Source organism: Psychroserpens burtonensis DSM 12212 (assembly GCF_000425305.1).
Taxonomy (GTDB): Bacteria; Bacteroidota; Bacteroidia; order Flavobacteriales; family Flavobacteriaceae; genus Psychroserpens; species Psychroserpens burtonensis.
On the sequence record NZ_AUDE01000010.1, the window covers coordinates 57,672 to 115,342 of the forward strand.

The following is a 57,671-nucleotide window of genomic DNA, read 5'->3' on the forward strand; positions in this document are numbered from 1 at the left end:
TAGGTACCTATGTCGCTAATTTAGTATTGAGGTCGGGACAGGTTTTAGAAGAGCAGAGCGAATCATTAGAAGGTAAGTTTGATAACGCAGTTGAAAAAGGTAAAGACTTCATAGAAGACTTAAAAAGCAGGGATGTTAAGGCTGTTGAAGAGGCTAAAGAAGAAATTAAAGCGGAACCTAAATCCAAAGTTGAAGAGAAATCGGCTCGGGACCGTTTGAAGGATAAGGGTTTAATGTAATAAGTATTACCATCCTGAACTTGTTTCAGGATCTCATTATTAAATAGTTAAAACTAATACATAGATTGCCATAACACTATAAAAAGTGTGACTTGCAATGACAACAGGATACTATGATAAAATCATACTGGAACAAGGGAGCAAAGCAAAAATTTATAACCATCTTATTAGGTTTAATCCTACTCATTGCATTATTTGCATTTAGAGATGATTACCAACCTGGATTATTATTTCTTCGGAAATATATCTTCATCATTCTATTAAGTCTGGTGGTCTTATTTTTTGGACTTAGAAGATTTCGTAACTCTGCTAGTACAGGAAAACGCTTAGGTATTCTGGCATTACTCATGTTGTTTTTTGGTTTAATCTATAGCGCTGGATGGCATTTTAAGATGTATGATTATATGAAAACATACAACGTTTTTAATGATTTAAATAAAGTTGAAATTAATGAATTGCCAGTAACACAAAATGAACGTATTCAACCCTTACAAAATATTTTCACGATGGCCAATGAGAGCGTTGGTGAGACGAAAGATATATCTCTGCCACATTTAGTGCGTGTAGAGAATGAAAACAAATGGACGATGGCTATTCAACCGTCAGAGAATTATACATTTCAGCAAATAAGTGATAATACAGAAGAAGTGTTTTCGGTTTCTAGTACAACACCTTTTCCTCGTTTTTCTAATGAAAATAGAATTCCGGTAACCTTTTCAATTGGGGAAACTTTAAAATTTAGCCGCAACACTTATAATGCTGTAGTACAGCGTTTCAATCCATGGATGCTTGTCAATTATGAACCTAGTGATACATTTTATATGAAAAATGATTCTGGAGAATGGGTTCAAGTGGTGAGTTTAATAAAATGGAAAGGTTTTTTCTTTCCGTATCCTAGTTTTGGAGGTGTCATGGTTATTGAGAATGGTGAGCACGATATGAATGATTATTTAGAACGTATCGCTATTGGCAAAGGAACTTATATTTCACCCGAAGAAACAAAGAACTATCCCTATTTAACCAAACAAAATACGTTAGCTGAAAAAGTATCACGTTTACAAGCGGAGTCTTTAAAATTTCTTGGAGGATTTAGTGATCCCTTACCTTGGAATATGTTAACAGCGGTTAAAATTCCAAAAATGCCAAAAGATCAAAATCAACAACCTTATGTTACCGATTTCGATTTTGCAGGTTCAGAAAGTGATGCTTATAGTGGTTTGTACCACTGGTTTGGCTTAGAACCTATTGGTGATGAGCGCACCAGTTTAAGTTATAGCGTATTTATTCCGGCAGATGGACGAGATGAAATTTACTACTATGATCATGCTTCAAAAAAGCAAGGGTATGCTGGGGTTTCTGCCATGCCGCAAAAAGTTAAGGAATCCAAAAAAGAAATAGATTGGACAGCAAACACACCTGTTGAATTCAGACCTTATATAAAAGATATTGCAGGTAGAAAACGCATGTTCTTTTTAGGAACTATATCTGCAATCAGTGATACCGAGGCAAAACAATTTGATGGCTCTGCAACTCCAGATTTAGTATTGATTGATAGTGAGTATCGGGATGTTATTTGGATTGATGTCAAGCATCCTAGTACTTGGGATAGAGAAGTGTATAACCAACTAAGTGAAGCTTGGAGAGCAAGTGAGGGGATTGGTTATTACTATGAAAACGAGATGACAGATGAAGATTTGCAAAAAATGGTAGATTCGTTGACTGTAATTCCTAAAGTAAACAAAAACACTCCGGAAATAGAAGCATTACAGCGTAAGTTAGATTCTTTAAAGAGTTTAGATGAAAATCAGAAGTAAAGGTTGTGTTATTCTGCACTTGATGCGGAATCCATAATACTATTTTATCGGTTTTTAGTAACAAAAGCATTGATTATTAGACGTATAAGTAAAATAAATTATGGAGCTTATACTGGATTTAATAAGATTTCTTGGACTAATAAAGAACGACCAAAAAAAAGTTTTTTTTAAAAGAAAGCGACGAACAACAGACAAAACACTCATAACATTTAATAGACAGTTTAAGCTCCAACCTTCAAAAAACGAGAGAGAAGTTTATATTGGTTTAAGTTTACTGTTAGTTGTATTAGTTACATTTGGTTTATATTATAAAGTTCCCGAGTTTACTAATTACAATTATAATAGAAGAAACCCTATAGAAAAACGCAATCAGCAATCTGATAAAATTGCATATCAATTTTTAATGAAAGCTGACAAAAATAGATGGATAGAGAATAATTTAGTTGGCGCGTATTCTGAGTTTAAGTTAGCTCAAGCAATTTATCCTAATGATGAAAATGTAAATCAATTGTTGATAGCGACTTTGGTAGCCTTATGTGAAGACGATACAAAATATTGTCGCGAGTTAGATATCATCTTAACAGGTTCTCTATGAGCTTGTCATTTCGCACGTATTGAAGAATCTATTTTTGAACATATCATTAGATTCCTGTATTGACAGGAATGATATTCGCCAACAATTTTAGCTCCATTTTAATATCACTTCGCTTATAAGGACAAGCCGTCTCTAGTTGTAATTCGATAAATCCAAATTTTCTATAAATGTAAATGGCATTCTCTAATTTGGTAGCAGAGTAAAGCATGAGTGCCTTAAAATTATTCTCTTTCGCAAAATCAATACAATGTTGGAGTAGTTGTTGTCCTATTTTTTGTCCACGTTGATGTGGTGAAACAGCCATTTTAGTCAGTTCAAAAACGAAAGGATCATTCGTTGGCATCAAAGCTACAGTACCTAAAACGGTATCATCAGATTTTGCGAAAAAGATATGACCGCCTTTATTAATGATATAAGTTTCAGGCTTACTCAAGACTTCCTCATCAAAGGGCTCTACATAGAAATACGTTTGTAGCCACTCTATATTTAAATCATAGAAGCTTTTCGCATATCTATGATCAAACGGTATAATCTCAAATGCTTTCATGTGCTCTAATAAAATCTGTGATGAGATATGAGATGAGTTTACCTACTTGTGTTTCGGTTTCTCTGGTAGGTGCAGCTTCACAGATATGTAAATACGACACGTGCTCTTGTTTTCCAAAATAATTTACAAATGCTCTTGCTTTATTTACTGAAAACCCACTAGGAGTCATCGCACTGCTTGGAACATTTTGTATAGCATCACAATCTATTTCTAAGCCAAAGTGTTTTGATGAGATATGTTCGTTGGCTTTCTCCATTTCAGCGTCAAAACACTTTTCCCCTCTTACCATCATACTTTCAAACGTATTGTATTGAATAGCTTTGAGCCTTTCTAATGTTTTAAAAATAGTATCAGACGTATAGTTTTCATGCAAACCAAAAATGAAATAGTATTTTAAAAACCCTTCAGCATAAGCATAACTAAATCCATTACCGCTGTGACGACCTTCCTCAGCTCTAAAATCGTGGTGAGCGTCAAAATTTATAGCGTTGATAGATTTTTTAAGCGCTAGTGATGTGCCTTTAATATTTCCGTAGGCATTATTATGACCACCTCCAATAATGATTGGAATTTTACCAGCACTCACGATTTGTGAGACTAAGTAGGAGACAGCTTCATCAATTTTAGTAACCTTTTTACGTGTTTTTGCAATATCTTTCTTATTGTTTTGATCTAATTGGTTGAGTAACTCTTGATACTTCGGAAATTCTAAACTCCCTAAAATTGCTATCTTTTTAGCATAGGTATGCGCATTACTTTGCGTGTTTAAAAAAATATTCTTTGTGGCGTCCCAAGCGTTTGAAGTTCCAGCATTACCGTAGTTTGAGAAGACACCTATATCTTCTTTTATGCCAAAAACAACATAGGTGACGTCTAATTTTAACAATTGCTCGTATATATCATTGAAGTTTGGAAGTAATACAATATGTTCTCCTAGTTTGGTTTCCTTGGGGCGTTTTTTCAGAACTAAATTTAATTCTGAAGTTGTAAAAAGTTTTAAGTTATCCATTAACAAAAATGATTAATTTTGGCGTAATAAAAGTACAGTTTTTTTATTTTCAACTTCAATAACTACTAACTAAAATTGGAATATTAAATTTTAAAATAATTTAAACAAAAAGTGACTTATGGAAAATTCAAATAGTAAGGGTACAGGATTAAAAATTGCTTTAGGAATATTAGTTGTATTATTTCTAGGTACCGGGTTTTATACATCGAAACTTTACAACGAGAAAAAAGAAAACGAAGCCTCTTTAACTCGTGAAAAGGAGCAAGTAATGGCAGATTTAAGTACAATGGCTAAACAATATGATGTTGCTATTGCTGATAATGAAGTTTCTAATGAGCGTTTAGAAGAAGCTAGAGGGCGAATTCAAGGTTTAATGGATTCATTGAAAATTTCTCAAAATAGTGTAAGTAGCTTATGGAGATACAAAAAGAAATTCATGGCTTTGCAGGAGGAAATGACTGTTTTAATGACTGAAAATGATAATCTCAAAGTTGAAAACTCATTTTTAGCGTCTTCTTTAGATAGTACAAATGTGCAATTAGCAGAACGTACAGTCTTTACAGATTCACTGTTAGTTCAAAATTCACAATTAGCAGAAGTGGTAGAAAATGCAGCTGTTTTACAAACAACAGATCTTAAGGGGTTTGGGGTTATAGAGAGAAGCTCAGGTAAATTAATACCTACAGAAAGAGCTGGTCGTAGTGATAAAATTAGAGTGTGCTATACGGTTGCTAAAAATAGATTAGTTGGTGCTGGTGATAAAGAATTATATGTTCAGGTTTTAGACCCTAAAAACAATGTGTTAGGTTCTAACGAGCAAATCCAATTTGATGACACGGTTTTAAATTATAGCTTAATTAGCAAGTTTAATTATGAAAATAGGAATTTGAATATTTGTGAGTTCGTTGCTCCAAATGATGACTTTGAAAAAGGGCGTTATATTGTTAACGTATTTAATAACAAAGAATTGATTTCATCTTCAGAATTTACACTGAGATAAATATAATATAGTTTAGGTTATAGATCCGGAAGTTCAATTGAGCTTCCGGGTTTTTTTTATTTATAAATTATTGAGAAAGTTGAGCTATATATAATTCTCTTATCTTCCTAAACTTGTTAAAGGTCAACTGAACAATTTCTTTTACGATTCATTTTGAAAGTATTTTAGTTTCAGACAAATTAAAATTTCTCACCATTAATTATAACAGTTTCAATAGCATTATCACCAAAAGCATAAGGTAAGTGGTAGTAGCTAGGAAGTTTCTTAGTAATAATCAAGTTGGCTTTTTTTCCTCTACAAATACTTCCGTAAAGATTAGAAATACCCATCGCGTATGCGCCATTTATAGTCGCTGCATTTATGGCTTCTTCCGGCGTTAATTTCATTTTAATGCATGCCGTAGAAACTACGAAATTCATATTTCCACTAGGTGTAGAGCCTGGATTGTAGTCTGTGGCTAAAGCCAATGGTAATCCCGCGTCTATAATTGCTCGACCTGGAGTGTAAGGAATACTTAAAAAATACGAGCATGACGGAAGCGCCACAGCTATCGTATTAGACTGCTGTAAAGCCGTAATATCAACGCTATTGAGTTCTTCTAGATGATCTACAGAAAGTGCGTTGTATTTAACGCCAAGTGCAACACCTCCAAAAGCATTAAATTGGTTGACATGTATTTTTGGCGTCATGCCATGTTCTATTCCTGCTTTTAAAACACGTTCAGTATCCTCTAGATTAAAATAGCCTTTCTCGCAAAAGACATCAATATAATCTGCTAAGTTGTCTTTGGCAACTGCTGGAATCATCTCATTAACAACCAAATCAATAAATCCTTTCTTATCGTCTTTAAACGCTTTTGGTAGTGCATGAGCTGCTAATAATGTCGGTTTAATGCTAATTGGGAAGTTATGTTTTAATCGCTTAATAACACGAAGCATTTTTAGTTCTGCTTCAATTGTGAGACCATAACCGGATTTTACTTCTATGGCACCTGTACCTAATTTTATAACTTCGGTTAATCGCTTGGAAGCTTGATTGTACAAATCATCTTCTGAGGTGTTTTGTAACGTTTCTGCAGAATTTAAAATCCCTCCACCACGATTGGCAATGTCTTCATAAGAAAGACCATTAATACGATCTACAAATTCTTGCGTTCTGTCGCCTGCATACACAATATGGGTATGAGAATCACACCAAGTAGGTAATACAATTTTACCTGTCGCATCAATCACTTCATCTGCTTCAATGTTATTACAATCCTCCATACTACCATATTCTACTATAGTATCATGTTCAATAAAAACATAAGCATTTTTTAGTGTAGGCAAGATTTTCATGTCTTTTCCTTTTACTATAGTAACGTTGGTTTCTCTTACTTGTAGTAATTCTTTAATGTTGGTAATGAGTAAAGACATGCATGAATATTTTTATAATTAATAGCACTTTATCATCTGTAAGTTTTATTTCAAACAAATTGGACGTAATAGTAGGTCTAAAATAGTAAAAATTAAAAAGGTAGCAATTGTATATTGCTACCTTTTTAAGATTCATTATTTATACTAAAAAAATCAATCAAGTATAAATATATTTTAATTTCAAGTATTAGTAAACTATCAATTTCTTGTTCGTAATTACATTGTTTTGGGTCAAACTAACGTGATATAAACCTGGGCTTAAAGCCGAAATATCAACTGTATTGTTGGTTAGCTTTTCACTCAGGATGCTTTTACCTAAAGCATCGAAAATCTCTAATTTCATATCTCCAGTATAATAGGTGTTGATATTAATAATTCCTGAATTATTTGGATTTGGATACATGCTAAAACTAGCAGTAGAGTTCACATTAGTTATCGATAATGTCGCTGCGTATGTTCCAATAGGAAAAGGAGTCGATGCAGATGCATTATCTGTTCCTCCTTCTAACTCGTTTATACCACTGTACGTCCAGTTTCCGGGTACAAAAGTAGCACCATCAGGACCTGTAACATCCACTCTGTAAGCCCAACCATCTGTATAATCCCAAACTTCACCATCGCCATTAGTATTAATATCTCCATAAGTGTCTATGACTACTCCATTTTCAAATAATTCAACTGCGTCATCACCATTTATACCCATTGCTGTACTTGTGTAATCTGCTGGTTGTCCAAAGAAAGCTGCAAACTGTGGATCTTCACTGGATATGTAAATGTATTCACCTGTTGTTGCAGCAACTGCTGGGAATGTGAATTCTTGTCCGTCACTTCCGCCACCATTATTTGCGCTTCCTAGTCCAAATACACTTAAATCTGGAATATTTTCTGTAACAAATATTTCAACACCTTTTGGTGTTCCTCCAGCGAGAGAACCATCAAAAACTCCAGTTAAAATTAAGGCATTTGTTTTTGAGACTCTTAAATTCTCAAAATAGTTTAGTTGATCTTGGTTGTATGCACAACTGACAATATCTAAATCTCCATCCACATCGTAATCTGCAACGTTGTAAACAAACGCTTGACTAGAAGTTGCATCAATTATTTGCTCGCTTCCGTAGGTACCACCATTGTTTTTAAACCAAACAATATCATTTCCAGCACCAGAAGAACCACTACTTAAAATAATATCTTTTAAGCCATCGTTATCTAAATCTTGATGTTGAGCTACAGATGGATTTATTATAGATGTTGTAAACGTTGTTTCTGTAAAACCTGAACCGTTATCTTCATACCAATATAAATTACCTACGACACAACCACCACATGATATTTCTGTAACAAGAATATCTAAGTCAGCATCTCCATCAAGATCCTCAAAAGTGGCGTTAAAGATGCCTGTCTTTCCTGTTGCAACAGTAGGCATGTCATCAGCAAATGAAACTGTACCACTAGGAACAAAATTATTAGTGAAAATTTTAACAACATCGTTACCATCGTAAACCGCAGTAGCTACTAAAGCGTCTAAATCACCGTCACCATCAATATCTTTCATATTTACAGCTCCAGGACTTGATAAGGTGTTATCTATCAAATTTGCGGTTCCAAAAACACCAGAGCCATTATTTGCAAACCAGACAACTTCGTTATTATCGTAAGATGTTACTGCAACATCTGGAGTTGTATCCCCATCGATATCTCCAACAAATAAACCACTAGCACCAAGTACAGTAGCGATAATTTGCTCAGTACCAAAGTTTCCCAGTCCATCATTAGCATACCATGCCACAAAATCTGATGAGTAGGCAGTAATTAAAATATCGACAAACGTGTCATTATTTAAATCAACCAATTTAAGTCCGCCAACTCCGGCCATAGTATTTGGAGTATTGGTTTGTTTTGTAAACGTTTCATCCCCATTATTTTTATACCATATAAGCGTATTGTCAACATCTGTACCAACAATAATATCTAAAAAGGCATCATCATCAATAAGTCCCGTTGCCATTGTGTAGGGATTGTCACCTGTATCGGAATCAATAGTAACCTTTGGCTCAAAAGTAGTTTGAGCATTCATTAGAGCACAAGCACTAATGATGGTAAATAAGCTGAGTAATTTTAGTTTCATAGTTTTAAATTTAGATTGCTAATATAATTAAAAACACCCATAAAGTAGTTTTTCATGGATGTTTTTAGTGTTTTAATCGTTTAATTATGTGGCTTGTAGACTATTTTAAAGTGCCAACCATAAGCTCAGGTTTTACCCATTCGTCATAATCCTCAGCGGTAACATAACCAAGGTTTACAGCCTCTTCTTTTAATGTGGTTCCGTTTTTATGAGCTGTATTTGCGATTTCAGCAGCTTTATAATAGCCAATTTTAGTATTAAGTGCAGTAACTAACATTAATGAGTTATTTAGTAACTGTTTGATCACTTCATGATTCGGTTCTATACCAGCAGCACAGTGCTCTTCAAAACTTGCACATGCATCACCAAGTAATTGAGCGCTCTGTAACACATTTGCAGCCATCATAGGTTTAAACACATTAAGTTCATAATGACCTTGCATGCCACCAACAGTTACAGCAACATCGTTACCCATAACCTGAGCACAAACCATTGTTAAGGCTTCACATTGCGTAGGATTTACTTTTCCTGGCATAATAGAACTTCCCGGTTCATTTGCAGGAATAATGATTTCGCCAATCCCACTTCTCGGTCCAGAAGCCATCATTCTAATATCATTTGCGATTTTATTTAGCGACACTGCTAACTGCTTTAAAGCACCATGTGTTTCTACTAAAGCATCGTGAGCAGCAAGTGCTTCAAATTTATTTACTGCGGTAATAAAAGGGAACCCTGTAAATTTTGCGATATAATCTGCAACCAATTCACTATAACCTTCAGGTGTGTTTAGACCTGTGCCAACTGCAGTGCCACCTAGAGCCAATTCACTTAGATGTGGAAGGGTGTTTTCTAAGGCTTTCAAACCGTGATCTAATTGCGATACATATCCTGAAAATTCCTGACCTAATGTTAAAGGTGTCGCGTCCATTAAATGCGTACGACCAATTTTAACTACATTTTTAAATGTTATTGATTTTTGATGTAATGTGTTTCTTAATTGAATAACACCAGACATTGTAGTCTCTACAATTTTTTTATAAATAGCAATATGCATTCCCGTTGGAAATGTATCATTAGACGATTGTGATTTATTCACATCATCATTTGGCTGTATCATTTTCTCTCCTTCACCAATCACTTTTCCAGCAATTTGGTGTGCTCTATTAGCTACAACTTCATTAACGTTCATGTTACTTTGAGTACCAGAACCCGTTTGCCAAATCACTAACGGAAACTGATCATCATGCTTCCCTTCTAAAATCTCTTCACAAACTTGAGCAATCAAATCACGTTTTTTACTTGCCAAAACACCTAACTCACAATTCGTGAAAGCAGCAGCTTTTTTTAGGTAAGCAAATCCATAAACAATTTCTAACGGCATGGATGCTGCTGCACCAATTTTAAAGTTGTTACGAGAACGTTCTGTTTGCGCGCCCCAAAGTTTGTCTGCAGGCACATTTACGTTACCCATCGTATCTTTCTCTATTCTAAACTCCATAATTCGTGTTGTGTTTTTATTATCGCAAAGTTATGGTTTTTGATTGTTTTTTAGGAGGGTTTTTTTTTGTTTATTACTGCGGAAATTAGAACCAATTATTTATAGTCTATTTGATTGATATACAAATATAAAAGAACTATTTGTATGTATGGATTTTAAAGTTTATGTCTGTTTTTAGAACCTAATAATCATAGTATGTTTTGATATTAAATTTGATATAATTAAAATCGCTTGTTAATTTAAGCTTCTCTTATTTAAACAGGTAACTAACTAAAAAGAAGAAAAAGGAACTACTCAAGAGGATGTATAAGTTTTTTATCTCATTTTTTGAGCGCCTTTTTTAAGTAAATAATCTATATAAAATAATATTGGAAGTTACTGAAATATTCGAACGTGCCCAGCAGAAGAACTATTACCGGCTGCTCCAATAGCTAAATGTGTGCCATCAGCAGAAAGGGAAACAGAGGATCCGCTATAGTCATCTGCGGCCTCTCCGTCGATATCTGTTACTGTTTGCACCCATGCTGATCCATTCCAGTCATATAGCCTAACGTGTCCAGTATTATCGCTATTACCATCATTAAGTAGTGCTCCAATAGCAACTCGTGTGCCATTAGCAGAGAGAGATACAGAAAAGCCACTCCAATCACCTGCAGCTTCTCCGTTAATATCAGCTCCTACTTGGGCCCATGACGAGCCATTCCAATCATATAGACGCACATGTCCACTACTAATGTCTTTACTAGCATTAAATACTGCTCCAATAGCAACTCGCGTGCCGTCGGCAGAAAGCGAAATGGACCATCCACTAGCGTCACCTTCAGCTTCTCCGTTAATATTAGCACCGGTTTGTACCCATGCTGAGCCATTCCATTCATAAAGCCTCACGCGCCCAGTGTTACTAGTGTTAAGTATGGATCCGATAGCTACGCGTGAGCCGTCAGCAGAAAGTGAAACTGAATAGCCACTCCAGTCACCCGCAGTCTCTCCGTTAATATCTGTTCCTGTTTGTACCCATGCTAAGCCATCCCAATCATAAAGCCTCACGTGTCCAGTATTACTATCATTACCTCGTGCTCCAATAGCCACCCGTGTGCCATCGGCAGAAAGAGAAACAGCATAGCCACTTTGATCACCAGCAGCTTCTCCATCAATATCTGCTCCTGTTTGAACCCATTTTGAATCATTCCATTCATATAGTCGCACGTGACCAGCATTAGTGCCATTACCATCATTATCGCGAGCTCCAATAGCCACTCGTGTGCCATCAGCAGAAATAGAAACGGCATAGCCACTTTGATCACCTATAGCTTCTCCATCAATATCAGATCCCATTTGTACCCATGTTGAGCCATCCCAGTTATATAACCTCACGTATCCACCATTATTAACGTTTGCACCAATAGCAACTCGTTCTCCATCTGCTGAAAGTGAAACAGATATCCCACTTTCATCACCAGGAGCTTCTCCCTCAATATCGAAACTCAGTTGTTGATTTAAGAAAGGTATAGCGGTAGCAGTAGTATTTTGATTTGTTGAACTAGTTCCTATTTGGGCAAACAGATTAGCTGAAGTAAACAACAATACTAGCACAATAGTTGCAGTGTGATTCATCAGGTTGAAATTTTTTCAAGAGTCGTCTTATATCAACTCAAGTGAATGGAGTATGAAAGTCTAGTTTAGACTTAAAAATTAAAGATAGGTTAAATTTTAAGTTTTATTTGATGTACTTAACACTAATATTACGTAGTACTACGTAGTGAGCTATTAAGTTTGAGTTTAGTTTTAATTATTTGATAAACAATAATTTAGTATTAAAAATACTAATAGTATATTGCTTCTTCAAACTTAATTATAGAAATCCAAGTGGATTTTTTACTGTTTATATTTACTAAAGGAGATACTTATAATACGCCACAAATTAAGAGCAATAACTTAAAATATATATTCTTAATTTTTTTTATTAGCCTGTTAATAATTCTCAAATTTCCTGTTGCAAAACAAATCTCTTTATTATACCTTTGCGATAACAAAAAATAAACACATGTTTGAATTTGATCAATATTTAGGATTTTTAGCTTTTTTAGGTATCTTAACTTTAGGATTCTGGTTGATGATTTTTCTCATCACATTTATAGTTCCTTATTGGATAGGTGGTTCGCTTATTGAGCGTTTAAATGAAATTAAAGAAGAGAAGAAAGCTAAGCGTGATACTGCAACTAGGGTATAAAACGTTTAATTTAAATAAACTAAAAAAAGGAAACCAAGTCGGTTTCCTTTTTTGTTTTTAATTATGCTTTTTTTTAATGAGAAACTTATCCTCCTGTTGGCTATTAGATCGTTTATTAGACAAGAGAGTGACTCTTAATTTAGTTATTTACACATTAATTGAAGTTCAAAATACTAAGATTTATTTTTCTTCTTACGTTTTTTCTTTTTTTCTTCTTCTTTAGGGTCCCATTTGCCTTTCAGTGCATTCATGATTTTAGACATCTGGTCTTCAGTAATCATTGCTTTTAAGTCAGAAAAGTGAGAGTCGTCTAAATTTTGAACATATGTTTTTCTTTCAAACTCTTGCAGTCCAAGCATATTGATTTTTTTGAACTCTTCGAAATAGGACTCCATTTGTTGTTTTATTATTTCTTTTTGAAAATCATCAACTTTTAGTGTAGTAACAAAATCATTGATGTATTCCTTTTTTTTCTGTTCCATTTCAGCTTCGTATTTGAGTCGTTGCTTTTCTTCCGCAGCTTGAGAAAATCCGTTGCTAATAAATATAACAGAGCAAAAAATTGAGATAAGTAATGTTTTCATTTTTTTTTAATTAAATAATGTTTAATATGTTTTGTGGTGGACGACCAATCGCAGCTTTCTTACTATTGATAACAATTGGACGTTCTATTAATTTTGGATGTCTTACCATAGCTTTAATAATTTGAGCATCTGATAACGTTATACCCTTGAAATCAGATTTCCAAATGGCTTCATTCTTACGAACTAATTCAATGGGCTTAATCTTTAAAAGTGAAATGATATTTTTCAACGCGCTTTCGGAAATTGGCTCATCCAAATATTTTATAACTCCAAAATCTTTGCCAGAATTTTCTAAAAGGCTTAATCCTTCTCTAGATTTACTACATCTTGGGTTGTGAAGTATTGTAATCATATTTGTTTCCCGAGAAAGCGAGAGTCTTATTTATTTAAATTATAACTGGTTTGGATTCTCCTCTTTTTGTCCCATCATCATCAAATACGCTTTTAAGAACGGTTCAATATCACCATCCATAACTGCATCTACATTTCCAGTTTCATGCGCAGAACGCACATCTTTAACCAATTTGTAAGGATGCATCACATAATTTCTAATCTGACTTCCCCATTCAATCTTCATTTTTCCAGCTTCAATATCATCACGCTGTGCTAATTGCTTTTGTAACTCTATTTCGTAAAGCTGAGATTTTAGCATTTGCATAGCACGGGATCTGTTATCGTGTTGCGAACGTGTTTCAGAACATGAAATTTGTATTCCACTTGGTTTGTGAGTTAATTGTACTTTGGTTTCAACCTTGTTAACATTTTGTCCACCAGCACCACTTGAACGTGCAGTAGTAATTTCTATATCTGCAGGATTGATATCAATTTCTATAGTATCATCTACTAAAGGATATACATATACCGAAGCAAAACTTGTATGACGTTTCGCATTACTATCAAAAGGAGAAATTCTTACCAATCTGTGAACACCATTTTCACCTTTAAGCCATCCAAAGGCATAATCGCCTTCAATTTCTATAGTTACGGTTTTAATGCCAGCAACATCACCACCTTGGAAGTTGAGTTCTTTGACTTTAAATCCACTTTTTTCAGCATACATTAAATACATACGCATGAGCATGCTAGCCCAATCACAAGATTCTGTTCCCCCAGCACCAGCAGTAATTTGAAGCACAGCACTAAGCGAGTCACCTTCTTCAGATAACATATTTTTGAACTCTAATTTTTCTATAAGTAATAACGCTTTGTCAAATCTGCTTTGTACATCTTCTGCAGTAGCTTCATCTTCTTTAAAGAATTCATAAACAACTTCCAAATCTTCAACAAGCGTTTGAGATGTTTTATAATCCTGAACCCAAGCCTTCTTTGTTCTCAAGGATTTCATGATTAATTCGGCCTCCTTTGAGTTGTTCCAAAAGTTAGGATCAAAGGTTTGTTCCTCTTCGTTAGAAATCTCTATTAATTTAGCATCTATGTCAAAGATAGTGCCTAAGTTTATCGAGGCGTGTATTGAGATCTTTAATTTGATCTGATGTTATCATTATGAATAATTTTCAGTAAAATTAATATTTATATTCTAGAGAAAAAATTAAAACCTCAATATGTTTAGTTCTAAGATATATAAGTCAATTGTTTAAAGTCTTGATAAATTTCTATGTGTAAAGGAATGAAAGTGACAGTTCTTTTAAAAAAGAAACATTTGTCTAACCTTACAATATAAGGTTCAAAATCTAATTAGTAAAACCCTTTTAAACTTCTAATATGGTTTGCTTTAACAAGGGTTAGAGCTCTATCAAGATGGTGATGCTAGTCTTGTTTCAATGTTTTATAAATAGCTTTTGATATAATCTAGGTGAGTAAAAATATCTTCTATAATAGCCTCGTTTTCTTTTAACTTCCGTAAAGTGGACCAAAGTAACGTTATAATCTGTCTTGCTGTTCATACTTATAACGCCAATGTCTATTTACTGTAGATCTATTAATTGTAAGTGCTACTTAGTATTCTGGAATTTCTTATTCAACCAGATGTACCTGTCTCTGATCTTCTTTAAGTGAATTGATGTCTTTTTTCTCAAAGGGCGACTTATAGTATTTAGTTTAGACTTGTAGTTTTTAAGAGATTTTCTTTTTACTTCAAGACTAATAAATATAGTTTTAGAAAACAGTCTGGTACAGAAGACATCAAGGATAGGTTTTAAAGAACAATTTTTGATAATTACTACAGAAACAAACTTAAATCTAGAACCATAAGTTTTACAATAACTGAGATACCTATTATTTTAATAGATCTCAATTATAATTAAGACAAAAAATAAGTAAATTTATACCTTTAAAAATAATATGAAACAGTTTATTCTTAGCGCCATTACATTTTTTCTTATTCTCAATGTGTTCTCACAGAAATTAGATTCCAAAAAATTAAAAGACTACAATGGGTTTTTTGATTTCCATTATGAAGAATCTACAGACAAGATCTATTTAGAAGTAAAGGATTTAGATAAAGAATTTTTATATGCTAATTCTTTAGCAACTGGAGTTGGATCCAATGATATTGGATTAGATAGAGGACAGTTAGGAGGAGAACGATTAGTTAAATTTAAAAAGGCTGGTAATAAATTGTTACTCGTTCAGCCTAATTTAGATTATAGAGCTATTACAAATAATGAGTTGGAGAAAAAAAGTATAGAGCAAGCTTTTGCACAATCCGTAATTTTTGGTTTTAAAATCATAGAAAACAATAATGGAACCTACATTATTGACCTCACATCATTTTTAATGCAAGATGCTCACGGTGTTGAAAATCGGTTAAAAGGAGAAGGTTCTTACAAACTAGACTTAAGCAAAAGTGCTTTATCCTTGGATAGAACAAAAGCTTTCCCTAAAAATATAGAATTTGAAGCATTATTAACTTTTAAAGGTGAACCTAAGGGGAAAAATATTAAAAGCGTTACACCAACGTCTTCATTAGTGAGCGTTATACAACATCATAGTTTTATAGAGTTGCCAGATGATGGATATAAAATGCGAGAGTTTGATGCGAGAAGTGGAGCGATATCTATGTCTTATTTAGATTATGCGACACCAATTCAAGATCCTATTAGAAAACGATACATCATTCGTCACCGTTTAGAAAAGAAAGATTCAAGTGCTCTTATGAGTGAAGCTAAAAAACCTATTATCTATTATCTCGATCCCGGAACTCCAGAACCAGTGCGTTCTGCTTTATTGGAAGGAGCGAGTTGGTGGAATCAAGCCTATGAGTCTATAGGATTTAAAGAGGCGTTTCAAGTTAAAATGTTACCAGATAATGTAGATCCTATGGATTGTCGTTACAACGTGATTCAATGGGTACATCGTTCTACACGAGGTTGGAGTTATGGAGGAAGTGTTGTCGATCCTAGAACTGGAGAAATTATTAAAGGGCACGTGAGTTTAGGGAGTTTACGTATTCGTCAGGATTTTTTGATAGCGCAAGCCTTGATGGATAAACCTTTTGCAGAGCGTGATGATAATTATCAACCTATGTTAGATATGGCTTTGGCGAGAATTAGACAATTGAGTGCGCATGAAGTTGGTCATACAATTGGGTTTACACATAATTTTGCTGCAAGTGCAAATGGTAGATCGTCTGTTATGGATTATCCGCATCCTGCGATTTCTATTACCAACGGAAATATCGACTTTTCAAATGCTTATGCTGTTGGAATAGGAGCTTGGGATAAGGTAACTGTCGCGTATTCGTATTCTGAATTTGATGCTAATACTATCGAGAAAGATAAATTAAACACTATTTTAAGTGATGCGAATACTTCTGGTTTGCAATTCATATCAGATTCTGATGCCAGAGCGGAAGGTGGGGCACACCAATTTGCACATCTTTGGGATAATGGTAAAAGTGCTTCACAAGAATTAGAAAACCTAATGACCTTAAGAGCGCAAGCGATTTCAAATTTTTCTGTGGAAAACATTCGTGATGGAGAACCGTATTCGGTTTTAGAAGATGTGTTTGTACCTCTTTATTTTTTCCATCGCTTTCAAGTGGAAGCAGCGACGAAAGTTATTGGCGGATTAGATTATAACTACGCGGTGAAAGGTGATGGACAAACTATTGTAAAACCTGTTGATGTAAAGACGCAAAAAGAAACTTTAGAACAAATCTTAACTACTATTTCAGCGGAAGCGTTAGCCATTCCGAAGTCAACATTAAAACTCTTCCCACCACGAGCTTATGGTTACAGTAGAACGCGAGAATCTTTCAAAGGAAAAACAGGAGTCGCTTTTGATCCCATGAGTGCGGCAGTCACAGCGAGCGATATGACCTTGAAATTATTACTAAACTCTCAACGCGCTAATCGCATAATTCAGCAAAAAAGTTTAGATAACAAACAATTAGGGTTTGACGACCTATTACAACACGTTTTAGAGGCTTCCTTTGGAAAGCGATATAATGATGTTTATAAAGATGAGATTCAGCAATTAATTAATGAGCGTGTTTTGCTACATGTAATGAATTTAGCAGTAAGTGATCAATCTATATTTCAAGTGAAAGCAAAAGCAAATGATGCTATAAATTCATTATCTAGAGATTATCTTGCAGATAAAAAGAAACCATCACAGTATGCAGCTCAATTTGCAATGCTAATAAAAGAATTTAGAGAACACCCAGAAAAATTTAAAATAGAAAACGCTCCAAAAATACCCGATGGTTCACCAATTGGTAGTGGTTTTTGCAATTATAATGAGAATTAAATATGGTTATAGATTTAAGAAGCGATACGGTTACAAAGCCAACAAAAAGCATGTTGGACGCAATGATGACAGCAGATGTTGGTGATGATGTTTATAAAGAAGACCCTTCTGTTAACGCTCTAGAGGGGCGTTTAGCTAAAATGTTTGGTAAAGATCAAGCGCTGTTTTTTCCAACTGGAAGTATGGCAAATCAAACGGCATTAAAATTACACACCAATCCTGGAGAGCAAGTTATTTGTGATAAATATGCGCACATTTATAATTATGAAGGAGGAGGAGCCTCTTTTAATAGCGGAATTTCTTGCAAACTTATAGATGGTCATCGTGGGATGTTTACCGCTAAACAAGTTGTGGAGTCCATAAATCCTCCAGATTTTTATCATAGTCCGTTGACAACCTTAGTAGAGGTCGAGAATACGACAAATAAAGGAGGAGGAGCTTGTTGGGATTTTGAAGAATTGAAACGCATTAGAACCGTTTGTGACACACATAATTTAGGATATCATTTGGATGGAGCACGTTTTTGGAACGCACTTGTAAATACTAAAGAAACAACTGAAGACTATGGACAATTATTTGATACCATATCTGTATGTTTAAGTAAGGGTTTAGGTTGCCCAATAGGATCTGTTCTTGTTGGTAATAACGATATTATGAAAGGGGCAATTCGTGTTCGTAAAATATTAGGAGGAGGAATGCGTCAAGTTGGTTATTTAGCTGCAGCAGGATTATATGCTTTGGACCATCATATGGACCGGTTAGTAGATGATCATAAAAAAGCAAAAGAGATTGGTGCCGCATTAGAGGACTTATCTATAATAAAGAAAGTAGAACCTATAGAAACCAATATTGTCATTTTTGAGTTGGAGTCTCATCTAGATGAAGGTGAGTTTTTAAAACAACTGTCAGATAGGGATATTCGAATTATTGGTATGGGAAGCAATAAGTTGCGTATGGTGACGCATTTGAATTATACAGATGCTATGCATGAACGCTTGTTGGAGGCGTTGAATGAGTTTTAGATTTTTAATAACAAAATTTTAAAGTCAGTCGCTTGATTGATTATTAAGACTAAAGTTGGCAGAAACTTATGGAAAAGCACGAGGTAGATGAAATAGTAAAGACCAAAGCGAAAAAGAAGGAAATAGAAGATCATGACGATATTCTAGTAAAACAACTTTGCGAAGGACTTGATACATACCGTAAAAATAGATTATCTACTTTTTTAAGTAGTTTTATGGCAGGCTTGGAAATAGGATTTAGCTTCTTATTGGTTGCTATTGTCTATAGCATTTTTAATGGGGAAATTAAAGATGAATACATTCCTTATTTAGCATCATTTGTATATCCTCTTGGTTTTATATTGGTGGTTTTGGGAAAGTCAATATTGTTTACAGAACAGACCTCTTTGTTATCATTGCCAGTGATTAGTGGGAAGAAAACGGTTGGTGATTTAATGTCATTGTGGGGCATCGTTATATTTGGTAATTTAGTAGGAGGCTATTTAATAGGAGCCTTCATTGTATGGATAGGTCCTGAATTGGGTGTCATTTCCTATCAAGGGATTGAGAACTTAGCCAATCATGTAAATCATTTTACTAGAGATGTTATTCTAGGAAGCTCTGTTTTAGCAGGATGGCTAATGGCCTTGCTGTCATGGATCATTACTTCTACTAAAACCACGTCGGGAAAAATACTCATCATATATATGATTACGTTTATAATTGCCATGTCTGGCCTTCATCACAGTATAGTAGGTAACATTGAGATATTCGCTGGATTTTTGGTTTCTGATAAAATAACTTTTATTGATTATCTCACCTTCCAATCCACGTCATTATTAGGTAATGCTATTGGTGGAGTTGTTTTTGTAGCTATTTTAAAATATGGCGCATTTTTAGCAAACAATACGAAAGAAGATTAAAAAACTATAGGCAGTATAAAGAGAAATAATAGTTTTTCTATTAAAATTATTTAGTCTGCAGTTTAAATGGACCTTTTCATCAAAGTTATTGATTTAACACCAATTTTTTTTGGTAAAATACTTAACCGCATTTCAGCAATAGTTTTTCTTATTATGTAATAATTTGTATCAATTCTCAACACATAGCGACAAAACAATTAAAAGATCAATATCCTCCTTTAAAAAGTTTGAACACTCTAAGCTTGAGTTTACTTGAACATATCCATTCCAGGAATATTAGGCATTCCTTCTTTTGCAACAGCAGCAACCTCAGTTTCATGAACCGTCGTCGCTCGATCAATAGCTTTGTTAATCGTAAGAATTAAGTAATCTTCTAACATATCTTTATCTTTAAGTAAGTCGTCATCAATCGTAATCGCTTTTAAAGTACGATTTGCAGTAATAGTTACTTTTAATTTTTCGTCATTACTATTCATATCAATCAAAACGGTGTGCAAACGTTCTTTTGTTTCTTCTACTTTTTTTTGAGCTTCTTTCAGTTTGCTCATCATTCCTGTCATATCTCCAAACATAATATTGTGTATTAAAAATTATTAATGAATTCGTTTAAGCTTTTTAGATTTTAGTGAAAATTAGTGCTTTTTTGATCATTTTTCATCTTTTTTTAATTGCATAGCATCGCTACGGAAATAAAAAAAGATGAAAAATGGACGTAAAAGAGCAATTTTTTAGCGAATTAAAAAAGTTTAATCGAGTTCAACAACAAAATTACTAAATTGCAACGCTTTTAAAAAGAAAAATGCCGTCGCATAATTTTCCGAAGATATTTATATGAAAAAGAACATTGAAGCTCCCGTAGCTAGAATAATTCCTAAGAAATTAGAACTCCACAACGATTTAAGAATAGATAATTATTTTTGGCTCAATCAAAGAGAGGACCAGAATGTATTAGATTATTTGGAAGAGGAGAACGCTTATTATGAGCAGGAGACATCGCATACAAAAGATTTTGAAGTACAGCTTTTTGAAGAGATGAAAGCGAGAATAAAGGAAGATGACTCTTCAGTGCCTTATAAATACAATGGATATTGGTACATTGTTAGATATGAAAAGGGTAAAGGCTATCCAATTTACACACGTAGAAAAGAAACCTTAAAGGCTGATGAAGAATTACTTTTCGATTGTAATGAAATGGCAGAGGGTCATACTTATTTTAGACTGGTAGGCTTAAGTGTGAGTCCAGATAACACAATGATTACTTTTGGTATGGATCTTACTGGAAGGCGACAATACACATTGCAAATCAAGAGTTTAGTTACTAATGAGGTGTTCTCAGACACTATAGAAAACACTACAGGTTCATCAACTTGGGCAAATGATAATTCGACCTTATTTTATGCTAAGAAAGATGAGCAAACATTAAGATCAAACGAGATTTTTAAGCATAAAATAGGCGATTCAGAAGATCAAGATGTTGTAGTATTTACTGAAGATGATGATACTTTTGGAGCAGCAGTTTACAAAACAAAATCCCGAAAATATATAGTTATTGCGTGTTACAGCACGCTAACTAATGAGTTTCATTTTATAAACGCAGATAGACCAGATGATAGTTTTAAAATATTTCAAGATCGTATTCGCGGATTGGAATATAGCATTTCACATTTTGAAGATCAATTTTATATACTAACAAATAAAGATAAAGCTACCAATTTTAAACTAATGAAGACTCCAGAAACTCAAACCGGAATTGATAATTGGGTTGAGGTCATTGCACACCGCGATGAGGTATTGCTTGAAGATATAGAGATTTTTAAAGACTATTTGATTATAAGTGAGCGTACAAATGGATTAAATGAAATAAGAATTACGCGTTGGGATAAAACCCAAGATTACTATTTGCCATTTGATAATGAAACCTACACTGCTAATGCAGGAACTAATGTGGATTTTGATACTGAAATTTTAAGATTCAGTTACAATTCGCTCACAAATCCAGCCTCTGTGATCGATTTCAATATGAGAACCAAGGAGCGAGATGTGAAAAAAGAACAAGAAGTTTTAGATCCTAAATTTGATAAAAATAATTATACGTCTGAACGTATTTGGGCAACTGCAGTAGATGGAACTAAAATCCCAATGTCTTTAGTAAGACGAAAGGATACAAAACTAGACGGCAATGCACCTTTACTTCAATATGCCTACGGAAGTTATGGTTCTACCATAGATCCATATTTCTCAACAATACGATTAAGTCTATTAGATAGAGGTTTTATTTATGTCATTGCGCATATTAGAGGAAGTGAATATTTAGGAAGAGATTGGTATGAAAACGGAAAGCTATTAAAAAAGAAAAACACATTCACAGATTTTATAGATTGCACTAGACACTTAATAGAAAACAAGTATACTTCAAAAGAACATTGTTACGCCATGGGAGGAAGCGCAGGAGGTTTGTTGATGGGAGTTATTCTTAATCAAGCACCTTATTTGTACAATGGCATTATTTCACAAGTACCTTTCGTGGACGTTGTGACGACGATGTTAGATGATACAATCCCATTGACTACAGGTGAATATGATGAATGGGGAAATCCTAATGATAAAGCCTACTATGATTATATTAAAAGCTATTCGCCTTATGATAATGTGAAAACTCAAGATTATCCGCATTTGTTGGTAACTACAGGTTTAAATGACTCTCAGGTTCAGTATTGGGAGCCTGCGAAATGGGTAGCAAAGCTGAGAACTCATAAACAAAATACCAATAAGCTGTTTTTGAATACTAATATGGATGCTGGACATGGAGGCGCTTCTGGTCGATTTGAAGCTTTAAAAGAAGATGCCCAAGAGTATGCTTTTTTACTGGATTTAGAAGGTATTCATGTCTAATTAAAAAAAAAGTATTAGTTTTGCAAGGTTTTGCGTTTCTGAATTAAAAAAGTATAAAGCTTATAAATAGCATTTATGAAAAAAGACATCCAAGTATTTGATAACGTTTTACAATTAATAGGTAAAACCCCTCTTATCAAATTAAATAAAATGACAAAAGGATTTGAAGGTGACTTCTTTGCAAAAGTTGAAGCTTTTAATCCAGGTCATTCGTCAAAAGACAGAATTGCACTTCACATTATTGAAGAAGCAGAAAGAAAAGGCCTTTTATCTCTAGGTGATACAATTATAGAAACTACTTCTGGTAATACAGGATTTAGTATTGCTATGATAAGTATCATTAAAGGTTACGAGTGTATTTTGGCAGTTAGTTCAAAATCATCTCCAGATAAGATTGACATGTTAAAATCTATGGGAGCACAAGTTTACGTGTGTCCTGCAAACGTAAAGGCAGACGATCCTCGCTCATATTATGAAGTAGCAAAACGCTTACACAATGAAATTAAAGGTTCTGTATATATTAATCAGTACTTTAACCAGCTTAATTTAGATGCACACTACCATTCTACAGGTCCAGAAATTTGGGAGCAGACAGAAGGACAAATTACACATTTGGTGGCTTGTAGTGGAACAGGAGGAACAATTTCTGGGATTTCTAAATATCTTAAAGAACAAAACCCAGAGGTAAAAGTTATAGGCGTAGATGCATATGGGTCTGTATTAAAAAAATATCATGAAACTCGCGAGTTTGATGAAAAAGAGATTTATCCTTACCGTATTGAAGGTTTAGGTAAAAATTTAATCCCAACAGCGACAGATTTTGATTTAATAGATAAATTCGTCAAGGTTACAGATGAAGAAAGTGCGCATACTGCAAGAGAGATTTCTAAAACAGAAGGTTTGTTTGTTGGCTACACAAGTGGGGCAGCAATGCAAGCAATAAAGCAACTTAATGAAGAAGGCGAGTTTAAAAAAGGAGATAAAATCGTTGTTATTTTTCCAGATCATGGGTCACGTTATATGAGTAAAGTATACAGTGATAAATGGATGGAAGATCAAGGGTTTTTTGATAGTAAAACGTTGATTTCAGAAAAAATTCAATACATAAAATAGGTAGTATTTTTAACGCTTTTGAAATCCTATTATGATATATCATGATAGGATTTTCTGTTTTTATAATAATTATGAACATTGGTTCATAAAAATATTATGCATTCATAATATAATTAACTAATTTTGTCAAGAGTTCGTCTTCTTGATTCCGCATAAGAAACTAGAACCCTAGGCTAGCTCAAATAATTAACATGACTAAAACTGACTTATAAATGAAGGACTTATTTGAAAAGATATATAAGGACAAGGGACCATTAGGGAAATGGGCTTCACAGGCAGAAGGATATTTTGTATTTCCTAAGCTAGAAGGACAGATTTCTAATAAAATGAAGTTTCAAGGAAAAGAGGTGATTACTTGGAGTATTAATGATTATTTAGGATTGGCTAACCATCCAGAAGTGCGTAAAGTTGATGCGGAAGCTGCTGCAGAATACGGCTCTGCTTACCCAATGGGTGCGCGCATGATGTCTGGTCACACAGCAATCCACGAAAAATTGCAAAACGAACTTGCTGAGTTCGTAAGTAAAGAAGCCGCTTATCTATTGAATTTTGGTTACCAGGGAATTATGTCAACAATTGATGCCTTAGTTGCTAAGGACGATATTATCGTTTACGATGTAGATGCCCACGCTTGCATTATTGATGGTGTGCGTCTTCATATGGGAAAACGTTTTACATATAAGCACAATGACATTGAAAGTTTAGAAAAAAACTTAGAGCGTGCTACTAAAATGGCAGAGCAAACTGGTGGTGGTATCTTAGTTATTTCTGAAGGTGTTTTCGGGATGAGAGGAGAACAAGGACGTTTAAGAGAAATTGTAGAACTTAAAAAGAAATTTAATTTTAGATTTCTAGTTGATGATGCTCATGGTTTTGGTACACTTGGTAAAACAGGCGCTGGAGCAGGAGAAGAACAAGGTGTTCAAGATGATATCGATGTGTATTTTGCAACATTTGCTAAATCTTTAGCAAGTACAGGAGCATTTATTGCTGCAGATCAAGAAATTATTGATTATTTAAAATATAATTTGCGTTCTCAAATGTTCGCCAAATCTTTACAAATGCAATTGGCTATTGGGGCTCTTAAGCGTTTAGATATGCTTCGTACGATGCCTGAGTTAAAAGAAAAACTTTGGGAGAATGTAAATGCATTGCAATCTGGATTAAAGGAACGTGGTTTTGATATAGGAACTACACAAAGTTGTGTAACACCTGTATATTTGAAAGGAAGTATTCCTGAGGCCATGGCTTTAGTTAGAGATTTACGTGAAAATTACGGTATTTTCTGTTCTATTGTGGTGTATCCAGTAATCCCTAAAGGATTAATTCTTTTAAGAATGATACCTACAGCAACACATACACTACAAGATGTATCTGATACTCTTGACGCCTTTGACGCAATTAGAGAACGTTTAGAAAACGGAACATACAAACGCTTATCTGCTTCTGTAATGGCTGCAATGGGTGAGTAAATAAATACGTTACTACATAAAATAAAAATCCGATTCTCCCGATAATTATCAGGATTGAATCGGATTTTTTCTATAATACTTTCCTAAACGTTTTGCGCCTTCTATAGACTACAGGAAAGAAATGTTTCCATATTTTTTGAATCGCGTCATTATCTTCTAACTCGGGAGTTCTATAGCAGGTTTGCATACCTAAATCTTTAAAAGTCTCGTAGTATTCATTAAAAATAACTGCATGAACGCCCTTGTTTTGATACTTAGGATGAACACCTATTAAATAGAATATAATATCCTTATTATTTTTTTTAGCATCTAAAATATGTCTAAACCCAAAAGGAAATAATTTACCTTTAGCTTTTTGGAGTGCTTTTGAAAAACTAGGCATCACAATTGCAAATCCTACGAGTTCATCATCTTTATCAACTACAAATTTGATATACTCGGGATTTATAAAACTGATAAATTTCTTTTTAAAATACTCTTTTTGAATATCAGTAATCTCAACAAAAGAGGATAAAGAGGAATAACTCTCATTAAATAGATCAAACATCTGATCTGCATACTGCATCACTTCTGATGTTTTGGTAAATTTTAGTGCTCTCAAGCTATAGCGACGCTTGATGAGTTCTTGAGCTTTTTTAAAGAATTCTGGCTTTACGTTTTCAAAAGGAAAATGACTTTCAGAATAACATTTTTCAATGGTATAACCAAATACGTCGTAGTGATTGACATAATAAGGATAATTATACCAAGTAACCATAGGTGCTATTTTATCAAAACCTTCTGTGATCACTCCAACTTTATCTAGATTTGAAAAGCCCACAGGGCCTTCTGTATAATCAAGATTATTTTCTTTTCCAATGCGTTCAACTTCTTCTAAAAGTGCTTTAGAAACGTTTAAGTCGTCAATGAAGTCAAACCATCCAAAACGCATTTTCTTTTGGTTTTGATTTTTGACTTCTAACCAATTAATAATGGCAGCAATACGGCCAACAATTTCATTGTCTTTATAGGCTAAGAAAAAACGCGCTTCGGCATCTTTAAAAATGGGGTTTTTATCTTTATTAAACGTCTCTAATTCTTGTTTAATAATAGGCGGCACCCAATATTCTGAATCTTTATATAGCGTGAAAGGGAATTTTACAAATAGCTTTAATTCCTTTTTAGAATGAATTTCTTTAACTGTAATCATAGTGTAGGCTTAAAGACTTCCGTCATCGTCAAAATCATCTGTTCTTTTCTTTTTTCCCTTTTTCTTTTTAGGTTTTCGTTTGTCTGCAGCCTCTCGAGAGTTTTCGTTAGCTGTTTCTTTATCAACATGGAAATCGAAACGATAAGACATTCCGAAGTTCAATCCAAAAACTGAAGGTGTATCTTTAGTGTTAAAGGTAACAGCCGTATCCAATTGAAAATCTTTGCTCCATAAATAACCACCTCCAAAACGGAATAAGTTATCTGCATAAAAATCGCTTTGAATCCCTTGAGTTTCTGCAAAAACGACCCATTGCGGACTGAAAGAATGTGTAAGCGTTATTATGTATTGAAAGTCTGAATAATCAGTACCAATTCTATCTTTAAGAAAGTTAGTCACTAAAACCCATCCACCAGGAAAATTATTTTGTGTAGCGACCATTATTTTTGGACTAAAGCCTTCAACTCCTGGTCCTGTATAAGGATTATTTTTTGTATCAAAATTTGCACCTGCGTAAACTGCTACGGCAGGAATTAGAGATTTCCATTTAAATGTTCTATTAGCATGATAACTATACAAGTTTGGCTTTTCCTCTTCTTCAGAATTTTTATAAGGATCATAAACCAAATATTTTGCTCCTAATGTAAATTGCTTAAAGTTTGAACGTTTATCTTCTGAAGAAATAACAGAACGATTATCTGTAAATGTATCATTTTGATATGTCCCTTCAATATTTATTTCTAATTGCTCAAAAAGGAGCCCATAGCGTGCTGTGAAATCTGCGCCAAAACCTGAAACCTCATATTTTAGAGGTGTATGCTTTTCATTAATTATATAAGGTCCAACCTCTAATTGTGCAACATTTGTTCCGACGGAAAAAGCGCTTTTAGAAACACCTGGTCGGTTAGAATTAATCACTTCAGTATATTGGGCAAACAGGCACTGAGCACAGAGAAAAGTTGTGAAAAAGAGTGCTTTTTTAATGAGTTTCATAGGTTGTCGATTAAATTCAAATATAGAGATTTTATATAATTTTTAAGTATTTATAACAGTAATTATATAGAGATAATTGTATTTTTGAAGAAATTTAAATTAATGTTACAACAAGCATCATTATATGGTTTTGTGAGAACCATTCTTATTATAGTTTTGGTGTATTATGCTATTAAAATTTCGACGCGTCTTTTCGCGCCCTATTTGATGCGTTATATGTCAAAAAAAATGCAACAAAAGTTTGAAGGCCAATTTGGACAACAACATCAACAGAGACCAGAACCAAAGCAGAAGGAAGGTGAAACGGTTATTGATAAGATTCCTAATAGAGACTCATCATCAAATAATAAAGTAGGTGAGTATATCGATTATGAAGATGTTGATTAATGCCATTCTCACATCACCTTAATTTGATATGATGATTATTCTTTATGCGCGTATTTAAAGTTATTTTAAAAAAAATAACTACTTTTCAAAATCATTCAAATTAATAGCGTTTCATGCAATCTTCATTTAAAAAATTTCTACCCCATTTATTAGTTTTAGTTGGTTTTGTAGTCATTTCGTTGGCTTATTTTAGCCCTGTTTTACAAGGAAAAAAAATATACCAGAGTGACATCATGCATTACATCGGTATGGCTGAGCAACAAAAAGAATTCAAAGCCACTACAGGAGAAGAGACCTATTGGACTAATAGCGCTTTTGGCGGAATGCCGACCTACCAATTGGGCGCGCGATATCCTCATAATTACATCAAGAAATTAGATTCTGTTTTACGATTTTTACCACGTCCAGCAGATTATCTTTTTATATATTTCATTGGGTTTTATATCTTATTACTCTGTCTAAAAGTAGATTATAAACTCGCAGCTTTAGGTGCTTTGGCATTTGGTTTTTCAACCTATCTCATCATTATTTTAGGTGTTGGACACAATAGTAAAGCGCATGCCATTGCCTATATGCCATTAGTTCTCGCAGGAATAGTACTCACTTTTAGGCAAAAGTATATTGCAGGTTTTCTATTGACAGCAGTCGCATTAGGTTTAGAAATTGGTGCCAACCATTTCCAAATGACCTATTATTTAATGTTGTTGGTGCTCGTTTTAGGTATTGCTTATTTAGTGGATGCGTTTAGAAAAAAAATGTTACCACACTTTTTTAAGTCGGTTGGGTTAATGGTCATTGCTTTAATCATAGCTATAGGGCTTAATGCGACCAATATTCTAGCCACTCAAGAGTATGTCAAAGAAAGTACGCGTGGACAAAGTGAACTGACTATAAATCCAGACGGTTCTCCAAAAGAAGTGACTTCTGGTTTGAGTAAAGCATACATTACAGAGTATAGCTATGGGCTCGCAGAAACCTTTAATCTCTATATCCCAAGATTTTTAGGAGGAGGAAGTGGAGAAGATGTTGGTAAGGATTCAGCCATTTATAAGTTTTTTAAAAATATTGGAGCAACTCCTGTACAAGCTTTACAAGAATCTCAAAACTCACCTACATATTGGGGAGAACAAACCATCGTTGAAGCGCCAGCTTATATTGGAGCAGTCATTATATTCTTATTTGTTTTTGCTCTATTTTTGGTAAGAGGTCGCCTAAAATGGTGGCTCGTTGGAGGCAGTATTCTATCCTTAATTTTATCTTATGGAGATAGCGCTCCATTTGGTTTTATAACCGACTTCTTTATTGATTATGTACCATTATATAATAAATTTAGAGCTGTAAGCTCCATCCAAGTTATTGTAGAATTATGTGTTCCCGTCTTAGCGATTTTTGGATTAGTAAAGTTATTTAATGATTTTGATAAAGAGGAACATAAACTTAAAGCGCTTAAGATTTCTTTAGCAATAGCAGGAGGTTTAGCATTGATATTCTTATTATTTAAATCTACATTTTTTGAATTCTCAGGAGTTAATGATGGTTACTATAGACAAGCTTATGGAGAATACGGTCAAGGTTATATTGATGCTCTAAGAGAAGATAGAAAAGCATTCTTTACAGAAGATACGCTTCGTACATTGATATTAGTTTTATTGTCTGCAGGTACGATATTCTTATTTATAAAGAAGAAAATTTCTGAAACTTTAGTCGTTGGGGTTTTCGCTATTCTAATTTTGTTTGATTTAGTAGGCGTTGATAGACGATACGTTAATACAGATAATTTTGTGTCTGCTTATAAAGTAGATAAACCGTATCAAGCTAATGCTGCAGATAAAGAAATCATGGAAGACAAAGGCTATTTTAGAGTCCTTGATATTTCTACAGAAGGTAGTAGAGCACCAGCCCGAGCAGCCTATTTTCATAATTCATTAAGTGGCTATCACGCAGCAAAATTAAAACGCTTTGATGAATTGTATGATTTTCATATTTCTAAAAATAATATGAACGTCCTTAACATGCTCAACACCAAATATTTTATTGCAGAGGAGCAAGGAGCAGTATTCCCTTATGTCAACGAAGATGCTAACGGTAATGCGTGGTTTGTCAGTGAGCTAGAAAAATTAGATTCTGCGAATGCCGAAATTAGAGCATTGGATAGTCTACAAACTTTAATTAAAGCGGTAACTACTGTTCCAGAATTAGCATCAGAACGCTTCACTGTAGATTCTACTGCGGTAATTACTTTGACAGCACATCAACCCAATAAGCTAACGTATAAGTCATCAAATTCAAATGATGGTTTCGCTATTTTTTCTGAAATGTTCTACGGAAATGGTTGGATAGCTACAGTAGGAGAAAAGGAAGTACCAATCCAACGTGTGAATTACGCACTAAGAGGATTACAAATTCCTGCAGGAGATCATGACATTATATTTAAATTTGAACCTAAAGTGGTGCAAACCGGAAGCATGATTGCTCTTGGGAGTTCTGTTATGTTTGGATTGTTGTTGATTGGTGGGATTTGGTTTGGGTTTAGGAAGAGAGAACATTAGTTGTCATCCCTGCGAATGTAGGAATCCATAATTAATGTAAAACGAATAGATTCCTGCTTTCGCAGGAATGATAAAAATGAGTAAAACAAAAGTTCTTATCATCACATACTATTGGCCACCAGCAGGAGGTCCGGGAGTTCAGCGATGGTTAAAGTTTGTGAAATACTTACCTGAGTTTGGGATTGAACCCATTGTGTATTGTCCAGAAAACCCAAGTTATCCTATTGTTGATGAGAGTTTGTTACTTGAAGTTTCTTCAGGTGTAAAAATCATAAAGCAGCCTATAAGTGAGCCTTATCGTTTTGCAAATCTATTATCTAAAAAGGATTCCAAACAGATTAGTTCTGGTGTTATTCCGAAGAAAAAAAAGCAAAGCGTCGTACAACGGTTGTTGTTGTATGTAAGAGGTAATTTCTTTATTCCAGATGCGCGTAAAAATTGGGTGAAACCTTCTTTAGAATTTCTTTCAGACTATATTAAAGAGAATAATATTGAAACTATAATTACTACGGGTCCGCCACATAGTCTACATCTTATTGGATTAAAATTAAAAGAGCAATTAGGCGTGAAGTGGCTTGCAGATTTTAGAGATCCTTGGACAACGATTGGCTACCATAAGGATCTGAAACTGTCGAAATCTTCCGCAGAAAAACATAAATCCCTAGAATCACGAGTATTACAATCTGCAAACCAAATTATAGTCACCAGTGAAAACACAAAAAAAGAATTTTTAGCTAAAACAAAACAGCCTATAACCGTTATCACTAACGGTTATGATGCTCATAAGATTGAGCGACCAAAAAAAGACGAAAAGTTCACCTTAGCGCATATAGGCTCCTTATTATCTGAAAGAAACCCAAAGCAATTATGGGATGCTTTGAGTGAACTTATTGTTGAGAATGAAGATTTCCGAAGTACATTTCAGTTGAAATTAATAGGTGTTGTGAGTGAAGATGTTTTGAAAACATTAAAAGACTTTAAACTCGATACTTACATTCATAATATGGGTTACGTTACTCACCAGGAAGCCATAAAAGCGCAAATGGAGTCGCGTGTGTTATTAATGGTTGAAATAGATTCTGCAGATACTAAAGTTATTATTCCAGGTAAATTATATGAATATATGGCATCAGGAACTCCAATTATAGCTGTAGGTCCAAAATATTCTGATGTAGAAACTATACTAAAGTCTACAAATACGGGACACTATTTTTATTACACCGACAAGAAAGATATGAAGTCACAAATTTTATCGTATTTTGAAGCTTATAAAGCTAATACTTTGGCTGTAAATGCGATTGGATTAGAACAGTATAGTAGAAAGTCGCTTAGCAAAAAACTTTCAGAAGTATTAAAAGAGGAGTCTTAAAATCGCACTAATGACATTGAAATTTGTAGTTTTTTGGAATTTAGAATTTAATTATTTGCAAGTTTAAGTTTATGGGAATTGTCATTCATCAATCCTTGCGAAACACAATTACAACCTATTTAGGTTTTGTTTTAGGCGCCATCAGTGCACTCTTTCTATATACTAATTTTATAAGTGTTGAATATTACGGACTCGTAGCTTACGTACTCTCTGCAGCCAATATTATGATGCCACTAATGGCTTTTGGAACTCATAATACAATTGTGAAATTTTACTCTACTTTTAAAACTAAAAACGCACTCAATAGTTTCTTAACTCTAATGCTTTTTTTACCAATCGTGCTTTCAATACCTTTGGCTTTTATTGGTTACGTAGCTTATGATACTATTGCAGATTTTCTAACTACAAAAAACGAAATTGTTAGAGGTTACCTTTGGTATATTTTTCTTACTGCGTTATCTATGGCTTATTTTGAGGTTTTCTATGCTTGGATGAAAGTACAGATGCAAACCGTTTTTGGTAATTTCATGAAAGAGGTGTTTCATCGTTTAGGAGCAATGATACTGTTGTTTGCAGTCTATTTTACATTTATAGATGTTGATCAATTTATGCTAGGCATTGTTGGTATTTATATACTACGAGCGCTAATTATGATGCTCTATTCATTTAGCAGAAGGCTTCCCGTATTTAGATTTAGTAAAATTGATAAGTTGAGTGCTATATTAAAATACTCGTCGCTTATTATCATAGCAGGTTCAATTGCCACTATCATCTTAGATCTCGATAAGTTTATGCTCAATAATTATATTGAAATTGAAAAAGTAGCGTATTATAGCGTTGCAGTTTTTATAGCCACAGTGATTGCCGTTCCACAGCGTGCAATGCATCAAATTTTATTACCGCTTACAGCTCAGTTTTTAAATGAAAAGAATAAGGAAGCTCTTAAAGATTTGTACCAACGAAGTTCATTAACCCTTTACGTAATTAGTGGTTTCATTTTCTTGCTAATCGTTTTAAATATCAATCAGCTGTATGTGATTATTCCTTCGGAATTTAGTGGTGGATTAATCGTTGTATTTCTTATAAGCATTGCTAAATTATACGACAATCTTTTAGGAAATAATAATGCGATATTGTTCAATAGTGACTATTATAGAATGGTATTGGTTTTTGGTGTTATTTTAGCAGTTTTGGCAATTATTCTTAATATGATATTAATCCCAATGTATGGAATTAATGGTGCTGGATTAGCGACCTTCATCGCTATTGTGATATACAATACGATTAAAGTCCTTTTTGTACAGCAAAAATTTAATATGCTTCCATTTACTTCGGAAACATTAAAAATTACAATACTCTTGATGTTTTTAGTGATCGGGTTCTACTTTTGGGAATTTCCGTTTAATGCCTATTTGAATATTTTCCTGAAGTCTCTTGCCATTGGAGTTGTCTACGTCATTATCATCTATAAACTTAACGTTTCCGGAGATATTTCTGCAGTCATAAGAAAATACTTGAGGTTGAAAAGATAAATACACCATCGATTTGTTTCGAGATGAAAGCTCCAATGGTGGAAATAAAGTGAATTAAAATCTCTTAGTACATAAATCAAAGGGCTGTGAGTTTCTGCCAGAACTACGAGAATCTCAGTGTAACAACTTTATAAATAAAAAGAGGTCTGCTTCTATTTTGTTAAGCTAAGCGACCAGACGATAATTAATCTAAAAAGATACATACTTACTTTTTTTGGTATTCATGAGAAAGTCCCATAAGGTGCTTTGAGGCGTACTCTTATGGGACAATCTACTAACCAACCAAAATTTTAATACTGTTATGAACGTGATCTTGTTCTATTTGTTCTCGAACTTGTTCCTTTAGAAGATGTTCTTGAACTTGATTTTTTTACTTGTGACTGACTTTGACTTCTGTCGTTATTAGATATACGAGTAGTTTTTGCTTTTGGTTTTCTTATACTCGTATTTTTATTATCCGTTCTAGGTGTCGCTTCAGTATTAGACACAGTTCTAGATGATTTAGTCACATTTCTAGTTCTAGGTGCTACACTCGTACCGTTACCTTTTTTTCCAGGAGTTCTAATGTTTCTTGGTGTCGATACATTTCCTTGATTTCTAGGTGTTGATGTTGTCGCTCTATTATCTCTAGCCGTTCTTGGAGTAGACGATAAATTTCTATCTCCTGTTCGCCTTGGTGTCGTTGTAGCTATTCTATCTCCACGTCTTGGAGAGGCCTCTTGTCTGTAACGGTTATTAACTGCTGAACCTCTACGACCAGTTGTAGCCAGGGTACCTCGTCTGTTATTTCTTCTAACATCTTGTCTGTAGTTATCTCTATAAGGCCTGTAATATTTGTGTCTAACAGGCGTGTAGAATTGTCTATAAGGTCTTGCATATACGATACAGAAATTTACTTGTGGTATTACATAATATGTATGCCATGGTCTAAAAACGTAAGCTCTATTATACATGTTAATAAAACCTGTATGATGAGAGAACATTCTATTTCTGTTGTAGTGCACATATAATCCTCCTAATCTATTGATACGTCCAAAAGAATTATAGTTAATATTAATATTACCAATTTGAGTCACACGACCAAAATAATCATAAAAAACTGCTGTATTTTCAATTTGGATAATTGCTCCAAAATCGTCATACTGTATGTATGGGTTATAATCATATCCAGAGTTAAAACTTATAGATGCACCTGGTGTATTGATTCCAATATTTACATCTGGACCATAATTCTGCATGAAGAAATCAAATTGTCCATCAGGAAAAACCGAAAATTCGACTCGACCTTCTACAAATATGAAAGAATTACCATAACCTCTAACATAGTTGTTTGATGTATTTGTTTCTAACGTGTTTGTGGTTGCTGCGTTTACCGTTGTTCCTACTAAGAGTAAAAGGGTAAAAAGGGATATTAATTTTTTCATAATTGTAAGGGTATTTTGATTACTGTATGTATAAAACAATTAGCGTGCCAAAAAACAATAACAACATTTAAGTGAATGAAGCTTAGTGTTTTATATTTAGATGTAAATTCACCTATATACCTCGTAGTCAAAATAATTAATTTGTTGAATTACAAAATAGACTCTTTCGTAAAGACGAAAACCTTACAAGTATCAATACTATAAAAGGATCATATTAAAATGCCTTTTTATTTTGATTCAGATCTAATGCGTCAAGAATACAATACATTTCAGCTAAAATATTTTGAGTATTACAATGTCATTCAATTAAGAGGTACTACTCCTAATTATTGACCCATCACTACCTATTTCTAAATCTGTAGACGATTCCTGGACAAATTGGTTAGACACGCGCGACTTCAATTAATAAATATAATCGATTCTTTTCGTGAAATAACAACTGTAACTTTAGTGGAACTACTTCGTTTGGCACCAAATTCAGAAGTTAAAGAACATAATGATCCAACCCTTGGCTTAGAAATAGAGAGATCTGTAATACAATTAACTATACCAATTATAAAATAAGAAGGAAACCAGATTTTATTTGACTACTACTGTAGATACGAAACCAGAGGAATGCAGGTATTTAAAATTAACGGACAAACATCATGTCGTAAACGATTTAATTAGAGCATTTTAATATCATAATTGATATGATACCTAATGATAAAACTGGAATGATTATTGACTAAGTAACTTGGTAATACATAGATTTAAATTAAAAATCCCGAAGGATTGGGGAAACGCTTCGAGATTTTATATAGGTTCAAAATTGTATGAATAACCAACCAAAAAAATTAATATTTAATTTTTTTGCTTTTTTGTTTCTTTTGCTTTTTTACTTCACCATTATTGCGATAATAATAATCATCGAAGTTTTCATTAAGACCTTCGTTATAATGAGACCCATTATTTTGGTTTCCACCATATCCTGATCCAACACCACAGTTAAGATTTGCATTATTATAGTTAACGATACCTGTTAAGTGTATGATTTCTCCCCAACGGTTGTAGTTTACTTTTAATCCGCCTACTTGACGAAGTAATCCATTACTACGTTGGTAGCTTATATATACAGATCCAGCGCGTTTAATTTGGCCTTCTCGATTATAGTTGATAAATACATTTCCAATTCTTCGAACTTTACCATTACTATCATGTGCAATGATGACTCCTCTTGGTCTTGGTGCGGAATAATGAACTCTGCTCACAGTTCCTGGAGCTCCATAAGTTGTGTTTATTGAACCTCTTCGAGTTCGTGATGTTCTGTAATACGTTTCTGAGATGTTGTTTTCGAGCTCTGTATTGAAATCAAAACTTCCATCAGGAAAAATCATAAATTCTACACCACGTTCTATGAACACAATAGGTTCTGTAAAACGATAGCGTACATTGTTTAAATCTTCCCCATTTCTAACAACATGTCCTGTTGTAGACGCTTGTGCAGATGTTAATCCTGTTAACAATGCTGCAATAAAAAGTAATTGCCTTTTCATAATTAAGGGTTTTTAGATGTGGTCTTTATTTCTAACTCGTTTAGAAACTCTTAGACGAATACTATTTGCTATGATTTAACCAATATACGTGCCAAATAACCCAAATAATTGATTGTTAGTAAGTTGTGATATTTTTAATGAACGATTTAACAAGCTGTATCAATTAATAATGACTGATATCTGACTCCAATGTTTTGTCTTCAGAAATCTCTCAAATAGAAAACCATCTATTTTTTTACTACTTTTATAGCAACAACCAACATACACTAATGGGAAACCAATCCACACAATGTCAAAATTGCCAGTCTAATCTTAAAGAAGAGTTCGGCTTTTGTCCAAATTGCGGACAAAAAGTAAACGAAGAACTCACTATAGGCGTATTATTTTACAATACGATTAGTAACTATTTTTCATTTGATGCTCGATTTTTCAAAAGTTTCATCCCATTAATGTTTAGACCAGGATATCTGGCAAGAAAGTTTTTAGAAGGGAAGCGTTTGCTCTATTTACATCCAGCACAAATGTATTTGTTTATTACAGTGGTTTTCTTTTTTATATTTTCATTTACAGTTCGTAATCAAGCAGAGACCCTTAATAAAGAATTAAGAGACACCTTTAATGAAAAGTCAGCTGTTGTTTTAAAAGATTCTTTTGGGCAACGAATAAGTGATTCCATGCATGACACTAAAGAGCTAAGAAAAGATTCCATAGCACGAGTTGAAATTAAAAAAGCTTTAGATAATAATAAATGGATTACAGGTATGGATGAAAAAGAAATCGATTCGCTCGTGACTCTTAAAAATTCTGATAAGAATATAACTACGCGTTTTGGTTTTAGTGAAAATAAAATTGATTCTTTAATTGAAGCGGGTGCCACAGATGAAGAGCTTTATATGGCTATGGGAAAGACCGATGATGATGGTTGGTTTATGAAAAAACTGTATACTCAAATTCTTAAATTCTATAAAGCGAGAGATGGCGGGAATATTTTAAAAGCATTTTATGACACTGTACCTATTGCACTTTTCTTTTTACTCCCAATTTTTGCATTTATTCTTAAAGTTCTGTATTATAATAAAGGGCGTTATGCTCATCATTTGGTGTTTAGTTTTTATTATTTTTCATTCTTATTCACCGTGTTTAGTATCATATTTGGAGTTAATAGTTTTTGGGATATACCAGATTGGATAGATTTGCTAATTGCATTTTCAACTTTTGTGTATTTATTTATTGCGCTAAAACACTTTTATGATCAAGGCTGGTTTTTAAGTTTTTTAAAAAGTAGTGTTGCTACATTTACGTTTATGCTTGTTGTAATACCAATAGCAATAATTATTATTGGCTTATTATCATTTATGATTTACTAGAAGGAGTGTGACTATTGTATATCTTTGAAAACCCTATCTTTTTAAATGGAGTAGAGGAGCTTTTATTTATAGTTTTTGAGGAGATAAATGATTAAAAAAATCGAAAATCTTATAATTTGTCTTTTAAGTAGGCACCAGTAATTGACCTTTTATCTTTAACAATAGCTTCTGGAGTTCCTTGAGCCATAAGTTGACCACCTCTTATTCCGCCTTCAGGACCTAAATCAATAATATAATCTGCACATTTTATTAAATCGAGATTATGTTCAATCACAATTATAGAATGGCCTTTTTCAATTAGTGCTTGAAAAGATTTTAGCAATTTTTTAATATCGTGAAAGTGAAGTCCCGTTGTGGGCTCATCAAAAATAAATAACGCATTATCACTTTTAGAACCTTTACCGAGGAAAGAAGCCAGTTTAATGCGTTGAGCTTCACCACCAGATAGGGTAGAAGAGCTCTGTCCTAAAGCGACATAACCTAGGCCAACATCTTGAAGTGGTTGTAGCTTATTCTTGATTTTTGTGACATTATGTGTATCAAAAAAGGCGATAGCATTATCAATAGTCATGGTCAGAATATCATCAATATTTTTACCTTCAAAGGCCACCTCAAGAACATCTTTTTTGAAACGCTTTCCATTACAGGTCTCACAAGTTAAGTGCACATCTGCCATAAATTGCATTTCAATGGTCACTTCGCCATCTCCTTTGCAAGTTTCACATCGTCCCCCATCAACATTAAAACTAAAATGTTTGGCTTGGTAGTTTCTAATAGCGCTTAATTTTTGTTTAGCAAATAAGGCTCTAATATCGTCATAGGCCTTAATATATGTTACAGGATTAGAACGGGATGAGCGACCAATTGGATTTTGATCTACGAATTCAATGTGTTTTATGTTTTTGAAATTTCCTTTAAGTTCTGTGAATTGCCCAGGTTTATCTCCAAAACCAGTTAGTTTTTTTTGAATTGCGGGAAATAGTATTTTCTTTACAAGTGTGCTTTTTCCACTCCCAGAAACACCTGTGATAACGGTTAACATTTCTAAAGGAAATGTGACATCTATATTTTGAAGGTTATTCTCTCTAGCACCGATAACGTCAATTTGATATTTGCTTGTTCTTCTTTTCTTCGGAAGTTCAATTTTCAATGTTTCATTTAAATATTGAGCTGTTAACGAGTTAGATTTTAAAATGTCTTTGAACGTTCCTGTGGCAACTACCTCTCCACCAAGAGTTCCTGCTTCTGGACCAATATCAATGATTTCATCTGCAGCTTTCATGATATCCTCGTCATGTTCTACTACGATAACTGTATTTCCTAAATCACGAAGTGCAATCAATACCTTTATTAATTTCTCTGTGTCTTTGGGATGTAAACCAATACTAGGCTCATCTAGAATATACATTGAGCCAACTAAGCTGCTTCCAAGGGATGTTGCGAGATTAATACGTTGGCTTTCACCACCAGAAAGCGTATTTGATTTTCTGTTGAGTGTCAAATAATCTAAACCAACATTACTCAAAAAGGCAAGCCTGTTACCGATTTCTGTTAATAAACGTTTGGCAATCGTTTTATCGTGATCATCAAGCTCTAATTGTTTGAAAAATAGGGCGAGTTCATCTAAAGGCATTTCTACTAAATCGGTAATAGTAACATTAGCAATCTTAACATAGTTGGCTTCATCACGTAAACGCTTGCCTTTACAAACGGTACATTTTGTTTTTCCGCGATAGCGAGATAACATGACACGATTTTGAATTTTATAGGCTTTTGATTCTAATTCTGCAAAAAACGAATGAAGACCTTCAAAGTATTGGTTACCTTCCCAAAGGAGTTGTTTTTGTTCTTTAGACAATTCGAAAATTGGTTTATGGATTGGGAAATCAAATTTATGAGAATTGTTTACCAATTGATCGCGATACCAGCCCATACTATCTCCTCTCCAAGGAAAAATGGCATTTTCATAAACAGATAATCCTGTATTTGGAATCACCAAGTCATCATCTATTCCAATTACATCGCCATAGCCTTCACATTTTGGACAAGCGCCATAAGGGTTATTAAAACTAAACAAATGCGGATTTGGTTCAAGAAAGATCATTCCATCCAGTTCAAATTTATTATTGAATTCTGTACGTTTATTATTAGAAAGCGATTCTATGATAGATTTTCCGTTGCCTTCAAAGAACGCCGTTTCAATAGCATCTGCTAATCTGTTATAAAAATCTTCTTCGTGTTTTACTACAATACGATCAACAACGAGAAAAATGTTTTCTTTCAAGTCTTTTTCTACGGCATCATCAATTCGTAATACCTCTTCTTTATATTGAACTCTGGCATATCCTTGTTGTTTTAGAACATTGAGTTTATCTTGCATCTTACGTCCTTCTTCTAAAATAATAGGAGAGAGTAGTAATAATTTTTCACGCTCATCAAATGATTTCACTAAATCTAGAACATCTTTTGTACGGTGTTTTTTGACTAAATCACCAGAAATCGGTGAGTAGGTTTTTCCAATCCTTGCGAATAACAATTTCAGGTAGTCATATATTTCGGTTGTTGTTCCTACCGTAGAACGTGGATTTGTACTATTTACTTTTTGTTCTATTGCAATTGCAGGAGCAATACCTTTAATAACATCCACCTTTGGTTTGTTGAGGCGTCCTAAAAATTGACGTGCATAACTAGATAAACTTTCAACGTAACGACGTTGACCCTCTGCATACAAGGTGTCAAAAGCTAAACTAGACTTTCCAGAACCAGATAAACCAGTGATGACCACTAATTTATTTCTTGGTATTACAACATCAATATTTTTTAGGTTGTGCAATTTCGCACCTTTTATGATGATATTTTCTTTTGGATTAAGGTCTAGAATATTAGTGCTCATAGGTGTTTTGGCGAATAAGAAAGTGCAAAGATAAGTCTTTTATAGGTGCCTAAAAAATGGATTATTGTTCAATACTATTTTAAAGTTTGGCCATTTTTGTTTGGAATTGCGAAATGATTATTGTTATATTTGAGCCTAAACAATTAAAACATAGCGCTTATACCATAAGATTACTTTAAAAAATTAACCCCAAGCTAAGATTAAATTCTTTGCCATTAAAGTAATTATTATGAGACACGAACTTATCACAGACGCTGTTTTAGTTAAGAACTACATGAATGGAGACGAAAGCGCTCTTTCTGTACTTATCCAAAGACACAAACAAAGAATTTACAGTTTTATTTATTCAAAGGTTTTTGACAGAGATATCACTGAAGATATTTTTCAGGATGCTTTTATCAAGGTTATTAAGAATTTGAAACTCGGAAAGTATAACGAAGAAGGTAAATTTTTACCTTGGGTGATGCGTATATCTCATAATTTGGTGATAGACCATTTCCGTAGAAATAATAGAATGCCAAAATTTGATAATTCTGGAGATTTTAATATTTTTTCTGTACTAGGTGATCCAACGTTAAATGCTGAAAAACAATTAATCAAGGACCAAGTAGAATGCGACTTAAGACGTCTTATTCAAGAACTGCCAGAAGACCAAAAGGAGGTTTTGGTAATGCGTATGTATAAGGATATGAGTTTCAAAGAAATTTCAGAACGCACAGGTGTGAGCATTAATACTGCATTGGGAAGAATGCGTTATGCACTCATTAATTTAAGGAAGGTCATTGATCAAAATAATATCATTTTAACAAATTGATATAATAAAGGAAGTTTTATTGCGTTAATAAGATTATAACAAACTAAAAAACGTAAAATGGCAAAACTTTACTCAGAATGTCCTAAAAAACAAAACAGTCTAAATCCAAAAGAAGAGACAGTAAGTTTTCTTTTGAATTACAGCAAAGCTTTAAGTGTTATACATTGCAATAATTTGAAGTTTGAAGCACTTCTAAATTAAATTTAAGAAAGTCCCGTTCTGTTAGTCTTCGGGACTTTTTTATTTCTTTATGATTGCTGAATTTTACATAATAGAACCATTAATCTCTATTTATACTAAAATTGGGTGCCCTTTTTACTTAAAATTATTTTTTCTTTTTAGCATAATATTCCTTCAAAACCGAAGCGCGACCAACCGTTTTTGTAATCACATCTTTGTCTAAATCCCAAGCTCTAGCAGGCGAGTATTCTCGTCCATACCAAATAATTTGGAGATGAAGATCATTCCAAACATCTTCTGGAAATAGTCGTTTTGCGTCCCTTTCTGTTTGCACTACGTTTTTCCCATTAGTAAGGTTCCAACGATACATTAATCTATGAATATGAGTATCTACAGGAAAAGTAGGAATTCCAAAGGATTGTGCTAAAACAACTGCAGCAGTTTTATGGCCAACAGCGGGCAACTCTTCTAAATCTTCATAAGTCTTCGGAACTTTACCATCATGCTTATCAATTAAAATATGTGACAAGCCATAAATACCTTTACTTTTCATTGGAGATAATCCTACGGGTTTTATAATTTCTCGAATCTCTTCAACAGATAATTTAATCATATCATAAGGATTATCTGCTTTTGCAAATAAAAGAGGTGTGATTTTATTAACGCGAACATCTGTGCTTTGTGCAGATAGCAACACCGCAATTAATAACGTATATGGATCTTTATGATCTAATGGTACAGGAATTGTCGGATACAGTTCTTTTAACGTATTAATAACAAATTCTACCTTTTCTTGCTTGGTCATAAGTCGTATTTTTACTAAAATCAAAGTTAACAATTATGACACAATTAAAAGCAGGAGATCAGGCTCCAAATTTTTCAGCACAAGATGAACAAGGAAACACAATTTCTTTAGGAGATTACAAAGGGAAAAAGTTGGTTGTTTTCTTTTACCCAAAGGCAAGTACTCCAGGTTGTACAGCAGAAGCATGTAATTTAAATGATAATTATGAACGCTTTCAGGCTCAAGGTTATGAGATTCTAGGAGTTAGTGCAGATAGTGCGAAGCGTCAATTTAATTTTAAAACTAAATACGGATTTCATTATCCATTGTTAGCAGATGAAGATAAGTCTGTTATTGAAGATTTTGGGGTTTGGGGGCCAAAGAAATTTATGGGAAAAGAATACGATGGCATCCATAGAACTACTTTTGTAATTGACGAAAAAGGTGTTATTGAAGATGTTATTTCTAAAGTGAAAACAAAAGAGCATACTGCACAGATTTTGACAGACTAGACCTTTTGGTCTTAAATCGGGACAATTATCTAGTTTTAATATTTCAGTATTGAAATAAATACAAAATTATATAAACGTAAAAAACCACATGAAAATCATGTGGTTTTTTTTTATCAAAATTTTAGATTACTTTCCTAAATAAACTTGTTCTGTTTCACAACCAAAAAGGCTTTTTTCTTTAATGAGATTCGATACACCTTCTGGTAACATGTTTTCCCATCCGTCATCACCTTTTGCAATCATCTTTAATACAGTTCTTGAGAATATAGACAATGTAGATTCATCATAATCTGTAATATCCACAACCTTACCATTATACTTAAAGAACTTGTAAAGTTCTTTCATTCGTGGATGTACTTTTAAATTTTCGCTATCTGTTAAAGAGCCATCTTCATTTTTCATTGGATATAAGTAGACTCTTAAATCTTTGTAAAATAATTTCCCAAAGGCTTCTAAAATACCACCACTTAAATGACGATAATATTTCTCATCAAAGATATCAACCAAATTATTAACTCCCATTGCTAGTCCCATACGAGCTCTAGTATATTGAGAGAAGTATTCAACAAGTTTATAATACTCTTGAAAGTTTGAAATCAACACTGTTTGTCCTAAAGAACATAACAATTTTGCACGATCCATAAAGTCTTGCTCGTCAATTTCTCCTTCTGCACGAAGATTAGATAATGTGATTTCAAAAATCACTTGAGTATTATCAATATCTACTTTATTTTCTTTGATGAACATTTCATAAGATTTCTTATACATGTCCATATTAACCTTGGTTACTGGTCTAAAACTACCACGTAACGCCAATAGATTCTTTTTGTAAAGCACTCTTGCGGGTAAAACGTTATTACCGTCTGGAGCAAACATGACAGCGTCTGTCATACCGTTTTTAACCAGCTGTAAACTCATTAAACGATTATCAATGTCTTCAAAAACAGGTCCAGTAAAATTGATGGTATCAATTTCTATTTGATCTTTATCTAAGTGATCATATAAATAGCGTAATAGTTTTTTAGGCTCATTATATTTATAAAATGCGCCATAAATTAAGTTAGTACCTAAAACACCTAAAGTTTCTTGTTGTAATCTAGCATCTGTTTCTTTAAATCTAAGATGCAAAACAATTTCGTTATACCCTTGATCTGGATCTACTTGATATTTGATTCCTACCCAACCATGTCCTTTATATTTCTTTGCAAAGTCAATAGTGGCAACTGTATTTGCATAGGCAAAAAACATTTTGTGTGGATGCGCTTCTCTTAAAATACGCTCTTCAACTAAATTAACCTCATGGTCTAACATTTTTCGAAGTCGAGCTTCTGTTACATAACGCTTGTCATCTTCAATACCATAAATAGCATCACTAAAGGCTTTATCATAAGCAGACATTGCTTTTGCAATAGTACCAGATCCACCTCCAGCCCTAAAAAACTGACGAACAGTTTCTTGCCCTGCGCCAATTTCTGCGAAGGTTCCGTAAATGTTTTCATTTAAATTGATGCGCAAACATTTCGTCCTCAACGACGGAATCTCATCAAAATCTTTATCTCCTTTTAAGGTTATTTCCATTTTTTACCCTGGGTTTTGTCAACCTTACAAAGGTATTAAAATAGAAGGTCAAACTAAAAAAATTAGTTTTATTTTTGTTATAAATAAAATTGATATTGAAAGTAACATTTTTGGGTACAGGGACATCACAGGGAATCCCAGTTATTGGTAGTGATCACCCTGTTTGTATGAGTACTAATCTAAAAGATAAACGATTGCGTGTGTCTGTTTTGATAGAGTGGGATGATTTCACCTATATAATTGATTGCGGTCCAGATTTTAGACAACAGATGCTCACAGCCAATTGTAGTAGGATTGATGGTATCGTTTTTACTCACGAACATGCAGATCATACTGCGGGATTGGATGATATTCGTCCGTTTTATTTTCGCCAAGGAGATATTCCGTTTTATGCGCATAAGCGCGTTCTAGGTGAGTTGGCCAAGCGTTTTGACTATATTTTTACTACAAAAGATAAATATCCTGGTGTGCCAAGCGTGATTCAGCATGAAATAAAAAACGAATCTTTTTCCCTCGGAAATTTGCAAGTCATGCCAATTAACGGCTACCATTATAAACTTCAGGTTTTCGGGTTTCGTTTCGGAGATTTCGCATATCTCACAGATATGAAAACTGTAGCAGACGAAGAAGTTGAAAAACTCAAAGGTGTAAAGGTTCTCGTTGTAAACGCATTGCGAGAAAAAGAGCATATGTCACATTTCAATTTAAAAGAAGCGCTTGATTTTATTGATAAAGTAAAGCCAGAGACTGCTTATTTAACTCATATTAGTCACTATTTAGGTTTTCACGATGTTGTGCAACAAACATTGCCAGAGAACGTTTATTTAGCCTATGATAACTTAAAAATAGAATTATAACACATGAATTGAGCATGTTAAAAGTATAATCTCTTAAGAAAATTATTAATAGCGAGCACCTTGCGGCCGCAAAAAAAAAACAATAACTTACACACATGAAGCAAAGACTTTTTATGTACCTATTTATATTCACGTTATTACTCGTGATTTTCCAATTTGTAAACGCAAAAAATATTATTGAGAGTTATGATCAGAAACTTACAAAATATATGGAGAAGAATTCACAACTAGAGGATTCTATTCGTTTTATGGAAGACAATAAAGCGACAGATTTGTATTCGTTTAAGTTTGATACCAATGATGATGCGATGACGTATTGGGAAAATGATGGATACCGTATCTCAGAATTTGTGCCTTTTATAAAAGATGAACTTATGAGTCTCAATATTTATGATGCAGAAAACCATCCTCTTGTGCCTTATGCTTCAATGACAGAAAACAAAATGCTTATTGATCAAATAAGGATGATTAATCACAAATGGATTGCCGCAAGTTTCACAGATGGAACATATTGGGGAGAAATGCTTCTAGGTTACGATATTGAGGATAAAAAGAATTTAAAGTTTAAGGTGATTGCGTCTATTTTGTATCAGCCGTAATAAAAACTGGATTTAATTATATTAAATTACTACTGTTTTTTTTAACCATTGATTTCTGGTAATACTAAACACCTTGAATTCATCGACTTGCTTTTCTAAAGTCATACCGTTTTTAATGGCAACAATTTCAGAACCAATATTGTCTACGTGCATCATTGAGATGAGATTATTTGAGAATTCATGTTCAAAATTAAAATCCCTACATTTTATAGCAGCTTCTTGAGCATAGCCTTTTTTTCAGAATTTTGGTAGGATAGAGTAACCAACCTCTAAGCGTTCTTCATCTTCTACAGTTTGGACAAGTAATCCTGCTTGTCCAATGAAATCACCAGTTTGTTTATCTATAAGGGCGTTCATGCCTCCAAGATTATTCTCATATCTATGAAATGCTTTTTTGAACCAATAATCACATTGTTCAGTTTGTGACATGCCATCAGGCATGCCTAGAAATTTAGCAACAGTATTTTCTTTAAATAGAGGAAACCATACGTCATAGTCCTCTTTAGTGACCAATCTAAATTCTAAACGTTTTGTTTTTTCGCCTGTGAGGAGGTAGTTCAATTATTTCATGATTTTAAAAGACTCAATAAAAGTATCTACTCTTTTATCTGGAATACCATGGTATGTAATTGTATAGACACGATTGCCTATTTTAAAAATTTCACCTAAAATCATTCCTTCGATTCCCTTAATTGCTGGATTTTCTTTTAGTTGAAGTACAAAATAAACACCTTTTAGGTCACCATTATTTACAGGTTCTTTAAAATCTAATTCAAAATTACTAGCCATCGCATAAGAATAATTAGTGACTGCTTGATCTAAAAATTGTTCGTTTGGCATTGCTTTGACCATTTCTCCAGGATAATCGAAATATTCTATTGAAAATATTTTATTGGGACCTAAGGTTGATCTATAAGCAAAAACTTCAAATTCATCTGCTCCAATTTTATTGTCTTGAATACTTAAATTTGGCTTGGTAGGGAATTTTGCATAGAATTCCCCCGTTTTAGATGCATAAGCACCAGAAGTTTTTTTATAGACATCACTATCGTCTTTACATGATAACATTACCAAGAAGAGGGTTACAATAAAAAGTTTAAGTTTCATACTATTATATTCTTGTTTCCAACCAACTTTTAAGTTCATAAAAGTTTTGTGGTGCAACACCGTGACCAACAGGGAATTCTGAATACGTATTTTTTATATGAAGCTTATCTAGGAATTCAGGTGCTTTTCTTGCCCAATCTGCAGGAATTACTTGATCTGCACTTCCGTGGGAACAGTAAAAGTCTAAATGGGAATAGTCATTGTTTTCTAAATTGTCTTCTAGCATATCTTCACTAATGTAGCCGCTTAAAGCGATGATATTCTTAATTTTTTTTGGATAGGTGAGTGCCACAGCATAACTTAAAATGGTACCTTGACTAAATCCTAAAAGGGTCACATTATTCTTGTTTACTGGATACTGTGCACAGGCCTCATCAATGAATTGTGCAATTTTATCTCTTGATTCCACAGCTTGTTCAACATCATTCCATTTGTTTTGTTGTGCATCAAAATTTATAGCATACCAAGCATTTCCATAAGGCTGTATTTGGTAAGGCGCTCTCACAGAAATAATAAATAATTCTTCTGGTAGTTCTTGAGCGAACGAAAATAAATCGTTCTCATCGCTTCCATAACCATGACACATAATGAGTAATGGTGCCTTTTCTTTTAGAGATGACGGTCTGGTAATGTGGTGTAATTCTAAACTCATAAATTAGTTTCCGATAGATGAAAATAGTTTTTGAAAGAATGGTCCTAAAATTGGAACTTCACTCATTTTTTTTCCAACAGCTCCAAGTATTCCGTAGATAAAAAGAACAATAAAGAAAATCCAAAATGATGTGGAAATCATCCAACTATCAAAAGCACCTATAAAATAGCCCAATAACATTTGAAGTAACCACAAACCTAAGGCTTGGCGAATATGAAAAGATACTAATGGGTTTTTCTGGTCACGATTCATATAAAATGCAATGAGCGTTCCGATAATAGTGATATAGGCAACAATAGCTAAACTATCATTGTCTTTTTCTAATTTATGTTGCATGTAACTTATTTTAAAATCAATTGATTATTAGAGATAATTCCGTGCACGATGCCTTTAAGTTCTTGATCTAAAAACATAGAGTTTTTTGATGTGGATATGATGTTTTCCGAAGAAAAACGATATGTTTCATTAGGATTAAATAATGCCAAGTTAGCCTCGTTTCCAACAGAAATAGGTGCGTTTTTAACTTTAAAACGTTCTTTTCCTTTTGTGAGTAATTCAATAGCCTTTTTTACTGTAAATATAGAATTTAAGGCTCCAAAGGCGCTTTCTAAACCAATAGTTCCATATGTCGCATAATCAAATTCTATCTTTTTATGTTCAATATCTAGTGGGTTATGATCACTTGTTACCATATCGATTGTACCATCTTTAAGAGCGTCGATTAGCGCATCGACATCATTTTGAGTTCTCAAAGGAGGCAATACTTTAAAGTTGGTTTCAAACGATGTCAAGTTGTCGTCAGTAAACATCAAATTATGAATGGCGACGCTACATGTCACATCCAATTTTTTGAGTTTTGCAGCTCTAATCAGTTCAACCGATTTTGCCGTAGATATGGTTGGTATGTGAAGTTTACCTTCTGTATATTCTAAAATAAATAAGTCTCTAGCGATTTGTAATTCTTCGGCTAAAGCAGGGTTTCCTTTTAAGCCCAAAGATGTACTCGTTACATTTTCATTCATGACGCCTAATCCTGTGATTTTTGATTCCTGCGGAAATGAGCACACTAAACCACCAAAATTGCTGGCATATTGTAATGCAACCTTCATTAAATTTGGATTTTCAATAGGCTTTTGATAGTCATAAAAGGCTACAGCTCCTGCAGAGGTCATATCATACATTTCTGCTAAATCGATCCCTGCACTATGTTTCGTTAAAGCACCAATTGGTAATAAATTGACTGCGTGATTAGCCGATTTAGATTTTAAAAATGAAATATCTGCATAACTATCAATTACAGGATTTGTATTTGAATTCACAGCAACAGAAGTAAATCCAGAGTATGCCGCAGTTTTGAGTCCGTTTTCTATTGTTTCGCGTTCTTCTAAACCAGGTTCTCCAAAACTTACAGAACTATCAAACCATCCTTGTGACACGTGTAGACCATCTAATTTGATTTCTTTGTAATTTTTAGGGTTTTGAATGCCTTTCGAAATTTCAGAAATCAAGCCCTTTTTAATCAGAATATCAACAGTTTGATTGTGAAAATCGCTTTTAGGATCAACTATAGTCGCAGATTTTACAAGTACGTTCATTTTAGAAATTTTAAGATGAGCATTTCAATAATTAAGAAAATCACTGCAAAAATAGCAAACCATTTCCATAGTTCGTTAACATTCGTAGCACTTTTAATATCACTTATCGCAGATGCTACTGTAGTATTCAAACTCATATTATTAATAGTTTGGATATCGAAATAGTTCAGATTACTCTCTTTGCGATCAAAATTAAAACTTAAGTTTTTAAGAAAAGCATCTTTATTTTTGACAGAAACGATACCAGCAATATCAGGATATGTGTTAGTAATCAGCTCTACCTTATTATCATAAGTTTGCTGTAGTGGTATCACAGAGTTCTCTCCATTAACTAAAGTTAGAATGTCATCTTGTTGCAACTGTGTGGCAATATCAATCGTATTTTCTTCTCCAATGGTATAGAATAAATCACCTGTTTTTAAACTCTGTTTTCCAATGTTATACAGTATAGGGACTATTAAAGGAGAGTTCTTGAAATTTGAATTTTCACTCTCTATTGCTGCCGAAAAACAATAAGCATTGCCGCTTTGAGCAAGAAAGGATGTGCCATCTTCAAAACTTAAAATGGATGAGACTGAGTTGGTAACATTTGAATAAAATTCATTTACTTTAGGATATTGGAAGTTAGAAACACGTTTATCAAAAACATTAGTTAATAAAGGATGCGAATAATTAATGCTTGTAATTTTCTTTTCTACGGAATTTAATCTATCAAAACTCGATAACCCATACCCATTAAAAAGCTGATTATAATTAGCTATCCTTATATCACCTGATGGAATCACTAAAAGTTTACCACCATTATCTGTAAAGGCCTTTAACGTAGTTCCAAGAGAATTTGGGATATCCTTCAGCTCATTTAAGATGATTAAATTTTGTTGATCTAAGGTGTTATAATTTAGTGCGTTAAAGTTTGAAGCGGTATATTGAAATTCATCACTTGTATAAATTTTTTGTAGAAATGTATCTTCAGCTTCATTTATAGCTAATACATTTATTTTTTCTCGTTGGTCAATATTAAAATATAAGGTATTATCATATTGAAGATTACTATCGTCAATTACGAGTTTTCCATTAAATATAGAATTAGTAGGTATTGTAAAACGTGTTGTCGCTTCGTTTGTAATATCAACTGCAGTTTTGGCAATGAGTTTATCATCGTTAAATAAAGACACAGGTAAAGTCTCGATGGCATTACCTTGATTCTTGATAATAACGGTAAGTTCTAAATTTTCAACAGTTGTTTTAGAAATGTAAACGCTGTCGATAGTAATATTGTTTTGGTTTGACGGTTGGAGCTGGACTAGTTTAATAGCAATCAAACTATCCTTTGTAGGTGTAACACTCTCGTTTTTTTGTTGAAAATCTGATATGAGTACTAAATTTTTAATTGAGCTATTATCACTAGAAAACAGGTTTTTTCCTTTCAAGATAGCTGCATCATAAGCCAATTGGTTGGGAGAGTGTTTTAATTGGATGAGATCATTCTTAATAGCTTTAATACTCGTTTTAGTAAAATTAGCATCATTGGTAAAAAGTGAAATTTGTTCATTTTCATCAATATTTTCAATTATATTTTGAATAGCAGTATTAAGTAAACTCCCATTAATACTTGGTGATTGCATACTAAACGAGTTGTCAAGGTAGATTACTGTTTCGCTTTTTGTATTAAAACGATCAGTGGTAGAAATGTAAGGTTGTGCAAAAGCGATAATGACACCTGCTAACAAGAGCATTCTTGTTATTAAGATGAGCCATTTTTTGATTTGTGAGCTTTTGCGAGTTTGTAGTGTGAGTTCTTTTAAAAATTTAACATTAGTAAAGGGAACACTCTTAAATTTTCTAAGCTGAAATAAGTGAACAATAATGGGGATGATGAGCAGGAGTAAAGCGTAAAGAAGTTCTGGATGTTTAAACTGCATTCCTATTTTTGGGATTGTTGTTGATAAAGTTCAAATATAGAAAATGATGCGGGATTTGTGGGTTTTGCTTTTGAGAAATTTAACACATACTTTTTTTAACGGAAATTATTTTCAACAAAAGAAAAAATAATCAACCATACTCAACATCTTCTGTGTGTTAAAATATGCTTTAATTTCTAGTTGAGCTTCTGTATTTGCAACGTTTACAACACTTTGAGGGTTTTTCAAGACCTTTAAATGTTCGAAATTATAGAGTAACTCATCATAAATATGTTTGCCTATTTTTTTGGGGTTATTGCAAATCCAGATAAATGGTATTTGTTTTTTCTGTAGAAGCTGAGCTACTTTTTTTCCTTTTTGGCCTGCTCCCCAAATTGTTAAAGGTCTTGAAGCATCATAATTAAGCTCTAAAAAATAATCGACTTTAAGTTCTAGAAAATGATTTTCGGCATAATGCTCGTCTGTACGTGAGGCTCTGGTGTTATAATCTCTCCAGTGATGCAAAACAGACGAACTTGGAATACAGCTCATTTTATTTTTGTAAAACCGAAAGGCTAAATCATAATCTTCAGGATAACGATTTGGTGAAAAAGCGCCACATAGATTAAAATCATCACGATGCATCATCCAACAAGGCGAAGGAATGACGCACTCTTTATAAATTTCAGAATAGTTTTTGCCTTTTTGTGTCAATCCGTTTAACCAGGATTCATATCTAGCATAACCGTCACCAATACCACCATCACAAAAATAACTCACAAGACCTAATGAAACATGCTGTTTACCGTGAGTTTGTAAATCGTGAAGCATGATACCTAACTTATCTGGGTGCATAATATCATCACTATCCATTCTTGTGATGTATGCACCATTACTTTTAGAATACGCTAAACGTAAGGCTTCAATAATACCTTGACCTGAATTGTTTAGCAATTTTATGCGTTTATCTATTTCCGCGAAAGCGAGAACAACATCATAACTATGGTCTGTTGAATGATCGTCTACGATGAGTAATTCCCAATTAGTATAGCTTTGATTAATTAAAGAGTCTATGCAATCTGTTAAATACAGTGCCGTATTTTTAAAAGGTGTAAGGATGCTAATTAAAGGTTTTTGCATATTACAAAAATACGATTTTAACAAAACCTTAGCTATATTAGTGGTAACAGATTGTAGTTTTGTGCGTCAAAAATAAAACTAATTACTATACATGAAACATATCTTATCAACTTTTACTTTTGGCGCTTTGCTTTTATCTTGTGGAGGTTCAAAATCTACGGTTAATGATTTAGCAACTGCTAATCCAATTTCAACTTCAATTAATTTATCTTCTGTAGTAGAAGATAGAGCACCTGTAATTATAAATCCCGGGCGATTTATCACAGAAACAGTGACTTATAGACTACCAAAAGTAGTACAAGGCACCTACTCAATAAGTGATTTCGGAAAATATATAGATGCCTTCAAAGCTATTAATTACGAAGGGAATGACATGCAGACGACGCGAGTAGATGATAATACTTGGACGATTGCTAATGCCACAAATCTTGATAAAATTGAGTATTTGGTTAATGATACTTTTGACCAAGAATCTGTGGGTGGCATTGGGGGAGAAATACCATTTTCACCATCAGGAACAAACATAGAGCCAGATAATTACGTGCTGAACTTGCATGGTTTTATTGGATATTTTGATTCTTTAAAAAACGCACAATATACTTTAGATGTTACGGCACCAGCAAGTTTTGTGCGCACATCTGCTTTACAAAACACCAACACAAAATCTAGTAGTGATGGTACTCAAATTACATCCTCTTATTTTGCACCACGTTATTTTGATATTACAGATAACCCAATGATGTATGGTAAGTTAGATGTTGAAGAATTTATGGTGGGAGATATCAACATTGTATTAAGTGTGTATTCTCCAAATAATGTGCATACAGCTGCCAGCATGAAAGAGACTGTTTATAAAATGATGGAAGCTCAAAAATCGTATTTAGGAGATGTTAATGCGACGCCTCGTTATGATATTTATTTGTATTTATCAGATGGAAGTGAAGGTTCTCCTAAAGGATTTGGTGCTTTAGAACATCATACATCTACAGTTGTAGTACTTATGGAACAATCTACCAAAGAACAATTAGCAGCATCTATGGTTGATGTTGTTGCTCATGAATTTTTTCATATTGTAACACCATTGTCTGTACATTCTGAGGATGTGCACTACTTTGATTATTACGAGCCAACATTTTCAAAACATTTATGGATGTACGAAGGTGTGACAGAGTATTTTGCACAACACTTTCAAGTGTATGAAGGTTTAGTTGATCCTGAAACATTTTATAGTACTATGAATCAAAAGATTGGTATTTCTATGAGTATGGATGACACTATGAGTTTTACGACAATGAGTGAGAATGTTATTGATCAACCTTATGCAGCTAATTATGGTAATGTATATCAAAAAGGGGCTTTAATTGGGATGTGTATTGATATTTTAATGCGTGAAGAGAGTAATGGTAACAGAAGTATGTTATCTCTTATGAAGGAGTTGTCTGCTAAATACGGAAAAGAAAAACCGTTTGTTGATGATAATCTTATTGATGAGATTACTGCAATGACATATCCATCTGTAGGTGAATTTTTAAATACACATGTGGTTGGAACAACTCCGATCAATTATGAGAAATTCTATGAAAAAGTAGGTTTAAGTTATAAAGAAGCACGAGTTGAGACGAATTATATTCAAGATGGAAAAGGATTTATATTTGATGGAGATCGTGAAAAAATGGTAATTTTCTTTTCTGACGGTGTGAAAAACAATAGTTTTTGGGCAGATCAAGGAGTGTTACCAGGTGATGTTATTAAAACTATAAATGGAAATGCACTCACTATGCAAAATGCTCAAGCTATGATTGGTGGTATGTACCAATGGCAACCAGGACAAGAGATTAATGTAGTACTTGACCGAGATGGGAAAGAAATCATTATAAAAACGGCCTTGACACAATCTTTTACGATGGCTAAAAAACTAGTAGAATCAGAAAATGCTACTGCTAAACAAATAGAAACGAGAAAAGCTTGGTTAAAAGGATAATCAAGTTTTAAAGTAGTCTAAAAAAAGCTGATACACATTATAATGTGTATCAGCTTTTTTTTATCAATCTTCGTAAGTTTTAAATGTTTTTTTTTATTCGCTTTGTTTAAGTAATGTAAACGTAAAGGTGCTTCCAATATTTTCTTTAGACGTGACCGATATTTCTCCACCCAACTTCTCGACTAAATCTTTTACTGTACTTAATCCAATTCCTGTGCTGGATTTTCCGAAGTCATTTTTAACGGTTTTAAAGATCTCAAAGATATAAGCTTGTTTATTTTTTGGGATTCCAATGCCATTATCTGTCACATTGAATATATGATTAAAGATATCTGCCTCATATGTGATTTCTACTAATCGTTTTGATTTATCATTGTATTTTAGGGCATTATCAATTAAGTTTATTAAGATTTGTGATAAGGCTGCTTTATTAACATTAGTAATAATGAGACCTTGTGGTGAACTTAATTCGTCTGTTTTAGAAGTAAGTATTTGTCTGATATCTTCGCAAAGATTATCTAAACTCAAATTTTCTAGCTTAGATTTTAATAGTTCGTCGGCTTTATAATGTAATAAAATACCATCGATATAATCTTTTAATACGGTAGTTGATTCTCCTATATAATCTAAATATTGAATGGAATCTCCAGATAATTTGTGTTTATTCTCATTACGTAATAAATCGGTTAGCGAGATAATATTTGATAGAGGTGATTTTAAATCATGAGACACATGACTGGCAAATGACTTTAGTTGTTTATTACGCTTTTCTAATTCTTGTTTTGCTTTTTTGAGTATTTCATTTTTTTTTCGAAGTTCAAAGATGTTAACAACCTGTTTGCTGAGTGTTTTTAAAGCATCAATTTGATGTTCATTAATCTCTCTTGGTTTATGGTCAAAAACACAAATACTTCCAAGAGAAAGGCCTTCTGGGTTGACCAGAGGAACACCTGCGTAAAATATAGCTTCTTGATCTAAAACTAATGGGTTATCTTTAAACCGCTCGTCTAAACGAGCATCTGGTATGATTAAAATATCGTCTTCTAAAATAGTATGACCACAAAAAGAAATTTTTCTTGGATATTCGTTAAATGGAAATCCATAATGAGATTTGAAGAAATTACGGTCTCCATCAAGTATTGTAATTAATGAAATAGGGACATCACAAATGGTAGCTACTAATCTGGTGATATTATCATAATCACTTTCTGGAAGTGTGTCTAAAATATTATAAGATTTAACAGCATTTAAACGCTGTATCTCATTTAAGGGTAATTTTGGGGTTTGCATATATAAAGTTAATTTGCTATCAAATTAAATACGTAAAAAATAATAGGTTGGTTTTATTTTAATTTAAAATCCTTCAAAAACGCCCAATCCAAATAAGGCGAAATCATATTTTACAGGATCTCTAGAGTCTAGTTTTCGTAAGGCTATATCAAGTTCTAAAACTGCTTTACCATCATTTTGTTTTCGTTTGAGAAGTTTTAATTTTCTTGCAACATTCCCAGAATGTACGTCTAAAGGACATGATAATAGCGCAGGAGAGATGCGTTTCCAAATCCCAAAATCTACACCATTATTATCCTGTCTCACCATCCACCGTAAATACATGTTTAAATGTATAATAAATGCTGCTTAGTGATTAATCAAATATAATCAACTCATTTTTGGTTATTTTGATTGTATCAAGATAGCCAAACTCCATCTGAACATAGTCTTTATTTTGATTTTGTTCATCAGATTTCTTTAGTCGGTCTATTAATTCTTCAAAATGCTGTTTTCTGTAAGGGTCGCTATCCATAAAATCTTTGAATTCTTTGGGGATTGTAAACCCAGGTATTGTATTCGTTAAAGTATTTGATGTTTTTTGATAGCCAATAAGATTATATTGAATTAATTGCTGATTTGTTTTCCAAACAGACGTTTCATTAAACCCTTTATATTTTATTACAAACCAAAACTCACCATTCTTCTCATGTGGAATATACATAACTTCAATACTTTCTATTAGTTGCTGTACTGTAGCTTTTATAGCCTCAAATCCTGAATCAATTTTAAAACCTTCTATCGCACTATTAACTCTCGTCAGTCTATTATTATCATTCTGTATTGATAATTCAGTCTTAACCTGTTCTAATGATTCCTTATACTTAAATACTTTATCTTTAGCTTCTTTGTACTTAGCTTTTAATCTAGCATCATTAGATAAATCATCCTCATCCTCAAATAAATAATTAAACGCTTTAGTTTCTAACTTTTCAGCAGATTTTAATTTCCTAATCAGCTCATTGTTCTTAAAAGTCAATGTATCAATTTCGACAGTATCTACTTCAATATTATTTAGTCGTTTCTGGAGGTTTTTGCTCAAAAATAAATGCTTGATAATAAAAGTCTCAAATCTAGGAATATTGAAACCTTTACCACCTTTGCAGACATGTAAAGGTGCTTGTTTTCCAGAACAGATATATTGATTCCTTCTGTCTGACAATCTTCTTTTGCCTTTATACATAAATCCGCATTCCTTGCAAAAAACGAGTCCATTTAACAAATACTTATAAATTGGTTTCTTTCCTGATTTTGTCCGTTTATTCTTCTTTAGATTCTTTTGAATAGCGTTGTATTCATTTAATGATATTATTGCAAGATGTGGCAATGAAATTTCTTCTTTATTCCAAATATGAATACCAGCATATAATTTTTTCTTTAAGATACCATGTATTGTAGAACCCCACCATAACTTATTTTTATGCTTTATTTTTATACCTGTACTGACTTCGATAGTTGTTCTATGTTTATTAAGTTTTGCAAATCTTGTTGGTACATTTAATTCATTTAATTTCTTTGCAATACTATAAGCTCCAATTCCATTTAACGACCATTCAAAAATATTCTTGACAATCTTAATCTCCTCAGATTCATGTACCATTAATCCATTATCATCTTTGGTAATACCATAAGCATTAACACCATGAGTTTTGCCTTTAAGAGCGTTTCGATAAAAGGCAACTTTAACAGCATCTGAAGTTTTATCTGAATGCATTTCGTTGAAAACAGAAAGTAAATTCGCCATTGCTCTATTAGTGGTAGAGTCTAAGTCATAAAATTTACCCTCAGGATACCATTTCGCACCAACATTCAAAATTGTGGAAACAAAATATCGCCATGTATCAGGATTACGTTCTATTCTATCTTGATGGATAGCGAAAACATGTGTGATTTTTTTTGCTTTAATATCTCCAATAAATCTATGAAATTCATCACGAGAAAATATTTCAGCTTTTCCAGATACATTAATATCTTTATATACTTCATATTTCATTTCTAATTTACCAGAAAATTCGATTCCTCGCTCTTCCTGATACTCAATACTGGTATCTATACCATCCATTTTGTCTCCTGATATTCTGCAATAAATTCCTACCATATAATGATTATTGCAGTAAAGGTAATAATATAATTTATGTAGTTAGTATAGGCTGCATTAAATTAGATAGCTACAGCGGTTAACATTCTTCCAGTTGGATACATTTTTTTAGCTATTATTAAAGCATTGTTTGTACTTG

49 protein-coding genes and 1 pseudogene (1 of these 50 only partly in view) are annotated in these 57,671 nt (G+C 33.4%); 22 read left to right on the forward strand and 28 right to left on the reverse strand.

Going from position 1 to position 57,671, the window contains the following annotated elements; genetic code table 11:
• From H593_RS0103960 to H593_RS0103970, 3 genes are all read left to right on the forward strand, one after another.
• On the forward strand, nucleotides 1-239 hold the 3' portion of the coding sequence (locus H593_RS0103960; protein ID WP_028871241.1) for a hypothetical protein. It extends 304 nt beyond the left edge of the window; the window shows 239 of its 543 coding nt (coding positions 305-543); the start codon falls outside the window, past its left edge; the stop codon is at nucleotides 237-239.
• A 113-nt stretch (nucleotides 240-352) separates the two neighbouring features.
• Entirely contained in the window at nucleotides 353-2,053 is a 1,701-nt protein-coding gene (locus H593_RS0103965; protein WP_028871242.1) for a hypothetical protein, read from the forward strand.
• Nucleotides 2,054-2,153: 100 nt separating this feature from the next.
• Entirely contained in the window at nucleotides 2,154-2,648 is a 495-nt protein-coding gene (locus H593_RS0103970) for a hypothetical protein (RefSeq protein WP_028871243.1), read from the forward strand.
• A 46-nt stretch (nucleotides 2,649-2,694) separates the two neighbouring features.
• Here H593_RS0103970 and H593_RS0103975 read toward each other — a convergent pair whose 3' ends face one another.
• Nucleotides 2,695-3,195 (reverse strand): GNAT family N-acetyltransferase, encoded by a 501-nt coding sequence (locus H593_RS0103975; RefSeq protein ID WP_028871244.1) that lies wholly within the window; start codon nucleotides 3,193-3,195, stop codon nucleotides 2,695-2,697.
• Nucleotides 3,182-4,204, reverse strand: coding sequence for a formimidoylglutamase (locus H593_RS0103980; RefSeq protein WP_028871245.1), 1,023 nt, complete (start codon nucleotides 4,202-4,204; stop codon nucleotides 3,182-3,184). Before H593_RS0103980 ends, H593_RS0103975 begins: the two co-directional genes overlap by 14 nt.
• A 118-nt stretch (nucleotides 4,205-4,322) precedes the next feature.
• Between H593_RS0103980 and H593_RS0103985 the strand changes: the two genes are divergently transcribed.
• The gene (locus H593_RS0103985) at nucleotides 4,323-5,204 is read left to right on the forward strand and encodes a hypothetical protein (RefSeq protein ID WP_028871246.1); all 882 of its coding nucleotides are present in this window, start codon (nucleotides 4,323-4,325) and stop codon (nucleotides 5,202-5,204) included.
• A gap of 179 nt (nucleotides 5,205-5,383) precedes the next feature.
• Here the strand turns inward: H593_RS0103985 and hutI are convergent, their stop codons facing one another.
• From hutI to H593_RS0104005, 4 genes are all read right to left on the reverse strand, one after another.
• A complete protein-coding gene (gene hutI / locus H593_RS0103990) occupies nucleotides 5,384-6,619 on the reverse strand; it encodes an imidazolonepropionase (protein ID WP_028871247.1) in 1,236 nt (411 codons plus the stop codon).
• A 187-nt stretch (nucleotides 6,620-6,806) separates the two neighbouring features.
• The gene (locus tag H593_RS19855) at nucleotides 6,807-8,744 is read right to left on the reverse strand and encodes a T9SS type A sorting domain-containing protein (protein ID WP_051229615.1); all 1,938 of its coding nucleotides are present in this window, start codon (nucleotides 8,742-8,744) and stop codon (nucleotides 6,807-6,809) included.
• A 100-nt stretch (nucleotides 8,745-8,844) separates the two neighbouring features.
• On the reverse strand, nucleotides 8,845-10,242 hold the full coding sequence (gene fumC / locus H593_RS0104000) for a class II fumarate hydratase (protein ID WP_028871248.1): 1,398 nt from the start codon (nucleotides 10,240-10,242) through the stop codon (nucleotides 8,845-8,847).
• Nucleotides 10,243-10,617: 375 nt separating this feature from the next.
• Nucleotides 10,618-11,856, reverse strand: a complete 1,239-nt coding sequence (locus H593_RS0104005) for a WD40 repeat domain-containing protein (protein WP_028871249.1) — start codon at nucleotides 11,854-11,856, stop codon at nucleotides 10,618-10,620.
• 430 nt (nucleotides 11,857-12,286) lie between these two features.
• Here H593_RS0104005 and H593_RS0104010 point away from each other — a divergent pair, with 430 nt between their 5' ends.
• Entirely contained in the window at nucleotides 12,287-12,472 is a 186-nt protein-coding gene (locus tag H593_RS0104010; protein ID WP_028871250.1) for an ATP synthase subunit B family protein, read from the forward strand.
• Between the two features lie 173 nt (nucleotides 12,473-12,645).
• Here H593_RS0104010 and H593_RS0104015 read toward each other — a convergent pair whose 3' ends face one another.
• The 3 genes from H593_RS0104015 to prfB form a co-directional block, all read right to left on the reverse strand.
• A complete protein-coding gene (locus H593_RS0104015; RefSeq protein ID WP_028871251.1) occupies nucleotides 12,646-13,056 on the reverse strand; it encodes a hypothetical protein in 411 nt (136 codons plus the stop codon).
• A gap of 10 nt (nucleotides 13,057-13,066) precedes the next feature.
• A complete protein-coding gene (gene arsC, locus H593_RS0104020; protein WP_028871252.1) occupies nucleotides 13,067-13,408 on the reverse strand; it encodes an arsenate reductase (glutaredoxin) in 342 nt (113 codons plus the stop codon).
• A gap of 39 nt (nucleotides 13,409-13,447) precedes the next feature.
• Nucleotides 13,448-14,558, reverse strand: a protein-coding gene (gene prfB / locus H593_RS0104025) for a peptide chain release factor 2 (RefSeq protein WP_147231674.1) whose coding sequence is annotated in 2 segments (ribosomal slippage) — nucleotides 13,448-14,494 and nucleotides 14,496-14,558 — 1,110 coding nt in all. Because the reading frame shifts where the segments join, the coding sequence is not laid out codon by codon here.
• A 799-nt stretch (nucleotides 14,559-15,357) separates the two neighbouring features.
• Between prfB and H593_RS0104030 the strand changes: the two genes are divergently transcribed.
• The 3 genes from H593_RS0104030 to H593_RS0104040 all read left to right on the forward strand — a co-directional run bounded on the left by H593_RS0104030 (nucleotide 15,358) and on the right by H593_RS0104040 (nucleotide 19,690).
• The gene (locus H593_RS0104030) at nucleotides 15,358-17,766 is read left to right on the forward strand and encodes a zinc-dependent metalloprotease (protein ID WP_028871254.1); all 2,409 of its coding nucleotides are present in this window, start codon (nucleotides 15,358-15,360) and stop codon (nucleotides 17,764-17,766) included.
• Nucleotides 17,767-17,768: 2 nt separating this feature from the next.
• Complete coding sequence (locus H593_RS0104035; RefSeq protein WP_028871255.1) at nucleotides 17,769-18,788, forward strand: threonine aldolase family protein; 1,020 nt, start codon at nucleotides 17,769-17,771, stop codon at nucleotides 18,786-18,788.
• Between the two features lie 68 nt (nucleotides 18,789-18,856).
• A complete protein-coding gene (locus H593_RS0104040; RefSeq protein WP_028871256.1) occupies nucleotides 18,857-19,690 on the forward strand; it encodes a formate/nitrite transporter family protein in 834 nt (277 codons plus the stop codon).
• 248 nt (nucleotides 19,691-19,938) lie between these two features.
• On the opposite strand, the gene H593_RS0104045 is transcribed toward H593_RS0104040, so the two are convergent.
• Nucleotides 19,939-20,262 carry a YbaB/EbfC family nucleoid-associated protein gene (locus tag H593_RS0104045; protein WP_028871257.1) on the reverse strand — a complete coding sequence of 108 codons (324 nt, stop codon included), beginning with the start codon at nucleotides 20,260-20,262 and terminating at the stop codon, nucleotides 19,939-19,941.
• A gap of 259 nt (nucleotides 20,263-20,521) precedes the next feature.
• Here H593_RS0104045 and H593_RS0104050 point away from each other — a divergent pair, with 259 nt between their 5' ends.
• The 3 genes from H593_RS0104050 (at nucleotide 20,522) to capB (ending at nucleotide 25,167) form a co-directional block, all read left to right on the forward strand.
• A complete protein-coding gene (locus H593_RS0104050; protein WP_028871258.1) occupies nucleotides 20,522-22,582 on the forward strand; it encodes a S9 family peptidase in 2,061 nt (686 codons plus the stop codon).
• A gap of 75 nt (nucleotides 22,583-22,657) precedes the next feature.
• On the forward strand, nucleotides 22,658-23,695 hold the full coding sequence (capA, locus tag H593_RS0104055; RefSeq protein WP_028871259.1) for a cysteate synthase: 1,038 nt from the start codon (nucleotides 22,658-22,660) through the stop codon (nucleotides 23,693-23,695).
• Nucleotides 23,696-23,907: 212 nt separating this feature from the next.
• The gene (gene capB, locus H593_RS0104060) at nucleotides 23,908-25,167 is read left to right on the forward strand and encodes a cysteate-C-fatty acyltransferase (RefSeq protein WP_028871260.1); all 1,260 of its coding nucleotides are present in this window, start codon (nucleotides 23,908-23,910) and stop codon (nucleotides 25,165-25,167) included.
• Between the two features lie 70 nt (nucleotides 25,168-25,237).
• Here the strand turns inward: capB and H593_RS0104065 are convergent, their stop codons facing one another.
• Entirely contained in the window at nucleotides 25,238-26,356 is a 1,119-nt protein-coding gene (locus H593_RS0104065) for a GNAT family N-acetyltransferase (RefSeq protein WP_028871261.1), read from the reverse strand.
• Between the two features lie 9 nt (nucleotides 26,357-26,365).
• Complete coding sequence (locus H593_RS0104070; RefSeq protein ID WP_028871262.1) at nucleotides 26,366-27,349, reverse strand: transporter; 984 nt, start codon at nucleotides 27,347-27,349, stop codon at nucleotides 26,366-26,368.
• 102 nt (nucleotides 27,350-27,451) lie between these two features.
• On the opposite strand from H593_RS0104070, the gene H593_RS0104075 reads away from it, so the two are divergent.
• The 4 genes from H593_RS0104075 (at nucleotide 27,452) to H593_RS0104090 (ending at nucleotide 33,186) form a co-directional block, all read left to right on the forward strand.
• Nucleotides 27,452-27,736: a DUF4834 family protein gene (locus tag H593_RS0104075; RefSeq protein WP_028871263.1), complete on the forward strand. Its 285-nt coding sequence runs from the start codon at nucleotides 27,452-27,454 to the stop codon at nucleotides 27,734-27,736.
• Nucleotides 27,737-27,849: 113 nt separating this feature from the next.
• Nucleotides 27,850-30,285, forward strand: a complete 2,436-nt coding sequence (locus H593_RS0104080) for a YfhO family protein (RefSeq protein WP_028871264.1) — start codon at nucleotides 27,850-27,852, stop codon at nucleotides 30,283-30,285.
• Nucleotides 30,286-30,361: 76 nt separating this feature from the next.
• Nucleotides 30,362-31,654, forward strand: coding sequence for a glycosyltransferase family 4 protein (locus H593_RS0104085; RefSeq protein WP_037051464.1), 1,293 nt, complete (start codon nucleotides 30,362-30,364; stop codon nucleotides 31,652-31,654).
• 71 nt (nucleotides 31,655-31,725) lie between these two features.
• The gene (locus tag H593_RS0104090) at nucleotides 31,726-33,186 is read left to right on the forward strand and encodes an oligosaccharide flippase family protein (RefSeq protein ID WP_028871266.1); all 1,461 of its coding nucleotides are present in this window, start codon (nucleotides 31,726-31,728) and stop codon (nucleotides 33,184-33,186) included.
• 299 nt (nucleotides 33,187-33,485) lie between these two features.
• Here H593_RS0104090 and H593_RS0104095 read toward each other — a convergent pair whose 3' ends face one another.
• Together H593_RS0104095 and H593_RS0104100 are read right to left on the reverse strand one after the other, a co-directional pair.
• Complete coding sequence (locus H593_RS0104095; protein WP_028871267.1) at nucleotides 33,486-34,610, reverse strand: hypothetical protein; 1,125 nt, start codon at nucleotides 34,608-34,610, stop codon at nucleotides 33,486-33,488.
• Nucleotides 34,611-35,446: 836 nt separating this feature from the next.
• Nucleotides 35,447-36,145, reverse strand: coding sequence for a hypothetical protein (locus tag H593_RS0104100; protein ID WP_028871268.1), 699 nt, complete (start codon nucleotides 36,143-36,145; stop codon nucleotides 35,447-35,449).
• A 269-nt stretch (nucleotides 36,146-36,414) separates the two neighbouring features.
• On the opposite strand from H593_RS0104100, the gene H593_RS0104105 reads away from it, so the two are divergent.
• Nucleotides 36,415-37,512: a DUF3667 domain-containing protein gene (locus H593_RS0104105; protein ID WP_028871269.1), complete on the forward strand. Its 1,098-nt coding sequence runs from the start codon at nucleotides 36,415-36,417 to the stop codon at nucleotides 37,510-37,512.
• A gap of 109 nt (nucleotides 37,513-37,621) precedes the next feature.
• Here H593_RS0104105 and uvrA read toward each other — a convergent pair whose 3' ends face one another.
• Nucleotides 37,622-40,405, reverse strand: coding sequence for an excinuclease ABC subunit UvrA (gene uvrA, locus H593_RS0104110; protein ID WP_028871270.1), 2,784 nt, complete (start codon nucleotides 40,403-40,405; stop codon nucleotides 37,622-37,624).
• Between the two features lie 229 nt (nucleotides 40,406-40,634).
• Between uvrA and H593_RS0104115 the strand changes: the two genes are divergently transcribed.
• Both H593_RS0104115 and H593_RS20970 read left to right on the forward strand, forming a co-directional pair.
• A complete protein-coding gene (locus H593_RS0104115; RefSeq protein WP_028871271.1) occupies nucleotides 40,635-41,219 on the forward strand; it encodes an RNA polymerase sigma factor in 585 nt (194 codons plus the stop codon).
• Nucleotides 41,220-41,276: 57 nt separating this feature from the next.
• Nucleotides 41,277-41,420 (forward strand): hypothetical protein, encoded by a 144-nt coding sequence (locus H593_RS20970; protein ID WP_169338346.1) that lies wholly within the window; start codon nucleotides 41,277-41,279, stop codon nucleotides 41,418-41,420.
• Between the two features lie 124 nt (nucleotides 41,421-41,544).
• Here the strand turns inward: H593_RS20970 and H593_RS0104120 are convergent, their stop codons facing one another.
• A complete protein-coding gene (locus tag H593_RS0104120; RefSeq protein WP_028871272.1) occupies nucleotides 41,545-42,204 on the reverse strand; it encodes an endonuclease III domain-containing protein in 660 nt (219 codons plus the stop codon).
• Nucleotides 42,205-42,239: 35 nt separating this feature from the next.
• Between H593_RS0104120 and bcp the strand changes: the two genes are divergently transcribed.
• Complete coding sequence (gene bcp / locus H593_RS0104125; RefSeq protein WP_028871273.1) at nucleotides 42,240-42,695, forward strand: thioredoxin-dependent thiol peroxidase; 456 nt, start codon at nucleotides 42,240-42,242, stop codon at nucleotides 42,693-42,695.
• 126 nt (nucleotides 42,696-42,821) lie between these two features.
• Here the strand turns inward: bcp and H593_RS0104130 are convergent, their stop codons facing one another.
• Complete coding sequence (locus H593_RS0104130) at nucleotides 42,822-44,273, reverse strand: hypothetical protein (RefSeq protein ID WP_028871274.1); 1,452 nt, start codon at nucleotides 44,271-44,273, stop codon at nucleotides 42,822-42,824.
• Nucleotides 44,274-44,368: 95 nt separating this feature from the next.
• On the opposite strand from H593_RS0104130, the gene H593_RS0104135 reads away from it, so the two are divergent.
• Together H593_RS0104135 and H593_RS0104140 are read left to right on the forward strand one after the other, a co-directional pair.
• Nucleotides 44,369-45,130, forward strand: a complete 762-nt coding sequence (locus H593_RS0104135; protein ID WP_028871275.1) for an MBL fold metallo-hydrolase — start codon at nucleotides 44,369-44,371, stop codon at nucleotides 45,128-45,130.
• Between the two features lie 95 nt (nucleotides 45,131-45,225).
• On the forward strand, nucleotides 45,226-45,729 hold the full coding sequence (locus H593_RS0104140; RefSeq protein WP_028871276.1) for a hypothetical protein: 504 nt from the start codon (nucleotides 45,226-45,228) through the stop codon (nucleotides 45,727-45,729).
• Nucleotides 45,730-45,750: 21 nt separating this feature from the next.
• On the opposite strand, the gene H593_RS21395 is transcribed toward H593_RS0104140, so the two are convergent.
• The 8 genes from H593_RS21395 to H593_RS0104175 all read right to left on the reverse strand — a co-directional run bounded on the left by H593_RS21395 (nucleotide 45,751) and on the right by H593_RS0104175 (nucleotide 52,124).
• Nucleotides 45,751-45,885 (reverse strand): hypothetical protein, encoded by a 135-nt coding sequence (locus tag H593_RS21395; protein ID WP_281168553.1) that lies wholly within the window; start codon nucleotides 45,883-45,885, stop codon nucleotides 45,751-45,753.
• Nucleotides 45,886-45,966: 81 nt separating this feature from the next.
• Nucleotides 45,967-46,290 carry a GNAT family N-acetyltransferase gene (locus H593_RS21200; protein WP_245585009.1) on the reverse strand — a complete coding sequence of 108 codons (324 nt, stop codon included), beginning with the start codon at nucleotides 46,288-46,290 and terminating at the stop codon, nucleotides 45,967-45,969.
• Nucleotides 46,291-46,836 carry a hypothetical protein gene (locus H593_RS0104150; RefSeq protein ID WP_211224950.1) on the reverse strand — a complete coding sequence of 182 codons (546 nt, stop codon included), beginning with the start codon at nucleotides 46,834-46,836 and terminating at the stop codon, nucleotides 46,291-46,293.
• Nucleotides 46,837-46,840: 4 nt separating this feature from the next.
• Nucleotides 46,841-47,488 carry an alpha/beta hydrolase gene (locus H593_RS0104155; RefSeq protein ID WP_028871278.1) on the reverse strand — a complete coding sequence of 216 codons (648 nt, stop codon included), beginning with the start codon at nucleotides 47,486-47,488 and terminating at the stop codon, nucleotides 46,841-46,843.
• Between the two features lie 3 nt (nucleotides 47,489-47,491).
• Nucleotides 47,492-47,824, reverse strand: a complete 333-nt coding sequence (locus tag H593_RS0104160) for a membrane protein (RefSeq protein WP_028871279.1) — start codon at nucleotides 47,822-47,824, stop codon at nucleotides 47,492-47,494.
• A gap of 5 nt (nucleotides 47,825-47,829) precedes the next feature.
• The gene (locus tag H593_RS0104165; RefSeq protein WP_028871280.1) at nucleotides 47,830-49,083 is read right to left on the reverse strand and encodes a dihydroorotase; all 1,254 of its coding nucleotides are present in this window, start codon (nucleotides 49,081-49,083) and stop codon (nucleotides 47,830-47,832) included.
• Nucleotides 49,080-51,005: a BatA domain-containing protein gene (locus H593_RS0104170; protein ID WP_028871281.1), complete on the reverse strand. Its 1,926-nt coding sequence runs from the start codon at nucleotides 51,003-51,005 to the stop codon at nucleotides 49,080-49,082. Before H593_RS0104170 ends, H593_RS0104165 begins: the two co-directional genes overlap by 4 nt.
• A 111-nt stretch (nucleotides 51,006-51,116) precedes the next feature.
• A complete protein-coding gene (locus tag H593_RS0104175) occupies nucleotides 51,117-52,124 on the reverse strand; it encodes a glycosyltransferase family 2 protein (RefSeq protein ID WP_028871282.1) in 1,008 nt (335 codons plus the stop codon).
• A gap of 91 nt (nucleotides 52,125-52,215) precedes the next feature.
• Between H593_RS0104175 and H593_RS0104180 the strand changes: the two genes are divergently transcribed.
• Nucleotides 52,216-54,105, forward strand: coding sequence for a M61 family metallopeptidase (locus tag H593_RS0104180; protein WP_028871283.1), 1,890 nt, complete (start codon nucleotides 52,216-52,218; stop codon nucleotides 54,103-54,105).
• Nucleotides 54,106-54,198: 93 nt separating this feature from the next.
• On the opposite strand, the gene H593_RS0104185 is transcribed toward H593_RS0104180, so the two are convergent.
• The 3 genes and pseudogenes from H593_RS0104185 to H593_RS0104195 all read right to left on the reverse strand — a co-directional run bounded on the left by H593_RS0104185 (nucleotide 54,199) and on the right by H593_RS0104195 (nucleotide 57,532).
• Nucleotides 54,199-55,395 carry a sensor histidine kinase gene (locus H593_RS0104185; protein ID WP_028871284.1) on the reverse strand — a complete coding sequence of 399 codons (1,197 nt, stop codon included), beginning with the start codon at nucleotides 55,393-55,395 and terminating at the stop codon, nucleotides 54,199-54,201.
• Between the two features lie 63 nt (nucleotides 55,396-55,458).
• Nucleotides 55,459-55,725: pseudogene (locus tag H593_RS0104190) on the reverse strand (DUF2400 family protein); the annotation flags it as partial.
• Nucleotides 55,726-55,750: 25 nt separating this feature from the next.
• Nucleotides 55,751-57,532 (reverse strand): recombinase family protein, encoded by a 1,782-nt coding sequence (locus tag H593_RS0104195; RefSeq protein ID WP_084142259.1) that lies wholly within the window; start codon nucleotides 57,530-57,532, stop codon nucleotides 55,751-55,753.
• Between the last annotated feature and the right edge of the window lie 139 nt (nucleotides 57,533-57,671).

Bases quoted from the DNA above. Each gene is read 5' to 3' on its own strand.
- H593_RS0103965 (WP_028871242.1), top strand. From the start codon at position 353: ATGATAAAATCATACTGGAACAAGGGAGCAAAGCAAAAATTTATAACC.
- H593_RS0103970 (WP_028871243.1), top strand. From the start codon at position 2,154: ATGGAGCTTATACTGGATTTAATAAGATTTCTTGGACTAATAAAGAAC.
- H593_RS0103975 (WP_028871244.1), bottom strand. From the start codon at position 3,195: ATGAAAGCATTTGAGATTATACCGTTTGATCATAGATATGCGAAAAGC.
- H593_RS0103980 (WP_028871245.1), bottom strand. From the start codon at position 4,204: ATGGATAACTTAAAACTTTTTACAACTTCAGAATTAAATTTAGTTCTG.
- H593_RS0103985 (WP_028871246.1), top strand. From the start codon at position 4,323: ATGGAAAATTCAAATAGTAAGGGTACAGGATTAAAAATTGCTTTAGGA.
- hutI (WP_028871247.1), bottom strand. From the start codon at position 6,619: ATGTCTTTACTCATTACCAACATTAAAGAATTACTACAAGTAAGAGAA.
- H593_RS19855 (WP_051229615.1), bottom strand. From the start codon at position 8,744: ATGAAACTAAAATTACTCAGCTTATTTACCATCATTAGTGCTTGTGCT.
- fumC (WP_028871248.1), bottom strand. From the start codon at position 10,242: ATGGAGTTTAGAATAGAGAAAGATACGATGGGTAACGTAAATGTGCCT.
- H593_RS0104005 (WP_028871249.1), bottom strand. From the start codon at position 11,856: ATGAATCACACTGCAACTATTGTGCTAGTATTGTTGTTTACTTCAGCT.
- H593_RS0104010 (WP_028871250.1), top strand. From the start codon at position 12,287: ATGTTTGAATTTGATCAATATTTAGGATTTTTAGCTTTTTTAGGTATC.
- H593_RS0104015 (WP_028871251.1), bottom strand. From the start codon at position 13,056: ATGAAAACATTACTTATCTCAATTTTTTGCTCTGTTATATTTATTAGC.
- arsC (WP_028871252.1), bottom strand. From the start codon at position 13,408: ATGATTACAATACTTCACAACCCAAGATGTAGTAAATCTAGAGAAGGA.
- H593_RS0104030 (WP_028871254.1), top strand. From the start codon at position 15,358: ATGAAACAGTTTATTCTTAGCGCCATTACATTTTTTCTTATTCTCAAT.
- H593_RS0104035 (WP_028871255.1), top strand. From the start codon at position 17,769: ATGGTTATAGATTTAAGAAGCGATACGGTTACAAAGCCAACAAAAAGC.
- H593_RS0104040 (WP_028871256.1), top strand. From the start codon at position 18,857: ATGGAAAAGCACGAGGTAGATGAAATAGTAAAGACCAAAGCGAAAAAG.
- H593_RS0104045 (WP_028871257.1), bottom strand. From the start codon at position 20,262: ATGTTTGGAGATATGACAGGAATGATGAGCAAACTGAAAGAAGCTCAA.
- H593_RS0104050 (WP_028871258.1), top strand. From the start codon at position 20,522: ATGAAAAAGAACATTGAAGCTCCCGTAGCTAGAATAATTCCTAAGAAA.
- capA (WP_028871259.1), top strand. From the start codon at position 22,658: ATGAAAAAAGACATCCAAGTATTTGATAACGTTTTACAATTAATAGGT.
- capB (WP_028871260.1), top strand. From the start codon at position 23,908: ATGAAGGACTTATTTGAAAAGATATATAAGGACAAGGGACCATTAGGG.
- H593_RS0104065 (WP_028871261.1), bottom strand. From the start codon at position 26,356: ATGATTACAGTTAAAGAAATTCATTCTAAAAAGGAATTAAAGCTATTT.
- H593_RS0104070 (WP_028871262.1), bottom strand. From the start codon at position 27,349: ATGAAACTCATTAAAAAAGCACTCTTTTTCACAACTTTTCTCTGTGCT.
- H593_RS0104075 (WP_028871263.1), top strand. From the start codon at position 27,452: ATGTTACAACAAGCATCATTATATGGTTTTGTGAGAACCATTCTTATT.
- H593_RS0104080 (WP_028871264.1), top strand. From the start codon at position 27,850: ATGCAATCTTCATTTAAAAAATTTCTACCCCATTTATTAGTTTTAGTT.
- H593_RS0104085 (WP_037051464.1), top strand. From the start codon at position 30,362: ATGAGTAAAACAAAAGTTCTTATCATCACATACTATTGGCCACCAGCA.
- H593_RS0104090 (WP_028871266.1), top strand. From the start codon at position 31,726: ATGGGAATTGTCATTCATCAATCCTTGCGAAACACAATTACAACCTAT.
- H593_RS0104095 (WP_028871267.1), bottom strand. From the start codon at position 34,610: ATGAAAAAATTAATATCCCTTTTTACCCTTTTACTCTTAGTAGGAACA.
- H593_RS0104100 (WP_028871268.1), bottom strand. From the start codon at position 36,145: ATGAAAAGGCAATTACTTTTTATTGCAGCATTGTTAACAGGATTAACA.
- H593_RS0104105 (WP_028871269.1), top strand. From the start codon at position 36,415: ATGGGAAACCAATCCACACAATGTCAAAATTGCCAGTCTAATCTTAAA.
- uvrA (WP_028871270.1), bottom strand. From the start codon at position 40,405: ATGAGCACTAATATTCTAGACCTTAATCCAAAAGAAAATATCATCATA.
- H593_RS0104115 (WP_028871271.1), top strand. From the start codon at position 40,635: ATGAGACACGAACTTATCACAGACGCTGTTTTAGTTAAGAACTACATG.
- H593_RS20970 (WP_169338346.1), top strand. From the start codon at position 41,277: ATGGCAAAACTTTACTCAGAATGTCCTAAAAAACAAAACAGTCTAAAT.
- H593_RS0104120 (WP_028871272.1), bottom strand. From the start codon at position 42,204: ATGACCAAGCAAGAAAAGGTAGAATTTGTTATTAATACGTTAAAAGAA.
- bcp (WP_028871273.1), top strand. From the start codon at position 42,240: ATGACACAATTAAAAGCAGGAGATCAGGCTCCAAATTTTTCAGCACAA.
- H593_RS0104130 (WP_028871274.1), bottom strand. From the start codon at position 44,273: ATGGAAATAACCTTAAAAGGAGATAAAGATTTTGATGAGATTCCGTCG.
- H593_RS0104140 (WP_028871276.1), top strand. From the start codon at position 45,226: ATGAAGCAAAGACTTTTTATGTACCTATTTATATTCACGTTATTACTC.
- H593_RS21395 (WP_281168553.1), bottom strand. From the start codon at position 45,885: ATGATGCACGTAGACAATATTGGTTCTGAAATTGTTGCCATTAAAAAC.
- H593_RS0104150 (WP_211224950.1), bottom strand. From the start codon at position 46,836: ATGAAACTTAAACTTTTTATTGTAACCCTCTTCTTGGTAATGTTATCA.
- H593_RS0104155 (WP_028871278.1), bottom strand. From the start codon at position 47,488: ATGAGTTTAGAATTACACCACATTACCAGACCGTCATCTCTAAAAGAA.
- H593_RS0104160 (WP_028871279.1), bottom strand. From the start codon at position 47,824: ATGCAACATAAATTAGAAAAAGACAATGATAGTTTAGCTATTGTTGCC.
- H593_RS0104165 (WP_028871280.1), bottom strand. From the start codon at position 49,083: ATGAACGTACTTGTAAAATCTGCGACTATAGTTGATCCTAAAAGCGAT.
- H593_RS0104170 (WP_028871281.1), bottom strand. From the start codon at position 51,005: ATGCAGTTTAAACATCCAGAACTTCTTTACGCTTTACTCCTGCTCATC.
- H593_RS0104175 (WP_028871282.1), bottom strand. From the start codon at position 52,124: ATGCAAAAACCTTTAATTAGCATCCTTACACCTTTTAAAAATACGGCA.
- H593_RS0104180 (WP_028871283.1), top strand. From the start codon at position 52,216: ATGAAACATATCTTATCAACTTTTACTTTTGGCGCTTTGCTTTTATCT.
- H593_RS0104185 (WP_028871284.1), bottom strand. From the start codon at position 55,395: ATGCAAACCCCAAAATTACCCTTAAATGAGATACAGCGTTTAAATGCT.
- H593_RS0104195 (WP_084142259.1), bottom strand. From the start codon at position 57,532: ATGGTAGGAATTTATTGCAGAATATCAGGAGACAAAATGGATGGTATA.